This is a genomic window from Novosphingobium sp. PhB57 (assembly GCF_004342985.1).
Classification (GTDB): Bacteria; Pseudomonadota; Alphaproteobacteria; order Sphingomonadales; family Sphingomonadaceae; genus Novosphingobium.
On sequence record NZ_SMBO01000001.1, the window covers coordinates 230,486 to 287,288 of the forward strand.

53 protein-coding genes (2 of these 53 cut by a window edge) are annotated in these 56,803 nt (G+C 65.3%); 17 read left to right on the forward strand and 36 right to left on the reverse strand.

The window, feature by feature from the left end:
- The 7 genes from EDF58_RS00950 to EDF58_RS00980 form a co-directional block, all read right to left on the reverse strand.
- Positions 1-196 carry the 5' end (the start) of a M28 family metallopeptidase gene (locus tag EDF58_RS00950; protein ID WP_132261892.1) on the reverse strand. It extends 1,466 nt beyond the left edge of the window, so only the first 196 of its 1,662 coding nucleotides appear in the window; the start codon lies at positions 194-196; its stop codon lies off the left edge, out of view.
- A gap of 47 nt (positions 197-243) precedes the next feature.
- A complete protein-coding gene (locus EDF58_RS00955; RefSeq protein WP_132261894.1) occupies positions 244-711 on the reverse strand; it encodes an SRPBCC family protein in 468 nt (155 codons plus the stop codon).
- Positions 712-778: 67 nt separating this feature from the next.
- The gene (locus EDF58_RS00960; RefSeq protein WP_132261896.1) at positions 779-1,435 is read right to left on the reverse strand and encodes a TRIC cation channel family protein; all 657 of its coding nucleotides are present in this window, start codon (positions 1,433-1,435) and stop codon (positions 779-781) included.
- 165 nt (positions 1,436-1,600) lie between these two features.
- Positions 1,601-1,744: a hypothetical protein gene (locus tag EDF58_RS00965; protein WP_165921307.1), complete on the reverse strand. Its 144-nt coding sequence runs from the start codon at positions 1,742-1,744 to the stop codon at positions 1,601-1,603.
- A gap of 135 nt (positions 1,745-1,879) precedes the next feature.
- Positions 1,880-2,113, reverse strand: a complete 234-nt coding sequence (locus tag EDF58_RS00970) for a hypothetical protein (protein WP_132261900.1) — start codon at positions 2,111-2,113, stop codon at positions 1,880-1,882.
- Between the two features lie 73 nt (positions 2,114-2,186).
- The gene (locus EDF58_RS00975) at positions 2,187-2,648 is read right to left on the reverse strand and encodes a hypothetical protein (protein ID WP_132261902.1); all 462 of its coding nucleotides are present in this window, start codon (positions 2,646-2,648) and stop codon (positions 2,187-2,189) included.
- 196 nt (positions 2,649-2,844) lie between these two features.
- A complete protein-coding gene (locus EDF58_RS00980; protein ID WP_165921308.1) occupies positions 2,845-3,246 on the reverse strand; it encodes a UrcA family protein in 402 nt (133 codons plus the stop codon).
- Positions 3,247-3,745: 499 nt separating this feature from the next.
- On the opposite strand from EDF58_RS00980, the gene uvrA reads away from it, so the two are divergent.
- Positions 3,746-6,655 carry an excinuclease ABC subunit UvrA gene (uvrA, locus tag EDF58_RS00985; protein ID WP_132261906.1) on the forward strand — a complete coding sequence of 970 codons (2,910 nt, stop codon included), beginning with the start codon at positions 3,746-3,748 and terminating at the stop codon, positions 6,653-6,655.
- Between the two features lie 252 nt (positions 6,656-6,907).
- Here uvrA and EDF58_RS00990 read toward each other — a convergent pair whose 3' ends face one another.
- The 7 genes from EDF58_RS00990 to EDF58_RS01020 form a co-directional block, all read right to left on the reverse strand.
- Complete coding sequence (locus tag EDF58_RS00990) at positions 6,908-8,248, reverse strand: SIR2 family protein (RefSeq protein ID WP_165921309.1); 1,341 nt, start codon at positions 8,246-8,248, stop codon at positions 6,908-6,910.
- 1,591 nt (positions 8,249-9,839) lie between these two features.
- Positions 9,840-10,385: a septal ring lytic transglycosylase RlpA family protein gene (locus tag EDF58_RS00995; RefSeq protein ID WP_243654016.1), complete on the reverse strand. Its 546-nt coding sequence runs from the start codon at positions 10,383-10,385 to the stop codon at positions 9,840-9,842.
- A gap of 127 nt (positions 10,386-10,512) precedes the next feature.
- A complete protein-coding gene (locus EDF58_RS01000; RefSeq protein ID WP_132261912.1) occupies positions 10,513-11,733 on the reverse strand; it encodes an argininosuccinate synthase in 1,221 nt (406 codons plus the stop codon).
- An 88-nt stretch (positions 11,734-11,821) separates the two neighbouring features.
- Positions 11,822-13,069 (reverse strand): cyclopropane-fatty-acyl-phospholipid synthase family protein, encoded by a 1,248-nt coding sequence (locus EDF58_RS01005; RefSeq protein WP_132261914.1) that lies wholly within the window; start codon positions 13,067-13,069, stop codon positions 11,822-11,824.
- A gap of 98 nt (positions 13,070-13,167) precedes the next feature.
- On the reverse strand, positions 13,168-13,905 hold the full coding sequence (locus EDF58_RS01010; RefSeq protein WP_132264010.1) for an SDR family oxidoreductase: 738 nt from the start codon (positions 13,903-13,905) through the stop codon (positions 13,168-13,170).
- Positions 13,906-14,130: 225 nt separating this feature from the next.
- Positions 14,131-14,916, reverse strand: a complete 786-nt coding sequence (locus EDF58_RS01015) for a sulfotransferase family 2 domain-containing protein (protein WP_132261916.1) — start codon at positions 14,914-14,916, stop codon at positions 14,131-14,133.
- Positions 14,917-15,037: 121 nt separating this feature from the next.
- Positions 15,038-15,370, reverse strand: a complete 333-nt coding sequence (locus EDF58_RS01020; RefSeq protein ID WP_132261918.1) for a glycine zipper 2TM domain-containing protein — start codon at positions 15,368-15,370, stop codon at positions 15,038-15,040.
- A 269-nt stretch (positions 15,371-15,639) separates the two neighbouring features.
- Between EDF58_RS01020 and EDF58_RS01025 the strand changes: the two genes are divergently transcribed.
- Positions 15,640-16,404: a GGDEF domain-containing protein gene (locus EDF58_RS01025; RefSeq protein ID WP_132261920.1), complete on the forward strand. Its 765-nt coding sequence runs from the start codon at positions 15,640-15,642 to the stop codon at positions 16,402-16,404.
- A gap of 82 nt (positions 16,405-16,486) precedes the next feature.
- Here EDF58_RS01025 and EDF58_RS01030 read toward each other — a convergent pair whose 3' ends face one another.
- Positions 16,487-16,897 carry a glycine zipper 2TM domain-containing protein gene (locus EDF58_RS01030; RefSeq protein WP_132261922.1) on the reverse strand — a complete coding sequence of 137 codons (411 nt, stop codon included), beginning with the start codon at positions 16,895-16,897 and terminating at the stop codon, positions 16,487-16,489.
- A 174-nt stretch (positions 16,898-17,071) separates the two neighbouring features.
- Here EDF58_RS01030 and EDF58_RS01035 point away from each other — a divergent pair, with 174 nt between their 5' ends.
- Positions 17,072-17,917: a PhzF family phenazine biosynthesis protein gene (locus EDF58_RS01035; RefSeq protein WP_132261924.1), complete on the forward strand. Its 846-nt coding sequence runs from the start codon at positions 17,072-17,074 to the stop codon at positions 17,915-17,917.
- Positions 17,918-17,957: 40 nt separating this feature from the next.
- On the opposite strand, the gene EDF58_RS01040 is transcribed toward EDF58_RS01035, so the two are convergent.
- The 7 genes from EDF58_RS01040 to EDF58_RS01070 all read right to left on the reverse strand — a co-directional run bounded on the left by EDF58_RS01040 (position 17,958) and on the right by EDF58_RS01070 (position 25,094).
- Positions 17,958-19,130, reverse strand: a complete 1,173-nt coding sequence (locus tag EDF58_RS01040; protein WP_132261926.1) for a MaoC family dehydratase N-terminal domain-containing protein — start codon at positions 19,128-19,130, stop codon at positions 17,958-17,960.
- A 49-nt stretch (positions 19,131-19,179) separates the two neighbouring features.
- Positions 19,180-19,695, reverse strand: coding sequence for a nitroreductase/quinone reductase family protein (locus EDF58_RS01045; RefSeq protein ID WP_132261928.1), 516 nt, complete (start codon positions 19,693-19,695; stop codon positions 19,180-19,182).
- Between the two features lie 184 nt (positions 19,696-19,879).
- On the reverse strand, positions 19,880-21,646 hold the full coding sequence (locus EDF58_RS01050; RefSeq protein WP_132261930.1) for a GGDEF domain-containing response regulator: 1,767 nt from the start codon (positions 21,644-21,646) through the stop codon (positions 19,880-19,882).
- Between the two features lie 91 nt (positions 21,647-21,737).
- Entirely contained in the window at positions 21,738-22,217 is a 480-nt protein-coding gene (locus EDF58_RS01055; protein WP_132261932.1) for a response regulator, read from the reverse strand.
- Entirely contained in the window at positions 22,210-23,667 is a 1,458-nt protein-coding gene (locus EDF58_RS01060) for a PAS domain S-box protein (protein ID WP_243654017.1), read from the reverse strand. Before EDF58_RS01060 ends, EDF58_RS01055 begins: the two co-directional genes overlap by 8 nt.
- Before the next feature lie 265 nt (positions 23,668-23,932).
- Entirely contained in the window at positions 23,933-24,436 is a 504-nt protein-coding gene (locus tag EDF58_RS01065) for an asparaginase domain-containing protein (protein WP_132261934.1), read from the reverse strand.
- 97 nt (positions 24,437-24,533) lie between these two features.
- A complete protein-coding gene (locus EDF58_RS01070) occupies positions 24,534-25,094 on the reverse strand; it encodes a TetR/AcrR family transcriptional regulator (protein ID WP_243654018.1) in 561 nt (186 codons plus the stop codon).
- Positions 25,095-25,217: 123 nt separating this feature from the next.
- Here EDF58_RS01070 and EDF58_RS01075 point away from each other — a divergent pair, with 123 nt between their 5' ends.
- Genes EDF58_RS01075 through EDF58_RS01085 form a run of 3 tightly spaced genes read left to right on the forward strand, consistent with a single transcriptional unit; the run spans position 25,218 to position 29,406 of the window.
- Positions 25,218-26,699, forward strand: a complete 1,482-nt coding sequence (locus EDF58_RS01075; RefSeq protein ID WP_132261938.1) for an efflux transporter outer membrane subunit — start codon at positions 25,218-25,220, stop codon at positions 26,697-26,699.
- Positions 26,699-27,838, forward strand: coding sequence for an HlyD family efflux transporter periplasmic adaptor subunit (locus tag EDF58_RS01080; protein WP_132261940.1), 1,140 nt, complete (start codon positions 26,699-26,701; stop codon positions 27,836-27,838). Before EDF58_RS01075 ends, EDF58_RS01080 begins: the two co-directional genes overlap by 1 nt.
- Positions 27,838-29,406: a DHA2 family efflux MFS transporter permease subunit gene (locus tag EDF58_RS01085; RefSeq protein WP_132261942.1), complete on the forward strand. Its 1,569-nt coding sequence runs from the start codon at positions 27,838-27,840 to the stop codon at positions 29,404-29,406. Before EDF58_RS01080 ends, EDF58_RS01085 begins: the two co-directional genes overlap by 1 nt.
- An 87-nt stretch (positions 29,407-29,493) precedes the next feature.
- Here the strand turns inward: EDF58_RS01085 and EDF58_RS01090 are convergent, their stop codons facing one another.
- The 3 genes from EDF58_RS01090 to EDF58_RS01105 form a co-directional block, all read right to left on the reverse strand.
- Positions 29,494-30,834 carry an MATE family efflux transporter gene (locus EDF58_RS01090; protein ID WP_243654019.1) on the reverse strand — a complete coding sequence of 447 codons (1,341 nt, stop codon included), beginning with the start codon at positions 30,832-30,834 and terminating at the stop codon, positions 29,494-29,496.
- Positions 30,835-31,319: 485 nt separating this feature from the next.
- On the reverse strand, positions 31,320-32,579 hold the full coding sequence (locus tag EDF58_RS01100; RefSeq protein ID WP_132261945.1) for a cytochrome P450: 1,260 nt from the start codon (positions 32,577-32,579) through the stop codon (positions 31,320-31,322).
- Positions 32,580-32,600: 21 nt separating this feature from the next.
- Positions 32,601-32,927 (reverse strand): 2Fe-2S iron-sulfur cluster-binding protein, encoded by a 327-nt coding sequence (locus EDF58_RS01105; protein WP_132261947.1) that lies wholly within the window; start codon positions 32,925-32,927, stop codon positions 32,601-32,603.
- Between the two features lie 134 nt (positions 32,928-33,061).
- Between EDF58_RS01105 and EDF58_RS01110 the strand changes: the two genes are divergently transcribed.
- Positions 33,062-33,733, forward strand: coding sequence for a TetR/AcrR family transcriptional regulator (locus tag EDF58_RS01110; protein WP_132261948.1), 672 nt, complete (start codon positions 33,062-33,064; stop codon positions 33,731-33,733).
- A 63-nt stretch (positions 33,734-33,796) separates the two neighbouring features.
- On the opposite strand, the gene EDF58_RS01115 is transcribed toward EDF58_RS01110, so the two are convergent.
- From EDF58_RS01115 to EDF58_RS01125, 4 genes are all read right to left on the reverse strand, one after another.
- The gene (locus EDF58_RS01115; protein ID WP_132261950.1) at positions 33,797-34,726 is read right to left on the reverse strand and encodes a 1-phosphofructokinase family hexose kinase; all 930 of its coding nucleotides are present in this window, start codon (positions 34,724-34,726) and stop codon (positions 33,797-33,799) included.
- Between the two features lie 62 nt (positions 34,727-34,788).
- A complete protein-coding gene (locus tag EDF58_RS01120) occupies positions 34,789-36,858 on the reverse strand; it encodes an EAL domain-containing protein (RefSeq protein ID WP_243654020.1) in 2,070 nt (689 codons plus the stop codon).
- A 348-nt stretch (positions 36,859-37,206) separates the two neighbouring features.
- Entirely contained in the window at positions 37,207-37,377 is a 171-nt protein-coding gene (locus EDF58_RS25755) for a hypothetical protein (RefSeq protein WP_165921310.1), read from the reverse strand.
- Positions 37,378-37,496: 119 nt separating this feature from the next.
- Positions 37,497-39,089 carry an isocitrate lyase gene (locus EDF58_RS01125; RefSeq protein ID WP_132261954.1) on the reverse strand — a complete coding sequence of 531 codons (1,593 nt, stop codon included), beginning with the start codon at positions 39,087-39,089 and terminating at the stop codon, positions 37,497-37,499.
- A 149-nt stretch (positions 39,090-39,238) separates the two neighbouring features.
- Between EDF58_RS01125 and EDF58_RS01130 the strand changes: the two genes are divergently transcribed.
- From EDF58_RS01130 to EDF58_RS01145, 4 genes are all read left to right on the forward strand, one after another.
- Positions 39,239-40,627 (forward strand): helix-turn-helix transcriptional regulator, encoded by a 1,389-nt coding sequence (locus EDF58_RS01130; RefSeq protein ID WP_132261956.1) that lies wholly within the window; start codon positions 39,239-39,241, stop codon positions 40,625-40,627.
- Positions 40,628-40,766: 139 nt separating this feature from the next.
- On the forward strand, positions 40,767-42,311 hold the full coding sequence (locus EDF58_RS01135) for a class I adenylate-forming enzyme family protein (protein WP_165921311.1): 1,545 nt from the start codon (positions 40,767-40,769) through the stop codon (positions 42,309-42,311).
- 90 nt (positions 42,312-42,401) lie between these two features.
- On the forward strand, positions 42,402-43,238 hold the full coding sequence (locus EDF58_RS01140) for a helix-turn-helix domain-containing protein (protein ID WP_132261961.1): 837 nt from the start codon (positions 42,402-42,404) through the stop codon (positions 43,236-43,238).
- A gap of 127 nt (positions 43,239-43,365) precedes the next feature.
- A complete protein-coding gene (locus tag EDF58_RS01145; protein ID WP_132261963.1) occupies positions 43,366-44,418 on the forward strand; it encodes a phosphotransferase family protein in 1,053 nt (350 codons plus the stop codon).
- Positions 44,419-44,460: 42 nt separating this feature from the next.
- On the opposite strand, the gene EDF58_RS01150 is transcribed toward EDF58_RS01145, so the two are convergent.
- From EDF58_RS01150 to EDF58_RS01170, 5 genes are all read right to left on the reverse strand, one after another.
- Positions 44,461-44,871 carry a GNAT family acetyltransferase gene (locus EDF58_RS01150; RefSeq protein WP_132261965.1) on the reverse strand — a complete coding sequence of 137 codons (411 nt, stop codon included), beginning with the start codon at positions 44,869-44,871 and terminating at the stop codon, positions 44,461-44,463.
- 93 nt (positions 44,872-44,964) lie between these two features.
- The gene (locus tag EDF58_RS01155) at positions 44,965-46,164 is read right to left on the reverse strand and encodes an amidohydrolase family protein (protein ID WP_132261967.1); all 1,200 of its coding nucleotides are present in this window, start codon (positions 46,162-46,164) and stop codon (positions 44,965-44,967) included.
- Between the two features lie 81 nt (positions 46,165-46,245).
- A complete protein-coding gene (locus tag EDF58_RS01160; protein WP_132261969.1) occupies positions 46,246-47,430 on the reverse strand; it encodes a thiolase family protein in 1,185 nt (394 codons plus the stop codon).
- Positions 47,427-47,825 carry a zinc ribbon domain-containing protein gene (locus EDF58_RS01165; protein ID WP_243654021.1) on the reverse strand — a complete coding sequence of 133 codons (399 nt, stop codon included), beginning with the start codon at positions 47,823-47,825 and terminating at the stop codon, positions 47,427-47,429. The genes EDF58_RS01160 and EDF58_RS01165 overlap by 4 nt, the downstream gene beginning before the upstream one ends.
- A gap of 2 nt (positions 47,826-47,827) precedes the next feature.
- Entirely contained in the window at positions 47,828-49,042 is a 1,215-nt protein-coding gene (locus EDF58_RS01170; RefSeq protein ID WP_132261973.1) for a CoA transferase, read from the reverse strand.
- Positions 49,043-49,183: 141 nt separating this feature from the next.
- Here EDF58_RS01170 and EDF58_RS01175 point away from each other — a divergent pair, with 141 nt between their 5' ends.
- On the forward strand, positions 49,184-50,236 hold the full coding sequence (locus EDF58_RS01175) for a phosphotransferase (RefSeq protein WP_132261974.1): 1,053 nt from the start codon (positions 49,184-49,186) through the stop codon (positions 50,234-50,236).
- A 12-nt stretch (positions 50,237-50,248) separates the two neighbouring features.
- On the opposite strand, the gene EDF58_RS01180 is transcribed toward EDF58_RS01175, so the two are convergent.
- The gene (locus tag EDF58_RS01180) at positions 50,249-50,971 is read right to left on the reverse strand and encodes a dienelactone hydrolase family protein (protein ID WP_132261976.1); all 723 of its coding nucleotides are present in this window, start codon (positions 50,969-50,971) and stop codon (positions 50,249-50,251) included.
- A gap of 138 nt (positions 50,972-51,109) precedes the next feature.
- Here EDF58_RS01180 and EDF58_RS01185 point away from each other — a divergent pair, with 138 nt between their 5' ends.
- The 5 genes from EDF58_RS01185 (at position 51,110) to EDF58_RS01205 (ending at position 55,835) form a co-directional block, all read left to right on the forward strand.
- On the forward strand, positions 51,110-51,859 hold the full coding sequence (locus EDF58_RS01185; protein ID WP_207912784.1) for a TonB family protein: 750 nt from the start codon (positions 51,110-51,112) through the stop codon (positions 51,857-51,859).
- Between the two features lie 268 nt (positions 51,860-52,127).
- Positions 52,128-53,177 carry a sugar phosphate nucleotidyltransferase gene (locus EDF58_RS01190; protein WP_132261978.1) on the forward strand — a complete coding sequence of 350 codons (1,050 nt, stop codon included), beginning with the start codon at positions 52,128-52,130 and terminating at the stop codon, positions 53,175-53,177.
- A gap of 10 nt (positions 53,178-53,187) precedes the next feature.
- A complete protein-coding gene (locus EDF58_RS01195) occupies positions 53,188-54,003 on the forward strand; it encodes a class I mannose-6-phosphate isomerase (RefSeq protein WP_132261980.1) in 816 nt (271 codons plus the stop codon).
- Between the two features lie 3 nt (positions 54,004-54,006).
- The gene (locus EDF58_RS01200) at positions 54,007-54,468 is read left to right on the forward strand and encodes a DUF2721 domain-containing protein (protein WP_243654022.1); all 462 of its coding nucleotides are present in this window, start codon (positions 54,007-54,009) and stop codon (positions 54,466-54,468) included.
- Between the two features lie 80 nt (positions 54,469-54,548).
- Positions 54,549-55,835 (forward strand): MFS transporter, encoded by a 1,287-nt coding sequence (locus tag EDF58_RS01205; protein WP_132261982.1) that lies wholly within the window; start codon positions 54,549-54,551, stop codon positions 55,833-55,835.
- Between the two features lie 111 nt (positions 55,836-55,946).
- Here EDF58_RS01205 and EDF58_RS01210 read toward each other — a convergent pair whose 3' ends face one another.
- Positions 55,947-56,803: the 3' end of a fatty acyl-AMP ligase gene (locus tag EDF58_RS01210; protein WP_132261984.1), read on the reverse strand. 904 nt of this gene lie beyond the right edge of the window; the window shows 857 of its 1,761 coding nt (coding positions 905-1,761); its start codon lies off the right edge, out of view — the gene reads right to left on this strand; the stop codon is at positions 55,947-55,949.

A 56,803-nucleotide genomic window follows, 5' to 3' on the forward strand; every position in this document is an offset into this window, starting at 1 on the left:
CCTGGAAACGCGCGATCAGGTAGCCGATGGTCCTTTCCTCGCCCACCGTGCCGGGCGCGCGGCCCTCGAAAGTATCGGATGCGAGCGTCCTGACATCGGCGACGATCCGGTCGGCATCGATGGCCTCCCGGGCGATGGCGGGATGGGACACGGCAGCGAGCAGCGCGGTGGAGAGCGCGAGGAGAGGCTTGTTCATGTCCTGCGCTTTTAGGGCGCGGGACGGGAGAGGCAAGCGGCGCCGGGCTACTTGTAGAACCCCTCCCGCAGGCGGACGCCGTGTTCCAGCCAGGCCTTCATCGCTGCCAGCATGCCCGTCCAGCCTTCGCAATTGCCATAGGACGCCTTGAGCCCTTCCGGCGTTTCCGACCAGCCTTCCTCGCTGATCTGCACGAGCGTGCGGCCATCCTCGAGCGGCTCGAAGGCCAGGGTGACGAGGGTGCGGTGCTCGCCCTCGGCATCGGCCAGCACGGCGGCCTCGTCACCGCCCCAGCGCAGGAGGATGTGGCGGGGCGGTTCGGCTTCGACGACATGGACCGGGAAGGCGCCGGGAAAGTCGTGGAAATCCCAGGTGACGACGGCGCCTGTCTCCAGCCGCCCCCTGGCGCCGCCGGTGGTGAAGAATTCGGAAAGAACGGCAGGATCGGTAACGGCCTCGAATACGTCCGCGACGGGCCTGGCGATCCGGCCCCGAACGGTGAACTTCGGCATCATGACTCGTCTCCCATGCAGCGCCTTTCCGGCGCATTCCGCCGGCTCGGCGGGGTCTTCCGGGCCTGTCCTAACGCAGATGCGGCAGGCGCCAGGCCTCCAGCAGCGCCGCCGCGCGCAACGAGAAGATGGCGATGCCGGCGACGATGCCGGCAGCGTCCCGGCGCAGGCCGAAGCGCTGGATCAGGACCACCATCAGCGTCGCGCCCGCCAGGACGGCGGTGGCGTAGAAGTCTTCATGCAGGACATGCGGAACCCGCGCAATCAGCACGTCGCGCAGGATGCCGCCGCCGCATCCGTTGATCGTGGCGATCACGACGACCGGCGCGCCGTCCAGGCCGTAGTCCAGGCACTTGCGGGTGCCGGCCACGGCAGCGAGCGCCAGGCCCACGCCCTCGAACATGTCGATGGCGAGCGGCGGGGTGACATTCGCCACCGGCCCCAGCATCAGGGATGCCGCGATCACCCCCGCGGTCGCGGCCAGGGCAAGGGCGGCATAGCGCCAGTCGCGCAGCGGCGCCGGGGGATGTTCGCCCAGCAGGAGATCGCGGATCACGCCGCCGCCGACGGAACCGACGAAAGCGAGCACCAGGATACCGAAGAGGTCGAGATCGGCCTGCACCCCCGTCAGCGCGCATTCGGCGGCGAGCACGAAAGTGGCGGCGAGGTCGACGGCGGTCAGCATCCTGTCGCGGATGCGGGCGTTGACGGGTGCCGCAGGCGTCACGGGCAGCGGCCGATCACAGGAAATCCGAAGCGTCTGTCGGCATCATGACTGCCCCCTGGACGTGTGCGCCCGCCATGCCGGGCGCGGTCTTCTCACGGCAAGTCTAACACGGCTGGGCCATTGCTCAAGGAAGGGCGCTCAAGAAGGCGCGCTCAGGCGGTGCGCTCAGGCGCCGGGCGCCTTGGCGATCGGCACCAGCCGCGCCGAAGTGCCGTCGACGAAGTCGATGCGCAGGTGCGAACCGTGACGCTCCTGCACGATGGTCCAGGTGCGGGCGGAAAGCATGAGGCCCCAGAACCGCGTGGCCATGAGTTCAGCCCTGGTGTTGCCGCAACCCGCCGCCGTGATGATGCTGGTATACTTGCCGTCCCGGTTCAACCCGCCGAAGGGCTCGCCCGGAACGCCGGTCCAGCGAAGATCGCCCTGGCTTACGGAATTGCAGGATCAGGTGCCGGAGACATAACCGTCCCGCGCAAAGTGCAGGGGGGCGGCAGTGCGCGCGCCCTTGCCCCCGTTCGTGCGGCGGGGGACGCGGTGCCCCTGCAATTCGTGCAAGGCCCAAGGCTGGCCAGTCAGCCGCGGTGCCTCGCCTGCCTCCGCGCTGCCGATCCGGTGCGCGGCGATGTCGGGCGAGCATCCACAAAGGAGCAGGGCAAGAATCAGGGCCGGTCTGGTCATGTTTCCGGAAAGCCACGGAAAGATGACGGCACGGCGACCGAAACGGTGTTTCGGTGCCGGTCCCTGATATGTGTCAGCGCTCGCAGCGCGAATAGTCGCCCGCGCGGCAGGCTGAGACGTCGCGGCGCCACTGCGCCAGATCCGCCTCGTAGTCGCGGCGGGCCTGGGCATAAGCGCGCGAAGGGCTGGAAGAGGCCGGGCGTTCGTCCCGGCGCGCATAAGGCTCGCCGTCCTCGTCGCCGGCATAGTCGCCGCGTGCATATTGCCCGGTCGCCTCGTCTTCCTGCTCGTCCCCGCCGCCCTGGCGCGCACGATAGGCTTTCCAGCCGGAAGCGTATTGCGCATCGCGCTTGCGCACATAGTCCAGCTGGTCACGATTGAGCTTGCGGATGATCGCGGCGTCGCGGGCAATGTCCTCGGCGCTCATGCGGTCATTGGGATCGTCGGCCCGCGCGGTACCGGAAAAGCCCGGCGCACAAAGCGCCAGCGTGCCCAGCGCCAGCAGGATACGCGTACCCGTCTTGCGGCCCCTCATTGTTCTCGTCTCCGTCCCTGGATGATCCTGGCGATCCCTGGCGAGGCGCGGGGCCGGAGGCAATTCGATATGCGACGAGCGGCAGGCGTGCACGACGAGGCGCGCGAGGCGTGCGCCGGATGGCGGCAAAAAGAAGCCGCCGACAGGAACTTTCCCGTCGGCGGCTTCCTCGGCGGAGTCTGAGACTAAGGTGTGCCTACTTCCCCCGGCGCGCCACGACTGCGAGGCTGGGGGTGGCTGCCGCCAGCTGACCCTGGTTTTCGCGGGCGGCCATCCGCGTCGCCATCATTTCATCGCGGGCCGCAAAAGCCCGGTCGAGCGAGGCATCGCGGCAGTCGTGGACCGACGCCACTTCTTCAAGCTGATGGGTCAGCATCGGTCCGCAAACGGCGCGAACGGCAACTTCCAGCCGGGTATTGAGGGTATCGATACCCGCCTGGGTATCGAGGTTGAGGTCGCCGTAACGCACCTCACGATGCGGAACGTCGCGGAGCGAGCCGTCCTTGACGACCACGTCGGCAAGGGCCGGGGCGACAAGCCCCGAGGTCGCCACGAATAGCATGCCGATGGCGGCGAAAGCGGTGTGAATCCTGGTCATTGCATTCTCCTGTTGCTCAAGAGTGCAGATCTCCGCACGCAAGCCCCCACGGCCCGCGAAACGCGAACTGCAACGCGACCTCAATCGATGAGAAAAGTCGTTCCCAAACAACGGTAACGTCGCGGGGAGTGTGTCGACTCCATTGAACATGTATATACTTTAGTCTTGCCCCTTCGATCCCGCCTTGGCTTTTGAGCAATGTCTGGACATTTACTTGTATGTCTTGTTGACCATGCGGCAAAAGGTGAGTCGGTTATTATTACCGGGCAACTTCTCTATTACTCTTAACCTCGTCGCATTCAAGTCATCCATTGGGTCGGATCGTCGAACGGCATAGTTCGGCCGACGGATGACATCGCCGGCCGGGCGGCCGCCGCGATGCGCAGGGCAAACCGTTGCAATCCGGCAGCCGGTTCCCACATCAGGTCCCGTCCCTGCAGCAAAAGCTCTGGTCGCGGCTGCTTGCGCTTTGCGAACAAATCTGGAACACGTCACCTCCATGAGTCTCTCCCACATCACGGTGCGCGGTGCGCGCGAGCACAACCTCAAGGGCTTCGACATCGAGCTTCCGCGCGAGAAGCTGATCGTCATCACCGGGCTTTCGGGCTCGGGGAAATCCAGCCTCGCCTTCGACACGATCTATGCCGAGGGGCAGCGCCGCTATGTCGAGAGCCTCTCGGCCTATGCGCGCCAGTTCCTGGAGATGATGCAGAAGCCGGACGTCGAGCATATCGACGGCCTCAGCCCCGCCATCTCGATCGAGCAGAAGACCACCAGCCGCAACCCGCGCTCCACGGTGGCGACGGTGACGGAGATCTGGGATTACATGCGCCTGCTCTGGGCGCGCGTGGGCATTCCCTATTCGCCCGCCACGGGCCTGCCGATCGAGGCCCAGACCGTCTCCAACATGGTCGACCGGGTGATGGAACTGCCCGAGGGCACCCGCGCCTACCTGCTCGCCCCGGTCGTGCGTGGCCGCAAGGGCGAGTACCGCAAGGAATTGGCCGAGTGGCAGAAGGCCGGCTACACCCGCGTCCGCATCGACGGCGAACTCTACGCCATCGAAGACGCCCCCGCGCTCGACAAGAAGTACAAGCACGACATCGAGGTCGTGGTGGACCGCATCGCGGTGAAGGACGGCATCCAGACCCGCCTTGCCGACAGCTTCGAACAGGCGCTGAAGCTGGCCGAAGGGCTCGCCTATATCGACCTTGCCGACGGCGTCGTGCCGGGCCGAGAGGACGAGGGGAAGGGCGCGAAGAAGACGCTCAAGGGCACCGGCCTGCCCGCCAACCGCATCGTCTTTTCCGAGAAGTTCGCCTGCCCGGTCAGCGGCTTCACCATCGAGGAGATCGAACCGCGCCTGTTCTCGTTCAACGCGCCGCAGGGTGCGTGCCCGGCCTGTGATGGCCTGGGCGAGAAGCTGCTGTTCGACCCGCAGCTGGTGGTGCCGAACGAGCATCTCAGCCTCAAGCAGGGCGCGATCGTGCCCTGGGCCAAGTCCAACCCGCCTTCGCCTTACTACATGCAGGTGCTCTCCAGCCTGGCCGCACACTTCGGGTTCGACCTGACCACGCCGTGGGACGCGCTCTCGCCCGAGGTGAAGATCGTCATTCTCTACGGCACCGCGGGCAAGGCCGTGCCGCTCACCTTCAAGGACGGGCGCAAGGAATACACCGTCAACAAGCCGTTCGAAGGCGTGATCGGCAACCTCAACCGCCGCATGATCCAGACGGACAGCGCCTGGATGCGCGAGGAGCTGTCCAAGTTCCAGACCGCGCAACCCTGCGAGACCTGCGAGGGCAAGCGCCTCAAGCCCGAGGCGCTCTCGGTCAAGATCGCCGGCAGCGACATCGCCGAGGCCGCGCGCCTTTCCGTGTCGGACGGCTTCGCGTGGTTCGGGGAGCTTGAGGGCAAGCTGACCAGCCAGCAGCAGCAGATCGCCAAGGCCATCCTCAAGGAAATCAACGAGCGCCTCGGCTTCCTTAACAACGTCGGGCTCGATTACCTCAACCTCGATCGCACCAGCGGCACCCTCTCGGGCGGCGAGAGCCAGCGCATCCGCCTGGCCAGCCAGATCGGCTCGGGGCTGTCGGGCGTGCTCTACGTGCTCGACGAACCCTCGATCGGCCTCCACCAGCGCGACAACGACATGCTGCTGGAAACGCTGAAGCGCCTGCGCGACCTCGGCAACACCGTGATCGTCGTCGAGCATGACGAAGACGCCATCCGCACCGCCGACCATATCGTCGACCTCGGTCCCGGCGCGGGCGTCCACGGCGGCGAAGTCGTGGCCGAGGGTACGCTCAAGCAAGTGCTCAAGAGCAAGAACAGCCTCACCGCCGCCTACCTCAACGGCACCCGCAAGATCGAGGTGCCGACCGAGCGCCGCAAGGGCAACGGCAAGAAGATCGTGGTCGAGAACGCCCGCGCCAACAACCTGCGGGGCGTCACGGCGGCGTTCCCGCTCGGCACGTTCTGCTGCGTCACCGGCGTCTCCGGTTCGGGCAAAAGCTCGCTCACCATCGACACCCTGCAGGCCGGCGCCTCGCGCCAGCTCAACGGCGCGCGCGTGGTGGCAGGCGCGCACGACCGCATCACCGGCCTCGAAAACTGCGACAAGGTCATCGAGATCGACCAGTCCCCGATCGGCCGCACCCCGCGCTCCAACCCCGCCACCTACACCGGCGCCTTCACCCAGATCCGCGACTGGTTCGCGGGCCTACCGGAATCCCAGGCGCGCGGCTACAAGGCCGGACGCTTCAGCTTCAACGTCAAGGGCGGCCGCTGCGAGGCGTGCCAGGGCGACGGCCTCATCAAGATCGAGATGCACTTCCTGCCCGACGTCTACGTCACCTGCGAGGAATGCCACGGCAAGCGCTACAACCGCGAAACGCTGGAAGTGAAGTTCAAGGGCCACTCCATCGCCGACGTGCTCGACATGACGATCGAGGACGCGGAAGAGTTCTTCAAGGCCGTGCCCCCTATCCGCGACAAGATGCACATGCTGAACGAAGTCGGCCTCGGCTACGTCAAGGTGGGCCAGCAGGCCACCACGCTGTCGGGCGGCGAGGCGCAGCGCGTCAAGCTCGCCAAGGAACTCGCCCGCCGCTCCACCGGGCAGACGCTCTACATCCTCGACGAGCCCACCACCGGCCTCCACTTCGAGGACGTGCGCAAGCTCCTCGAAGTGCTCCACCGCCTGGTCGAGCAGGGCAATTCGGTAGTGGTGATCGAGCACAACCTCGACGTCATCAAGACCGCCGACTGGATCATCGACATGGGCCCCGAAGGCGGCGTCCGCGGCGGCCAGGTGATCGCCGAAGGCACGCCGGAGGACATCGTCAAAGTGAAGGCGTCCTTCACCGGGCACTATCTGAAACCGCTGCTTTCCAGCTGGGCGAAATAGGCGCGCCGTCAGCAGTTGCACCGCCGGTAAACCCGTGGTCCCGGACTCGATCCGGGACCGCTGGCCTATTGAGCAGAACTGTCCGGCAGGCTCGATCTCTACTGCAGCCCCGCGAGGGGGCGCGCCGCTGTTTTTAATTAGAGCAAGCGGAGACGCGGAGGAGTGACGCAGAGCATCAAGAGAACGTAGGTGCGTGAAGACTAAAAGCCAACGAGGTGAACGCTGCGCCTTTGCTTGCTTCCGCATTGAGAATCACATTTTTAATTTAAATTTCTCATTATCTCGAACTTTCTTGAGTAAAGTTACTAGCTCTTCCGAATATTTTCTCGAAATTGAGCTGTCTTTCTTTCCAACCTTAATCGCGCAGTGATAGCGATTGTCGCTGGACTTTAGATCAATACCCGTAACGTCTTTTATTTTTTCGAGGAGTTTATTGGCTCCGTTCCAACTAGGGAACCCTAGCTTTTCTCCCACCGTTGACAAGGTGTAGGGATGTGATTTGTTGACGTCATCCGCTTGGGTAATGCCCAGTAGTGTAGGAAGCGCATCGTCCTTGTCGACAATACCTTCCAGTGTCTGATAATTCACTTCAATGTTGCCGCTGGGGATATCACTGCGGGTAAGTTTCATTGCACGGGCCGCCAAGGCTCTTACAAGCGCAGGGTTTACATCTTTCAATTCATGACGTGCCGTGAGGGCATTGAATACGTCGAGAAGTGAATTGGTTTGAAGGGCTTTTATTCGAAATTGGCGTCCGTCTACCGGTATCGCTATTTCGGTCTGGATTGCATCGCCGTCGATTTTTTCATCGTATATAACTTGCAGAACATTGCCGATTAATCCAGTTTCGTCAGCTACGATCGCGCCTATATCTTGGAGAACTGTCCTGACATTGGGGTCGGTGAGGCTGTATCCAAAGATAATGACAGGGTGTTCTGCAAAATATGTAAGAAGTTTTGCGGCGAAATATTTACTTTCCTTGTCCCATTTCTTATAATCATCTTTATTAATGATGATTGTTTCTGGATTTATGACGCTTCCGTGGATGTGGTATACCTCGCCGTAAGCGTTGAGGTTGTACCGCAAAACTTGTTTTCCAATGATGGCTTCGTATCCAGGGAGCAGCGCTTCAATCATCGTATCATAGTTGGTGGTAATGACAGCGTGCGGCCGAATGGCTTTGATAGCCTCATATTCTTCAGAATACTCCTCTCCTAGTTCATCAGGCGTAGATTCTAAGAGCATTTCAGAAAGAAGGTATTTTAAGAATATAGATTTGCTTGGGTGCGAAAATAGGTCTTCTGGAAATTCAGATTTTCCATCTTTCCATGCCCATTCAAATATCATTTCGCTAATGTCAGAACCGATATCTATGAGATTATTATCATTTTTTTGAGATAGATACTCATATGATGTAGAGTTCGTCGGAATTTTTGCTAGCATTGCGCGTAAAACGCCCTCCCAATCGGGAGTGCCGATGTACCTGCGAGCCATGCCTGAACCCATAAAAAGAACAGGTTGGCAATCGAAATTCTCAAGTAAGCTCTCAATCGTGCTGCTAACGCTATTCTCAACAATTTCCGCTTTTGACACAAACTCACCCCTCATTGCTTGAGAATAAAGTGTGTAGGAATGACCTTTGGTTCAAGACTTAATTTCAACATGTTAATAGGTGTGCCAAATTGGCTCAAATGGCGGAAAAGTTGAGTTTGAGCGGCAGTCGGAGGAAACGGTTAAGTTGACTGCTTTCCTACACACCCAGACATGCGATAAATGATCCGGTTCATCCCGGCGCGGCCGTGCCGGGGCTTTGGCTCCAATTCTGGGGGTGAACCATGTCCGACCCATCGAACTCTTCCTATCCCACTTCCGCCGGGCGGGGGTGGATACCGGCGTCTCGGGATATCGGGTTGCCGGGGGAGAGCTTTCCGCGCCTCCGGTGTGGGGGCGAGGGCGATCCCGGCGCTTGGGCGAATGATGACGCCCCGTTCGATGCTCTCGAGGAGCGCGCTCCAGATCGGCGGGGCGCGGCGGATACATTCGGGGAGCGCGAGGGCGATGGCCCTCGTACTTGTCCTTTTTCTGCCGGCTCCCCTTCAAGGCACTCCGCCTCGGCGACAGGCTCCGACAACGGGTGGACGCCCGCGCGGAAGGTGCGGTTTCTCGATCATCTCTCCGAGAAGGGCGACGTGCGGGCGGCGGCGGCGCGGGTGGGGATGTCGCGGCAGTCGGCTTACGTGCTCCGGCGGCGGGACCGGGTCTTCGGGCAGGGGTGGGGGGCGGCTCTGGCGCTGGCGCGGCGGCATGTCGAGGAAGTGCTGGCGACGCGGGCGCTCGATGGCGTCGAGGAGCCGGTGTTCTATCACGGCGAGCAGGTGGCGGTGCGGCGGCGGTTCGATACGCGGCTGCTCCTGGCGCATCTGGCGCGGCTCGACCGGGCGGCGGGGGCGGATGTCTCGGGCGAGGGGGTGGAGGATCTCGCCGGGCGGTTCGACGAGGTGCTGGCGCTGCTGGCGGGCGAGGCTCCGGAGGCGGACATGGTCTGCTCGGCCGATGCGGGTTCGCGGGCTCTGGCGGCGACGCGGCCGGCGTCGCGGCCCGATCCGGTCCTGCCGGTGGCGCGCGCGGTCTATGTCGATCGCATGGCCGAGCCTTATGCCGAGGCGGCTTACGAGGCGTGGCTGGGCGCGGTGGCGGCGGGCGAGGCCGGGCCGGAGGACGAGCCGGACGAGGGTTTGGCCGTCTGGCGGTCGCTGGCGGGGGCGGCGTGGGATGTCTGGCAGGACCGGGCTTTCGCGGCGGTCGATGCGGTGTGCGGCGTCTCGGGCGGCGAGGGCGCAGATGGCGAGCGCGACGGCGAGAGCGGGGGCGGGCAGGAGGGGCCGCTTGAGTTCAAGTCGCTGGATGGACGGCCGGGGGAAGGGGCCGGGGGCCAGGGCCGGGGGTGCGTTTTCGGTCTCTGGACCGTGTCAACCGTGTCAACCTCGGGCCGATACGGGGGGCCTGGGTGCGGGGCGGCGAAGAATGTTCGGCTGGTCCGGGAACCCGGCAGGCGGTACGATGTTATTGTGAGTGAAGGCCGGCGCGGTGCTTCCCCACCCCCTCCGTTACCGCGTCGGCCTACCCTTTTTCAGAGCGCCTGCGCTTCTTCGGAGCATTGGCTGGCGATACGGGCCGGGCGGGATCAGTCGTTGTCGGAGCCGTCGGAAAGAACGGCCAGCTCGACTTTGCCGGAACCCATGCGCGCGATGCCGATTTCCTTGGCGGCGGCCTCGGAGAGGTCGATCACGCGGTTGGAATGGAACGGGCCGCGGTCGTTGATGCGGACCATCACGGAGTCGCCGGTCATGGCGTTAGTGACGCGCAGCATAGTGCCGAAGGGCAGCGAGGGGTGTGCGGCGGTCAGTTCGTCCGGGTTGAAGCGCTCGCCGCTGGCGGTGCGGGCTCCCCGAAGCGAGTGGCCGTAGAAGCTGGCGGTGCCGCCGCGAATATCCTCGAATTCCTGCGTATCCTGCTCAAGCGACTGCGGAAGCGCGGCAACCGGAGCGGGCATGGCGGGGGCGGGGATGACGGCGGCAGAAGCCGGGGCCTCGGCCACCTTTGCGGGCGCCAGCTTCGACTCGGCAACCGCCGAGGAGGCCGGAGCTACCAGCATGGCAGCGGTGGCAAGAGCAAAGCCGATCCGAGCAATTCGGTGGGCTTTATGCGGTTGGTTGTGCTTCCCCGTCATGCGGAGGAGTCCTACAGGCAGTTCGTCGCCAAGGGGACCCATGCAAAAGCGGCCCGTCGCTCTTTCGCAACGGGCCGCCCTATGTCGTTAACGCATTGAAAGGATTCGGAAGGCCGAATCCCAGGTCTTACCTGGGGTCGCGCTGGGCCAGGAGACGGAGTCGCAGGGCGTTCAGCTTGATGAAGCCGGCGGCGTCCTTCTGGTCGTAGGCACCGGCATCGTCCTCGAACGTGACGTGGCGTTCGGAGTAGAGCGAGTCCGGCGACTTGCGGCCGACGACCGAGGCATTGCCCTTGTAGAGCTTGAGGCGAACGGTGCCGTTCACGCGCAGCTGCGAGTGATCGATGGCGGCCTGAAGCATCTCGCGCTCCGGTGCGAACCAGAAGCCGTTGTAGATGAGCTCTGCATACTTCGGCATCAGCTCATCCTTGAGGTGCGCGGCGCCGCGGTCGAGCGTGATCTGTTCGATGCCGCGATGGGCGCGGGCGTAGATCTCGCCGCCCGGCGTCTCGTACATGCCGCGCGACTTCATGCCGACGAAGCGGTTCTCGACCAGGTCGAGGCGGCCGATGCCGTGCTTGCGGCCCAGTTCGTTGAGCGCGGTGAGGAGTGAGGCGGGGCTCATCGCCACGCCGTTGAGAGCGACGCCGTCACCCTTCTCGAAGTCGATGGTGATGTATTCCGGCGCGTCCGGCGCGTCTTCCGGGTTGACGGTGCGCGAGTAGACGTAGTCCGGGGTTTCTTCCCACGGATCTTCCAGCACTTTGCCTTCGGACGAAGTGTGGAGGAGGTTCGCGTCGGTGGAGAAGGGGCTTTCGCCGCGCTTGTCCTTGGGGACGGGGATCTGGTGCTGCTCGGCCCAGGCGATCAGGGCGGTGCGGCTGGTCAGGTCCCACTCGCGCCAGGGGGCGATGACCTTGATGTTCGGGTCGAGGGCATAGGCCGAGAGTTCGAAGCGAACCTGGTCGTTGCCCTTGCCGGTCGCACCATGCGCAACCGCGTCGGCGCCGGTCGCGTGTGCGATCTCGATGAGGCGCTTGGAGATCAGCGGGCGAGCGATCGAGGTGCCGAGGAGATAGTCGCCTTCGTAACGGGCATTGGCGCGCATCATCGGGAATACGAAGTCGCGCACGAATTCCTCGCGCAGGTCGTCGATGTAGATGTTTTCGTCAGGCAGGCCCATCAGCTTGGCCTTGGCGCGCGCGGGTTCGAGTTCCTCGCCTTGGCCCAGGTCGGCCGTGAAGGTCACGACTTCGCAATTGTAGGTTACCTGAAGCCACTTCAGGATGACGCTGGTGTCGAGGCCGCCGGAGTAGGCGAGGACGACCTTCTTGATGCTGTCGGACATGGGCGCGGGCTCCGCAGAAAGGGCAGTGGATTCGGGACGCGCGCCTATCAGCACGCGCCCCTCTGCGCAATGAAGGAAAGGCCCGGGGCTATCCGGCGAGCAGTGCGGTTTCGTTCGCGGCGATGTAGTCCCGCGTGAGCGGCAGGGCGAGACGGCTGCGCGAATACTGGATCTGGTAATTGCACATGCCGCCGCTTTCGAAGGCCGCGGTGGCGCCCGCCAGGTAGAAGATCCACATTCGGTAGAAGCGCTCGTCCATCAGATTGACGATGGCTTCCTTGTTGGCGACGCAGCGCTTGTACCATTCGCGCAGGGTCAGCGCGTAATGCAGGCGCAGGTTCTCGACATCGGTGGCGATCAGGCGGAACTTCTCGCTGGCTGCCACGGTCTCGCTGAGCGCGGGGATGTAGCCGCCGGGGAAGATATACTTGCGCGTGAAGGCATCGGTCGCACCCGGGCCGCCCATGCGGCCGATGGTGTGCAGCAGCATGACGCCGTCGTCGGTGAGGAGGTTGCCGACGGCCTTGAAGAACTGGCTGAACTGTGCCTGCCCGACATGCTCGAACATGCCGACCGAGACGATCCGGTCGAACTTGGCGCCGCGTGCGGCCAGATCGCGGTAGTCGACGAGTTCGAAAGTGACCTTGTCCGCCACGCCGGCCTGTTCGGCACGTTCGCGGGCGAGGGCAAGCTGTTCCTCGCTGAGGGTAATGCCAAGTACCGAGACACCGGCGTGCTTTGCGAGGTAGATCGCCATCCCGCCCCAGCCGCAGCCGATGTCGAGCACCCGCTGGCCGGGTTCGAGCGCGAGCTTGGCGGCGATATGCGCCAGCTTCGCCGTCTGCGCCTGTTCGAGCGTAATGCCGGGCTCCGGCCAGTAGGCGCAGGAATACTGCATGTGCTCGATGTCGAGGAACAGGTTATAGAGATCGTTGCCGATGTCGTAGTGGTGAGCGATGTTCTTCTTGGCGCTCGCGGCCTTGTTGATGCCGTCAACCAGCGTGACGACTTTGCCCTTCAGCTTCTTGAACGGCGTATGTTCATGCAGTTCGCCGCCCTTGTCCCACTTCGCATTGGCACGGATCAGTTCGACCATCTCCATGATGTCGCCCTGTTCGATGACGAGCTGGCCATCCATGAAGGCTTCCGCTGCGCCAAGGCGGGGATCGGTGAGGATGCGCCGTTCGCCCTTCGCGTCGGTGAAGCGGATGCGGACTTCGGGAAAGCCGGGGGTGGGCGTGCCGAAGCGTTTGACGCTGCCATCGGGGCGGACGACCTCCAGGACACCCTTGCGGACGCCGCGCTGGAGGAAGTGATCAAGAATTCCCATTGCCATCAACCATTTGTGAAGGGCGCTCAGGCCCGGTGCAAGAGGGTTTCGCGTGCGATCTGCGCAAGCGAGGACGAGTCAGGTTCACGTCCGCCAGGTGTCTTTCACTGGCGGGCGAGGAAGAGGACATCGCGCGGCTGCGCGAGAAGGTGCTGGCCGGAATCGACATAGAGCGTCTCGCCGCTTTCCAGCCAGCCATCCGACAGGAACAGGGCCGCGGAAGCGACGTCCTCGGCCGTGGTCTTGCGGCCGAGCAGGTTCATGCGGTGCGAGACTTCGGCTTCGGCTTCGGTCTGGTCGTGGCTGGCGAGTATGGCGCCCGGCGCCAGGCCGTAGATCCTGTCCTCGGCCAGCGGGCGCGCCATCGACAGCATCGGGATCGTGGCGGCGAGCGCGTGCTTGCTCATCGTGTAGGAGAAGAAGTCCGGGTTCGGGTTGAGCAGCTTCTGGTCGGTGACGTGGATGACCCGCCGGCCGCCGGCGGCGCGCGCGCTGGCAAGGAAGGCCTGAGCCAGCCGGGCCGGCGTTCCCGCGTTCACGCGCATGGCCTTGTCGAAGGTGGCGGGATCGAGCGCCTGCGCCGTGTCGAGGTCGAACATTCCCGCGCAATTGACCAAAACGCGCCAGTCGGGAAAGCGGCTGGCGAGGTCCCGGATCATCGCAGGACCGGCGTCCCAGTCGTCCAGTTCGCAGCTGACCACTTCGGCGGAGGGCAATTGCGCGGCGAGCGCTTCGGCCTGGGCGCGCGAGTGGCCGTAGTGGATGACGACATGCCAGCCGGCCGCTCCGAACCTGCGGGCGATCGCGGCGCCGATTCGCTTGGCGCCGCCGGTGACCAGCATGGTCGGCCGCTCGCTCAACGAAGGGCCGCCGTCGTGACAGGTTGACACGGTTTACACGGTTCAGGCGAAGTTCCTGCGGCCCCCTCGACGGTCGGTCCGGTGCGGAGAAAGGCTGGACGGCAAGGGGGGGGCAGGCAGGCGATCATCGGCGTGCATAGGAGCACAGACTGGGCCTGTAGGAAAGGCTTGTGAGCGGTTCTGTACGTATCCGCTCTCCAAGACCCTTCAGCCCGCCAGCGAGGGAACCGGGGCGGGGGCGCGGCCGGCGGCGCGCTGCGGCGCCGCAATGCCCGTCACGGCCTGAAGGCGCAGGGCGAAATCCGCCTCGTAGAACCGGCATAGAAAGTCGAGTTGCCTTGCCGTGGGCCGTTCGCCCGTTTCGCCGCTGCGGTTCCACTCGGGCAGAGAGTCCAGTTCCTCGCGCCCCAACCGCCGACCGATTTCGCCGATCCGCTCATAGGGGATCAGTCGGTCCACCGCCGGACGGCCCCTGGCGTCGAGAAGATACCAGCTTTGGGGACGGAAGACGTGATCGACATCGAAAGGAGACCGCGCCGATGCGAGATGTTCGATGGCATCGTCGATGCTGCGGAAGCTGCCGTAGCGGCCGCGGAAGGGCTCGGAGATCGTGCGGTGGCGCGTCCCTCCCGCGCGGGCATAGCGGAAGGCGGACAGGAAGCGATCGACCGGATCGCGGACAAGCGCGAAGCTCGGCAGGGCCAGCAGATCGGGCGCGACCCTGGCGTAGTAGAGTGCGGAGCAATGCTTCATCTGGGCGCCGTAAAGGCGGTCGCAGATCGAAGTGCCGGCGTTCTTGGGAACGTGGATGAACAGGAGGCGGCTGGCGCGGATACGGTCGATCCGGCGGCGGCGTTTCCCGTCGATCCAGGGGCGTAGTCCGTGACGGCAAAGCCGTTCGGGAACGTCGCTGACCAGCTTTACGCCAAAGGTCGATGCGACGATGCGGTTGACGCCGGTGGTACCGGTAGTCCGTTCAAGCTCTGGTGCCATGTGGCGGGGGCTTAGGGCCTTGCCGTCGCCCTGCGATTTCGAAATATTTCAGTCGTGGCACCCGTGCGACGCGCCGTCCGGAGGGGCGGCGCGTCGTGGTTTTTCAGGGTTTAACGCCCTATCAGCGGCAGCGGGGGCGCGAGTTGTTGCGGTCGATCTGACGGCCGAGCAGGGCGCCGCCGGCAGCGCCGAGCACGGTACCGGTGGCGCGATCGCCGCGGGTGTCGATGGCGCGACCGGCCAGGGCGCCGGCAACGCCGCCGATCAGCAGGCCAGTGGTGCCGTTCGACTTCTTGCAGCGATAGCGGCCATCGTTGCCGCGCCAGTAGCGGACACCGTTGTCGGTGCGGTGATAGCGCGGGCCGTGATCGCGGGCCACGGCCACTTCGGTGACGGCGAAAGTGGCGGGGATGGTGAGAGCGGCCAGGGCGGCGGCTGCGATGGCTTTACGCATCTGAAATCCTTCTTTGTTGAATGTCTTGTACGACCGGCGTCCCGAATTCCATTGCGCGCCAGAACCTGCGATGAACATTATTGCACGCAGCGAGATACGCGCCGAAGCGAAGGCCGCGCGCGACGAACGGCTTAGGTACTGGTCAAGCCATTTCTCTCTCGCGGCTGGGCATGGAAAAAGTTAACCAACGTCAGCGCCAAATCAGCAAACTGTTAACTATCATGGTCTAACAAAGTTGCGGGGTTCAACGGGTTTGGGGTTTCGTTTTCATGAAGAGCCAGGGCTTGCGCAATGTCGCTGCCGGGACCGGCCTGTCAGTGGCTGCGACGTCGCTGCTGCTGCAGGTCGTGGCTCTGGTGCCTGGTTTCGCCATGCCGGTGCAGCTCGTCGTGCTGGGGGTGATGGTGGCGCTCGCCGTGTCCGCGCCGGTCTGCATCGTGCTCTTGCGGCAGCAGGCCCGGATCTCCGCGCTTCATGACGAACTGGCCCAGGCCTTCAGGCGGCTGGAGCGCACGGCGCGGGTGGACGGGATGACCGGCCTTACCAACCGCGACGTGTTCATCGAGATGACCCGCGACGCCATGGCGGACCGCGATGGCTGGCTGATCGTGGCGGACGTCGACCATTTCAAACAGATCAACGACGGGTTCGGCCACGGTGTGGGAGACCGCGTGCTGGTGGCGATCGGCGATGCCATCCAGTCCAACTTGCGCGCCGGCGATCTGTGCGGACGGCTTGGCGGAGAGGAATTCGGCCTGTTCCTGCAGGCCCGCAATGGCCGCGAGGCCCATGCCGCGGCAGAGCGCCTGCGCCGCACCGTGGCGGACTTGGCCGTCTCGACATTCGCGGGCGGCAAAGTCGTGCCCACGCTCAGTCTTGGCGTTTCGGCCACGCATGGGCTGTCTCTGCCGGAAGTCATGCGGCGGGCGGACGAGGCGCTGTACGATGCGAAGAGGCAGGGTCGCAATTGCACCGTTTCGGCGCCGGAACCGGCCATCGAGAACCATCTGAGGCTAGTCTCCATACAGGGCTGACTACCGCTGGATCCGTAAACGAAAAAGGCGCGCCGTCCGCAGGGACGGCGCGCCTTTTCGCGACAGAGCCGAGCGCGTCAGCTCAACGGCACTTCACGTCGCCCTTGTCGATCTGGCGACCGAGCAGGCCGCCGGCGACGCCGCCGATGATCGTGCCGAGCGTCTGGTCGCCATTGCCGGCAATCTCATGGCCGGCCAGCGCGCCGGCGCCAGCGCCGATGATCAGTCCGGTCGTGCCATTGTCGCGCTTGCAGTAGTAACGGCCGTCGCGGCCGCGCCAGGCGCGATCGTTGCGGCTCATGCGATGCGGTTCGCGGTAGCGGCCACGCGAATCGTAGCGATCGCGGTCGTTCCGGCCGCGGTTGTCATAACGGCCGTCGTGGCGGTCGCGGCTGTCATGACGATCGTCGTTGCGCCACATCTGGGCCGCCACGGGGGTGGCCATGGGCAGCACCAGGGCGGCCATGGTCAGCGCCATCAGGGTCTTCTTCATCGGGGTTTCCTTCCTGGAAATGCAATTCTGTAACGGCATAACGATCCGAATGGACCCTTGCTCCAAAACCCTGAATGAACCACGGGAAAAACCCTGAGAGCCGTTTCGGGCCACTTGTCGCTACAGAGCTGCAGGATTAGCGCCAAGTAGCCGGAAACAAGAAGGAAACGAAAGATGCAACTCGATCTGGTCGACGTTTTCGCGGCGGGTCCGCTCACGGGAAATCCGCTGGCGGTCGTGCATGGCGGCGAGGGGCTGGAGGCGGCGGACATGCTGCGGATCACGCGCTGGCTGGGCTTTTCGGAAACGACCTTCCTGTTGCCGCCCACCGATCCCGGCGCGGACTACCGGGTACGGATCTTCTACCCGGCCGGGGAACTGCCTTTTGCAGGCCATCCGACCCTGGGAACCGCCCATGCCTGGCTGTCGGCCGGCGGGGTGCCTAAGCAGGCCGGCACGATCGTGCAGGAATGCGGGATCGGCCTTGTCGATGTGCGGCAGGAAAGCGGGATGCTGGCGTTCCGCGCGCCGCCGCTGCTGCGATCCGGCGCGCTGGACCCGGCGGATCTTGCCGAGACGATCCGGCTGTGCGGCGTGAACGAGCGAGACGTCGTCGCCGGCGTCCACGCCGCAAACGGGCCGGGCTGGAAGGTGCTGCACATGGCTTCGGATGATGCGGTGCTTGCCGCGGAGCCGGCAGCGCGCGCGCCGCTGCATACCGATGTCGCCTTGCTCGGTCCGCGTGCGGCGGATGGCGGGCCCCAGTGGGAACTGCGTGCTTTCTTCGCGGATGCGAGTGGCCGCCTTTGCGAGGATCCGGTGACCGGCAGCCTCAATGCGGCCGTGGCGCAATATCTCTTCGCAGGCGGTCTGGCGAACGGGGCCTATGTCGCGGCGCAAGGGCGCATGACCGGCGCGGACGGATATGTCCATTGCCGCCAGGACACCGACGGCGCGATCTGGATCGCGGGCAAGGTGGCCACGGTATCGGCAGGCGGAGCGATGCCGCGCCCGTTCTGAGGCTGCGTCGTCCCGGATCGGATCCGGGATGACATTCGGTTCAGCCCGGTTTCTTGGGCAGGGCGACCTCGGCAGTGCCGGTGCACATGGTCTTGCCGTTCTGGTTGGTCATCAGGTGCTTGACGTGGACGAGGTGGCGCCCTTCCGCGTCGACCGATTTTTCGGTGACTTCGGCCGTCTGGATCGTCACGTCGCCGGTGAGCGCGGGGCCGCGGTAATTGGCGATGGAGTGGACGACCATGCCGTGTTCGCCCGCCCAGCCTGACAGGAAGTCCGTCACCCACGATCCCATCGAGGCGCCGTAGCCATAGCCGCGCGGCATGCCGATGCGGCGGGCATATTTGGGGAACAGGTGCCCGCGCGAGGGGCCGTAATAGGCGCCGTCGGTGAGGGCCGGGTTTATCAGCATCATGTCGGGGTCGTTCTCGTACCCGGCCATGTCGCGCGTGAAGCCCAGCGCTTCCAGATCGTTCTTGCGCAAGTTCATCGTCCCCCAGGTGTTGACGATATAGGCGCGCCATTCGGTGGCGAAGCTGGCGATCGAGTGCGGGCCGAAGACGCGTTCGGGAAGCTGGTCGCCCACGGCGACGTCATCCCACCAACGCTCCTTGTGGCCCAGCTCGTGGAGCATCTTCACCCACGCGAACTTTCGGTCCTCCAGCGCGGCGATGGCCTCGTCGGTCCATTCGGGTTCGTCGAATTCCTCGGTCTTCACCGAATCGCCGCCGGCATGGGCGAGATACCGGATCGCCGTGGAGCGCTGCCGGGCAATTTCCTCGCCCTTCTGGTTCGAATAGTTGTTGTCTCCCCGCTGGAAGCAGGTGGGGCCGAAGCCGGTTTCCTTGACCTTGTAGTCGAAGGGAACGCGGGTGTTGGTCACCACGTCCCCGGCCTCGATGCGCGGTCCGTAGAACCACCATTCGTCACCGCCGAACAGCAAGTGCGAATTGGGGATGCAGCCGACGCAGGCGGGAGCGGCGCCGTGGCCGTCGTCCGTGGCGATGGCGAAGCTCTGCGGCGCGACGAGGCGGCCCCAGCGGCTGGCTTCGAAGGTCGCGGGGTCGAAGTGCAGCAGGTTGGCGTAGTGCATGGCATGGACCCAGCGCCGGATGTCGTTGTTGGCGACAGGCTCGCGCATGGGCGAGAAGTCCATGGTCTTGCCGAGGTACTGGTCGATGTCGGTGAAGTCGATCGTGCCCGTGGTGGTGGTCATCGCTTTGGAAGTCCTGAAAATGTGGCCCTGGGGGTATGATTGGGGAGGGTCAGGTGGTGCGCGTGCCGGTGGCGTCCTCGGCCTTGAACACCGGGATTTCCGTGGCGGCCTTCATCAGCACCAGCGGGAGTACCCGCTCGGTGGAGGTCTGGTAGGCGGCGTAGAAGGGATGGCAGTCTACGAAGAAGTCCCAGACCTTCTGCCGTTCCGCACCTTCCGGTTCTCGCCAGGTGCCCTTGAAGGCCTGGGTAGCGATCTGGAATTCGACGTCCGGGCTGTCGACCAGGTTGAGGTACCACTGCGGATGGGTATCCGCTCCGCCCTTGGAGCCGCAGATCACCACTTCACCGCCGATATCGGCGTAGCAGAGCGGGGTGATGAAGACCTTGCCGCTCTTGCGCCCGACATACTTGACCAGGCAATGCGTCGCGAAGGCGCGGCCGCCGACCGGGGTGATGTCCATGATGTGGCCCTGCACGCCGCCTGACTGCAAATACATGTCGCGGTGCTCGGTTACCCAGTCACGCCGCACGGCACTGATTGCCGCTGCCGATTCGTCGCTCATGACGCGTGCCTCTCCTTGTTCGCGGCGCAGGATCGCGAAAGGCGCGGGCAGGGTCCAGCAGTGATGGGCCTGGGCGTGGAGGTATCACCGGGGCGTAGTGTGAGCGTCTGCCCGCCCCGCTGCGACCGGGCAGCGGGGCGGGCATCCGGCCTTCAGGTCTTCAGGTCCTCAGGCCCTCTCGTCTTCAGGCGTTGACCTGCCGGATCATCGGCGCCTGGCTGCGCCAGGTGTCCATCCAGTCGAGCACGTCGTCATAGGGCATCGGCTTGCAGATGCCGTAGCCTTGCCCGGCATTGCAGCCGAGCGAGACCAGCAGCTCCTGCGTTTCCGGCGTCTCCACGCCCTCTGCCACAAGCGGAATGCCCAGGCTTTCGCAGAGGACCACCAGGCTGTTGACCAGCGACTGGTCGAAGCGGCTCTCGGTGAAGCGCGAGATGAACGAGCGGTCGATCTTGATTTCGCTGATCGCGAAATCGCGCAAGTAGCCGAAGGAGGTGAACCCGGCACCGAAGTCATCGATGGAGAGCGGGATCTTGTGCTCGTGCAGTCGCTCGATCACCCGCTTGGCCTGCGAGGGGTTGGTGATGAGCGCGGTTTCGGTCAGCTCCAGCGTGACCCGCTCGGGCGCTATGCGGTGGCATTCGATCAGCTCGACCACGCTGTCCACGAAAGTCGGGCGCTCCAGCATGCGGGCGGAGACGTTGATGGCGATCGTGGCGCCGTCCACTTTGTCCTGGATGCGCGCAAACTGCGAGAGCACGGTGTCCAGGCACTGGTTGGTGAAAGTCTCCAGCAAGGGAGATTGCTCCACGGTGCGGATGAGCTGGTCTGCGGGAATATTGCCGCTGCGCGGATGGCGCCAGCGGACGAGTGCCTCGAAGCCCAGCACGCGCCCGTCGCGCAAGTCCACTTTCGGTTGCCAGTGCCACTCCAGAGCGTCGTGCGCGATGGCCTGGTCGATTTCCTCCAGCATGTCCTTGGGATCGAAGGCGGGAGACGCGGGCAGGTTTTCCCGGCTGGTGACGAGCTTGTCGATCCCGCGCTTGGCCGCATACATCGCATCGTCCGCTGCCGAGAGCAGGCCGGTGGGCGCATAGCCGCGCTGCGGGCACATGGCGATGCCGATCGAGGCGCCGACATGGAGAATGCGGTTTTCGTGGACGATCGGCTGCTCGATCACCCGGGCCAGCTTGCCGGCTAGCCCCGTTGCGGTGTCGTAGTCCGGCACGTCCTGCAGGAGCAGCGCGAATTCGTCGCCCCCGAGGCGCGCCACTGTGTCCACTTCGCGCAAGTGGCCGCGCAGGCGGCGGGCGATGGTGGTGAGCACCACGTCGCCGGCGGCATGACCGAAGCTGTCGTTGATCTCCTTGAACCGGTCGAGGTCGATCATCATCACGGCGAAGGACGAACCGTTGCGGCGCGCACGGGCGCAAGCCTGGCCGAGCCGGTCGAACAGCAGCGTACGGTTGGGCAAGTCGGTCAGCGGATCGTGCAGGCTGCGATGGGTCAGTTCTTCCTCGGTGCGGCGCAAGTCCTGCCGATATTTGCGCCAGGCAATGCCTTCCTCCACCGAAGCGGCGACGCGTTCGGGCGAGAGCGCGCGCTTGGTGAGATATTCGGTCATGCCGGCCTTGATCGAATCCGCCGCCACTTGCTCATCGACATTGCCGGTTACGGCCACGATCGGGCAGTCCTGATCCACTTCGGCGCGGATCGTCGGCACGAGGTCGCGACCGTCGCCGTCCGCGAGACCGAAATCGAGGAAGACGATGTCCAGCGAGGGTTCGGCATGGCGGATGATCTGCAGGGCTTCCGCCTGGGAGCTGGCTTCTATCACGTTGATCGAACGGGGGCCGCGCTGAAGCATGCGGATCAGGCGTTCCCGGTCGACATCGTCGTCGTCCACCACGAGGGCCTGGATTTCGGTCTTGCCGTTGTGAAAATATTCCATCGTCGTCAGGTCCTTCGGGTTGGGTTGGGCGACCGTGAGGCTGGCTTGGGGCTTTTTGCCCGCTGGGTTTTTCGGCTGGATCGGGCCTGCTTCAGGGCAGGTTCTGGGTCGTCGCGTATTGCGTTATGAAATGGGCGAGCTGGGCGAATTGCGGCCCGACGGCGGACTTCACCATGTAGCCGGCGACGTGTTCGTCGTAGGCGCGCGACCGGTCCTGATCGCGCGAACTGGTGCTGAGGATGAACACTACCGTGCGCTGCAGCGCCGGATCCGCGCGCAGGGTTTCCAGAAACTGGAAGCCGTCCATGTTCGGCATGTTGAGATCGAGCAGCACGATCACTGGCGTGCCGAGCCGCTTGGCCGGATGCTGTCCGCGCAGGATCTGCAGCGCCTCGCACCCATCGCCCGCCGTCTGGCTGCGGCAGGGCACGCCGTGCCGCCGGAAGCTGCGCAGCACCCCTTCGAGCGCGACGTCGTCGTCATCCACCACGAGAACGGTATAGTCGAACAGGGCGGGGCGGCTGGGAGTGGACTGGTCCCGGCCCGCGCTGTCTCCCGGGCGGTCACTCATCCTCGTATTCCTTCAGCAGGATGCGGGGCCAGTGGATCTCGAACGTGGCGCCGCCGAGCGCGCCGGGCGAGCATACGGTCACCATCCCGCCGTGGGCATTGATCATGCGCCGGGTGAAGGCGAGGCCGACGCCGTCGCCGCTCGTGCCCGGCGAGGCCCGGTGAAACAGCTTGAAGATGCGCTCCTCGTTGCCCGGGGTGATGCCCTTGCCATCGTCGTCGATCGTGAAGACCGAGAAGCGGCCTTCCTCGCGCATGGCGATCCGGATCCGGCCCGAGCGCCCGCCATGGTGCTTGACGGCATTGCCGATGAGATTGCGCAAGGATGTCGCCAGCGGCGCGCGGGGCGCGGTGATGTCGCTGCCGTTCATGTCGATCTCCACCTTGAAGCTGTCCGGCACGAGGGCGAGGCCCAGCGCTTCGTCGACCAGTTCCGCGGGGGAGATCGTCTCCATGTGCCGGTCGCGCACGCCGGCGCGCGCATAGTCGAGCAGGTCGTCGATCATCTGCTCGGCCCGGGCGATGCGCAGGGATATGCGGTCGAAATTGTGCTGGACGTCCTCGGGCAGCGCCACGCCGCTCAGGTCTTCGCGGATCCAGGTGACGAGGTCGGCTATGCCCCGCAGCGGAGAGCGCAGATCGTGGCTGGCCACATAAGTGAATTCCTCAAGTTGCGAATTGGTCTGCTGGAGCGCGGTCTCGGCCCGCTTGCGCGACGAGATGTCGCTGACGATGGCCATGAACATTGGCTGGGCGCCGTTTTCGAGCTTGGTCAGCGCGATCTCGACCGGGATCTCCTGGCCGGAGCGGTGCAGCCCCGTGAGGTCGCGGCCGGAGCCCATCATGCGCGAGGCCGGGGCGGCGACATAGCCCTCGACGTGCTCGCGGTGGAGTTCGCGGTAGCGCGCGGGCAGCAGCGTCTCCAGCGGCTGGCCGACCAGTTCCTCGCGCGGATAGCCGAACTCGGCGGAGAGGGCGGAATTGACCTGGACGATGCGCTGGCGGGTATCGACGACGAGCGCGCCGAGGGGCAGGTTCTCGAAGATCTGTGAGAAGCGCTTCTCGGCGATGACCTGGCGCGTGAGGCTCTGGAAATAGAGTATCGCGCGCGCGCCGAAGTCGCCGGGGCAGGGGGCCAGCGTCACTTCGACCGTTTGCGGATTGCTTTCCAGCCCCTGGATGGCGACCGCGCGGCTCCACGGGGGGCGGGCCTCCAGGGGGGCGGCGAAAAACACCTCCAGCATCTGCCGCAGGATTTCGGCATCGTCCTCGGGCAGCCAGGCGAAGGCCAGGGTGAGGCGCAGGGCGGCGGGATCGGACTCGCCCAGGATCGCGGCAAGCGCCGGGTTCGCCCAGGAAATGACGCCGGCCTGATCGATGATCATCGCACCGATCGGTGCATGGCCGAGCGCGACGTGGACATCGGCCTGATCCTGAAGCGCAATCGTCACGACAGCTCCCTTCGCAGCGTAAGACACCGGGACTTCCCGGAAGGGGAAGCGGCGTTACCGTGCGACCGGGAGGTCGTGTGCGTTCGTTCGACGACGCGGCGATCGGCCTTCCGGGTTTCCGTCTAGGCGGCAGGCCGTTTGCGTCTGACGAAGGAAGGTTTCCGGATTTCTGCTTATTTTGAGAGGCAAGGGGCCGGCGCGAATGGGGCGCCTGGAACTATGGCTTCACCTCAGGCGCGCTTCCGAATGCGCACCAAACGCCTGTTTACAGGGCGACGAACTTCCCGGCATCGCGGTCCTTGCGGACCTGGAGGCCGTTGAAGACCGAGCCGTTCATCGTGATCCACACGCCTTCGGGCGCGGACTGGCAGCAGGCGAAAGCCATGCCGAGATTGAAGGTCGCGTCGCTTTCGGCGAAGCGGGCCGGGGCGAGGGCGCCGGTGAGCACGGTGGTCTTGCCGGGGACGTCTGCCAGAACCCTGGCAGTGTCCGTCATCGTGTCGGTGCCGTGGGTGATGACCACATGAGCCTCGGGCGCGGACGCGACGATGGCGCGGATGGCCGCACGGTCCTCGTCGGTCAGCTCCAGGCTGTCCTTGCGCATCAACTCCACCACGCGCACCGGATGGGCGACGCGCGCGACCTTGAGCAGCTTCTCGATCACGCTTTCGGCGATCTGGTATTCGCTGAGCGCGTCGAAATACTGCTTGTCGAACGTGCCGCCAGTGGTGACGACGAGGATCGGAGAGAGTGCGGGGGCCTTGTCCATCCGCGCCATTTCCTCTGCCGGCAGCTTCGGGTCAAGGTTTTCCTGCCACCGGGCCTGCCACTGGGCCTGCCCTTGAGCCTGCCCTCTAGGCTTCAGCTCAAGCCGCTTGCGGGCAGGGGCGGCGCGGCCAGTCGACCACACCGATCAGAGTGTCCACGAAAGCCTCGCGTTCCTTCAGGGTGGGGCGCTTCGGGCGCATGAGAATGTCCGAACGATAGCCGACCATCGCCGAGACCGTCACTTGCGTCAGCCGCTCGGCCTCTTCCGGGGTGAACGTCGTCGCATAGAATTCGGTGACGCAGCCGCGAAAGCGGGAGGGACCGCGTTCGTAGAACATCTCGTTGATCTCGGGAAAGCGCTCGCCTTCGCTCATGACGAGGCGGAACAGTTGCACCGAATTCTCGCGCAGCAGGCAGTCGATGAAGCGCAGGCATGCCCGTCGCAGGGCCGGGAACGAAAAGGTCTGCCCGGCGAGCACTTCGTTCACGTCCTGCGAGAAGCTGTCGACCTTGTTGTCCACCACGGCTGCGAACAGCTCTTCCTTGGAGCCGAAGTGCGCCCAGAGGGTGGCCTTCGAGCCGCCCAGTTCATCGGCGATCGAAGACATCGTGGTGGCGGCATAGCCTCGCTCGAAGAACGAACGCGTCGCGACATCCACGATGGCTGCCCTTTTCCTGGCCTTGTTGAGTTCTCTCTTGCCCAAATTCTCTGTCATAGTGGTACCAGGCAGTACACTTTTCCATTGACAGGCGCAAGCCGGACTCCGATAAAAACTGTACTGATGAGTACGATCACTATCTCCCGAGTCGCGGCGGCTTCGATGCTAGCCGTAGGCCTTTCGCTGTCCGCCTGCGCCGTGCCCGACCTTGGGCCGAAGCCGCAGATGCGGGCTCCTGCAACCCTGGACAGCTCTAGGTCTCTGAGCGCCCAGTCCTTCCGCGATGGGGCGCCGAATGCCTCCGCGGATGCCGCCTGGCCGCAGCAGCAGTGGTGGACCGCTTATGGCGACCCTCAGCTGGACGCCCTGGTGGCGGAGGCGCTGGCCAATTCGCCCGACGTAGCCGAGGCGCAGGCGCGCATCCTGCAGGCGCGCGGTGCCGCGCTGGTGGCGGGGGCTTCCACGCTGCCCACGGTGAACGGGCAAGGCTCTGCCGGGGCGGCCAAGCAGAGCTATAACAACGGCATCCCGGCCGACTTCGTTCCCAAGGGCTGGAAAAGCACCGGCGATCTCGCGCTTTCGGGCGACTTCGACCTCGACCTCTGGGGCAAGTACCGCAAGATGCTGGCCGCTGCGACGTCCGAGCAGAAGGCCGCCGAGGCCGACGCTCATCAGGCCGAGCTGATGCTCTCCTCGAACGTGGTGTCTTCCTACTTCGATCTCGCCCGCCTGGTGGCGCGCGGGGAAGCGCTGAAGGAAGCGGTGAACGCGCGCCAGTCGATGGTCACGCTCAGCGACCAGCGCAACCAGCAGGGGCTCGACAGCGAACTGCCGCTGCGCCAGTCCGAATCGCTCGCAGCTTCGGCCCGCGCCGCGCTGTCGGCCAATAGCGAGCAGATCCTGCTGCGCCGCCATGCGCTTGCGGCCCTGCTCGGTGCCGGACCGGACCGCGGCCTCGCCATCGCGCCGACTGCGATCGCCAGCCTGCCGGTCACGCCGGTGCCGGCGGATGCGGGCATCGGCCTGGTCGGCCGCCGTCCCGACATCGTCGCCGCCCGCCTGCGTGCGGAAGGCGCGGGCAAGCGTATCGACGCCGCCAAGGCCGCGTTCTTGCCCGATATCTCGATCAGCGGGCTGTTCGGCCTGCAGTCGCTCGGGATTTCGAACTTGTTCAAGAGCGGTTCGACTTACGGCAACGCCGGCGGCGCGATCAGCCTCCCGATCTTCCAGGGCGGGCGCCTCAAGGGCGAATATACCAAAGTGCGCGGCGCCTACGATCTGGCGGTGGCGGACTACAACGCCGCAGTGATCGGCGCGCTTCAGGACGTTGCCGATACACTGGCTTCGCGCAATGCCGCGGCCGAGCAGGAACAGGCCTCGGCCGATGCCCGGGACAAGTCGGCCCGCGCCTACGACATCGCCATGAAGCGCTACAAGGGCGGCCTGGGCAACTACCTCGACGCGCTGAGCGCCGAGACCACCGCTCTCGATGCGCGGCAGGCGGCCGTCGATGCCCATTTCCGGACCCTCGCCAGCGAAGTCGCGCTCAAGCGCGCGCTGGGCGGCGGTTACGAAGACAATTCAAGCAAGAAGGCTCCCGAGTAATGAGTGACGACCAGAACAATGAGCACGGCTCCGGGAGCGTGCTGGGCAAGAACCGGCGCAAGCCGCTGCTGATCGGCCTCGCCATCGGCGTGGCCGCGGTTGGCGTGCTCTATTTCGCCTACGACCTGTTCGTCGGCAGCCGCTCGGTCTCGACCGACAACGCCTATGTCGGCGGCGACAATGCGCAGGTGACCCCGCTGACCTCGGGCCGCGTGGTGGAAGTGCTCGTCACTGACACCCAGCCCGTCCGCAAGGGCCAGTTGCTGTTCCGCATCGAGGATTCCGACCAGCGCATCGCCCTGGCGCAGGCAGAGGCCGAATTCGCCGCCGCGCAGCGCCGCTACGGCCAGTCCCTCGCCCAGAACCGGGCGCTGGGCGCCACGGCAGACGCCAGCGATGCGCAGATCAATTCCGCCAAGGCCAGTGTCGCCTCGGCCGAGGCGACCTTGACCAAGGCCAAGACCGACTTTGCCCGCCGCCAGGCGCTCGTGGGCAGTGGCGCCGTCTCCGGCGATGAACTGACGACGGCCCGCCAGCAGCTTGCCGCGGCGCAGGCATCGGCCAGCGAGGCGCGTGCCATGCTGGCCCAGATGCAGGCTTCGGCGGTCAGCGCACGCCGCCAGGAAGAAGCCTCGGTCGCCCTGACCAAGGGCACCACCGACACCACGGCCCCGGAAATCCGCCAGGCCCAGGCCAAGCTGGACCAGGCACGGCTCGATCTCGAACGCACCATCGTGCGCGCGCCGATCGACGGCGTGATCGCCAAGCGCGCCATCCAGGTCGGCCAGAAGGTCCAGGCCGGCGGCGTGGCGATGACCGTGGTTCCGGTCGGCCACCTCTATGTCGATGCCAATTTCAAGGAAACCCAGCTCGGCAAGGTCCGTCCCGGCCAGAACGCCACGCTCAAGGCCGACTTCTACGGCAGCGACGTGGTCTATCACGGCAAGGTCATCGGCTTCGCCGGCGGCACCGGCTCGGCCTTCTCGCTGATTCCGGCGCAGAACGCCACGGGCAACTGGATCAAGGTGGTGCAGCGCCTGCCGGTCCGCATCGAGCTTGACGCCAAGGAACTGCAGCAGCACCCGCTGCGCATCGGTCTCTCGATGGATGCCGAGATCGAACTGACGGACGCCAACTGATGGCCGGGGCTTCCCCCGCCGCGGCAGGGGCCGGAAGCACGGGAGCCGCCGACAGCACCACCTTCACGGGTGCGAAACTGCTCATCGCCGGCTTCCTGCTGGCGATGGCCAACTTCGTCGTCGTGCTGGACATGACGATCGCCAACGTTTCGATCCCGCACATTTCGGGCGGACTTGGCGTCTCGGTCTCGAACGGCACCTGGGCGATCACTTCCTACGCGGTTGCCGAAGCGATCTGCGTGCCGCTCACCGGCTGGCTCGCAGGGCGTTTCGGCAGCTTGCGGGTGTTCCTGATGTCGCTGATCGGGTTCGGCGTGTTTTCCGCGCTTTGCGGTATCGCCCATACTTTCCCGCTGCTGGTGCTGTTCCGTCTGGGGCAGGGCTTCTGCGGCGGTCCGCTGATGCCGCTGACGCAGACGCTGCTGCTGCGCATCTTCCCCAAGCACATGCATCCGCGCGCCATGGCCATGTGGGCGATGACGGTCGTTACCGCGCCGATCGCGGGGCCGATCGTCGGCGGCTACATCTCCGACAACTGGTCGTGGGAGTGGATCTTCTTCATCAACGTGCCGATCGTGGCGCTGGTCTTCTTCGGCCTGTTCACGATGCTGCGCGGGGTCGAGACGCCCACGCGGAAGCTGCCGATCGATGTCGTGGGCCTGGCCCTGCTGATCGCCTGGGTCGCTTCCTTCCAGATGATGCTGGACCTTGGGCGCGAGCATGACTGGTTCGGTTCGCCCTTCATCGTCGCGCTGGCGGTGATCGCGGTGATCTTCTTCATCGCTTTCGTGATCTGGGAACTGACCGAGGAACATCCCGTGGTGGACCTCAAGGTCTTCCGGCACCGCGGCTTCTCGGCGGCGACATTCTCGCTCACCATCGCCTTTGGCACTTACTTCGCCTCGGTCGTGGTGATCCCGCAGTGGCTCCAGACTTCCATGGGCTATACCGCGACGCAGGCGGGCGAGGCGATGGCCTTCTCCGGCGTGCTCGCGGTGTTCGCATCGCCCTTCGTGCCCAAGCTGATGCAGCGCTTCGATCCGCGCATGCTGGTGTTCCTGGGCATTTCCTGGATCGGCATCTGCGCCATCTTCCGCACGAGCTGGTCGACCGAAGTGCCGTTCTGGACCATCGCCTGGCCGCAGCTGGTGCAGGGTGTCGGCGTCTCGCTGTTCATGGTCCCGCTGACCACGATCAGCCTGGCCTCGGTGCGGCCGGACGAGACGGCGGGCGCGGCCGGCATCGCCAACTTCGGGCGCACTCTGGCCAGCGCCATCGCCACGGCGCTGGTGACCACCACCTGGGAGGACATGGGACGCGCCAACGGCGCCGACATGGCCGCCTCGATGAACGGTGCGCAGCAGACCATGACCCAGTTGCAGAACGCCGGCTTCTCCATGGAGCAGGCGCGCCAGACGCTGGCCAATCTCGTGGCGGCACAGGGCACGGCGCTGGGCACGGTGCATGTCTTCGCGCTTTGTGCCGTGCTGCTGTTCATCGCCGCATGCACTATCTGGATCGCCCCGCGACCCCCGCGCGGTGCGAAGCCGGCTTCCGGCGGGCACTGATCCCTCGTCCTGCCTGAAGCCAAGCGAGCCGCCGATGCCACTCCTCCTCCGGCGTCGGCGGCTTTCTCTTTTCCGGGGAAGCCAGTGTCAGCCCGCGGCGAAACTGCGCCGGGTCAGGCGCGGCAGCATCAGGGCCTGACCGATCGCGCGCAGCACGAAGAACAGGGTGAACGCCGCCCAAAGGCCGTGATTGCCGAAGGGGTGGAGCAGCCAGAGCAAGAGGCCGTAGACGGCCAAGGCCGCCAGCATCGTCCCCATCATCGCCCGCGTCCATCCGGCGCCCACGAAGACCCCGTCGAACACATAGGCCGAGACGCCCAGCAGCGGCATCGCGGTAAGCCACGGCGCATATGCGGCGGTGGCGGCGATCACCGCCGGTTCGGTGTTGAAGGCCGAAGCCAGCCACGCTCCGCCGAAAGCATAGGCCAGGGTCAGGACCAGGCCCATCACGCCGCCCCAGAGCAGCGCCGAGCGGACCGTGGCCCTGAAGCGCCGGGCGTCACCGGCACCCAGAGCTTCTCCGCAGAGCACTTGGGCGGCGCTTTCGAAGCCGTCGAGCAGGAGCGTTGCCAGCATGAAGAGCTGAAACAGGATGCCGTTCGCCGCCAGAGTCACCGGGCCGGCCTGCGCCCCGGTGCGGGCGAAGGCAAGCAGGGCGGCGGTGAGCAGCAGGGTGCGCAGGAACAGGTCGCGATTGAGGGCGAAGAGCCGCGCCAGTTCGGCGCGCCGCCATGTCGCGCGTCGTCGCACCGAGGAAAAGGCGGCGCGCGCTTCGGGACGGCGCAGCACGAGTGCGGCAAGCACGGCGAACTTGAACAGTTCCGAGGTCAGCGTTGCAGTGGCCACGCCCGCAACTCCCCACTTCGCGACGAGCACGAGGAACAGGTCCAGCGCGATGTGCACGGCGTTCGCCGCGATTTCGACCACCAGGACATGGCGCACCAGTCTCTGTCCGATCAGCCAGCCCACCAGCACGCAATTGCCCAGCCAGAGCGGACCGGCCCAGTAACGGATCTCGATGTAGTGCCGGGCGCTCTCTCGCAGGGTGCCCTTGGCTTCGAGCAGGTCCAGCCCCAGCGGGATCGCCAGGGGCATGAGGCAGAGCAACAGCGCGCCGATGGCCATCGCCGCCGCCATGGCGCGTGCCAGCGTCTCGGCGGAAGCGGTGCGATCCCCGCGTCCCGCACCCTGCGCCGTGAGGGCGACCGTGCTGGTCCGCAGGAAGTTGAACACGTTGAGCATGGCCATCATGTACTTCGCGCCGAGTTCCACAGCGCCTTGCGCCGGCGCGTCGCCCAGGCGCCCGATGGCCCACATGTCTGCCAGCCCGAACAGCGCGGTGGCCACGTTGGTGAGCATCGCCGGCAGGGCGATCGACCAGAGCAATCGCGCCTGATGGTCGGCACGCAGGGAGAGGCGAAGGTTCAAGGCATTCTCGCGGTTGGAATGCCTCCGCGCTTATCCGAGGACCCTGGATCCGGCAATCGCGCCGGCGAATCGCGGCATGCGAATCGGGGCGATCCGGCTGCGCCGGGCGGAGGGCAGGGCTTTGCTGCACTTGCTAACTGGAAGGATGGCACGGATACAACGGTGCGCGACCTGCTCTGCTGGAAGCAGTGCAAGTGCGCTAAAACCGTTGATCGAGATGATGTTGCGTTTGCGAAGAATCGGCGCGCCGGACAGAAAGTAAACTTCCTACCCGGCGCGCTCTCTCCCAACACCGGTAAAGCCGCAAGCGGCCTTTCACCAAGCACTCTGCAACAATTTCGCGCGATCTCAAAGCGGAATTGCACCGGGACTTATTGAATGTCCCAACCGATGCTGTTTGGCCACAACCGCCAGGGATCGACGGCGCGCGTGCGAAACGGGCGCAAGGGCCTTGCAGCAAAGACGATGCGGCAGGCGGGCGGCGGCTACCAGACCAGCGGCACGGCTTCCGGTCCGATCACCCCGCCGGGGCGGTACTCGATGTGCGTTCCCGGCTGCAGTTCGAACTGGGGCACACGCCTCAGCCATTCCTGCAGCGCGATCTTCACTTCCAGGCGGGCGAGATGTCCGCCCATGCAGCTGTGTACCCCGACGGTGAAGGCCAGGATCGTCTTGCGGGGCCGGTCGAAGTCCACGGTCTTCGGATCGGGGAAGACTTCGGGATCGAAATTGCAGGCGGGCAGGATGAAGGTGACACGGTCGCCCTTCTTCATCTGCACCCCGCGCATCTCGTAGTCCTTGTCGAGAACGCGTCCGGAGAAAGTGACCGACCAGCGTCGCAGAAGTTCCTCGACGATCCGATCGATGTCCTGCGGGCGGTCGATGATCTCCTGGCGCTGTTCGGGGTTCTGCGCCAGCCAGAGCCAGATGTTGTTGAGCGTGGCGAACACCGTGTCGAGCCCGCCGATGAACAGGAAGCAGACGAAGCCGAAGATCTCCTTTTCGGAGAGCGGCACGCCGTCCGGCTCGGCATGGGCGATCAGGCTGACCACGCCGTCGTCCGGATTGGCCTTCTTCTCGGCGATGGCTTCCTTGAGATAGGCGCCGATCTTCGCCATCGCCTGGCCCATGATCGCGCGGTCGTTCGAATGGAGCAGTTCCATCGCCCATTCGACGAAGGTGTCGCGCATGGCCTGGGGAAGGCCCATGATATCGAGGAATACCGAGACCGGCAGCGGGCGGCCGAAATCCTCGGTGAATTCGCAAGTGCCCCCGGCCGCGACTTTGGCCTCGATCTCGTCGATCAGGTCGTTCGAGCGCCTGCGGATCAGCTCTTCCAGCTTGAGCACGCCCTTGGGGCTGAACACCGGATCCACGATGTTGCGGTACTTGCGGTGGTGGGGCGGATCGATCTCGATCGGGATGAAGTAGAAGTAGTCGTTCGGATCGCGCGGGAAGGGCGTGGCGCCTTCGTTCGAGAAGATATCCGGATGGCGCAGGCCGAACAGGGCGTCCTCATGCTTGGTGAGGTGCCACATGTTGCCCATCGGGCTCACGTCGTAATAGATCGGCGGCTGCTTCTCGTGCAGCGCGGCCATGAAATCGTGCGGGCCGGCGAGGAATTCGGGGCCGAACGTCAGGCCGGACTGGCGGATCAGCTCTGCCGGGACATGGTCCGGCACCTGGTCCAGGCCGACGTGGCGCGGGAAGCTGGGGGGAACCGGGTTGGCGGCGTCGATGGGCATCGGTCTCTCCTGCCTGGCGGTTCAGAATTGATGTTCGGGCATGTGGACGACGAGGCCGTCCAGTGCGGATGTCATCTCGATCTGGCACGAGAGCCGGCTGCTGGGACGCACTTCGGCCGCTGCCGATTCCAGCAGTTCCTCTTCCGCCTGGGAGGAGGGGGCGCCAACGGTGTCGACCCAGTCCGCGTCGATATAGCAGTGGCAGGTAGCGCAGGAGAGTCCACCGCCGCACTCGCCGGTAATCCCCTCGATCCCGTTGTAGACGGCGCCGTGCATGACGTTGTCGCCGACCTCGACGTCCACGTCGGACGCGTGTCCTTCATGATCGACGTAAGTGACCTTGGGCATCGAACTCTCCTGTCCTTCGGCTGTTGACGCATTTCTGAGAACGCTGTTCTCACGGCGTGTAGCGCGGTCTTCGAAGGGGGTCAAATGAAAGCACCGGCTGGACCGCGCGGGGCGGAGCGCCTAGTCCATGGCGGATGGCATCATCGCTTCCGATCCCCGCCCCTTCCGACCCGCCCTTCGCCGCTTTCGACGATGGCGAGCAGGATCGCACGCGGCTGCTGGTGACCGCGGCCTACAATCTGCTCGACGAAGCGGGTCTTGAAGGGCTGACGATCCGCGCCGTCCTTTCCCGCACCCGCCTGGCACGGCGCGCGTTTTACGAGCGTTTTCAGGGCAAGGACGACCTGGTGCTGGCGGTCTTCGATTCGTCGCTGCGCTCGGCCGCGCTCCAGTTCGGCGAAATGACGCGGCAGGTGGAAAGCCCGATGGAGGCCCTGCGGCTGATCGTGTCGAGCATCGTCGTCGGCCAGCTCGGCCAGGGCGATTCGGTGGAGAGCGGCGCCCATCTGCGCAGCGCAGCGCTCAGCCGCGAACACTTGCGGCTGGCCCAGTCGCGCCCGGCGGAGCTTCAGGCCGCGCTCCAGCCCTTGCTGGATCTCATGGCCGGCCATGTCGCCGCCGGTATCGCGAAGGGAGAGTTCCGCCCCGCCGAGCCGCAATTGCAGGCGCGGCTGATCTACAACCTCGTTTCCACCACCGTGCACACCGTCCTGCTCCAGGAGGAAGGCGGCGAGCCCGATCTTGCCGAGCGCGAGGCGCTGGCCGGGGCGATCTGGGACTTCTGCCGAAGGGCCATCGTCGCCTGAGCCTTCGTACGGACTGACACCTGCCCGGTATCGCTGCCGGGTTCCGAAAGGGTCGGTGGCCGGTTAGAGCGGGGCGATGCGTTCCAGCATCTGCTCGATGTCGTCGGGCCGTGCGAGGTCCGTGCCCGCACGCAGCACCGCCGCCGAGCCTGCCGCCATGCCGCGGCGGAAAGCCTCCAGCTCGTCGTCCCCCCGGCACAGGGCGTGGACCATGGCGGCCACGAAACTGTCGCCCGCGCCGACCGCGCTGGCGGCGTCGATCTTGAGCGCGGGCAGGAACACCGGTCCTTCGGCCCGCGCCAGCACCGCGCCTTCATGGCCCATCGTCACGGCGACGAGCCGCGCCTTGCCCGCCTCGACGATCTCCATGGCGGCCGCGCCGATGGCATCGACATCCTCCAGCTTGCGGCCGGCATATTGCTGCAACTCCCCCTGGCTGGGCTTGACCAGCAGCAGTCCGCCTTCCGCGATCCCCGCCTCCAGCGCCTTTCCGGAACTGTCGAGCACGACGTCGCATCCCCGCTTGCGCATCAGCCGGGCGACGCGGGCATAGTAGTCGTCGGGCACGCCGGGCGGCAGCGAACCGCTCATCACCAGCACGTCGCAGTTGGCTTCGGCGAGTTGGTCGAGGCAGTCCTGCCATTCGCTTTCGCTGACTTGCGGGCCTGCGGGCGTGAAGCGATATTCCTTGCCGGTATCGTGTTCGAGAATGTCGGCGGCGATCCGGGTCGGACCTTCGATGGCGATGCGCGTACGGACAAGCTGATGCAGGTCGATCAACCCGTCCAGCGCCGGTCCGGTGGCCCCGCCCGAAAGATAGAAGCACCGCGCATGACCGCCGAGCCGCACGAAGACCCGCGCCACGTTGATGCCGCCGCCGCCCGGAGCATAGTGCTCGTTGTCAGTGCGCATCTTGTGGGTGTGCTGCACTTTGCCGACATCGTAGGAGATGTCGATCGTCGGGTTCATCGTCAGCGTGGCGATGCTCTTCATCAAGGCAGCTCCTGGTCGGCCGGTCTCTTGCAGCGCTTCATGCCCGCGATCGCGGGTCGGCGCTAGACCGGGTCCAGTGCGTCCGGCTGGGCGCCGGGGAATTGCAGCATGGATCCCGGCTGGGGCCGTCCGAACAGGAAGCCCTGGCCCTGGGTGCAGCCCTCTGCGCGCAAGTATTCCCGCTCCACGTCGCTCTCGATCCCTTCCGCGGCCACCGTCAGCCCCAGGCTGCGACCGAGCCCGATCACCGCGCGGATCACCGCCCGCGAACTGGCTTCCTCGTGGAGGTTGAGAATGAAGGACTTGTCGATCTTGATCTTGGTGAAGGGGTAGTTGAGCAGGTAGCTGAGCGAAGAATAGCCGGTGCCGAAGTCGTCGAGCGAGATGCCGATGCCGAAGGCCCGCAAGTTGCGGATGATCGCGGCGGGGCGGGGGCCGTGCTCCATCAGCACGGCTTCGGTGATTTCCAGTTCTAACCGTTCCGCGCCGAGGCCTGAACCGGACAGCGCGTTGATGACGGTGCTGAGCAGATTGCCGTTGCGGAACTGCACGGGCGAGACATTGACCGAAAGCCGCACGGACTCCGGCCAGCGGGTCGCTTCGCGGCAGGCGGTCTGCAGCACGAAACGGCCGAGCTTGTCGATCAGGCCGAGTTCTTCCGCCAGTGGCACGAAGACTTCGGGAGAGACTTGCCCGCGTTCTGCGTGGTTCCAGCGCAGCAGGGCCTCGCAGCACTCGATGGCGCCGGTCTCCAGGTTGAGCAATGGCTGGTAATGGACTTCCAGTTCATCGTCGCGCACGGCCTTGCGCAAGTCCGTCTCCAACCGGCTCCTGGCCTGTGCTGCCTCGTCCATTGCCACTTCGAAACTTCGGCAACTGCCGCGTCGCTCGGTCTTGGCGGCGTAGAGCGCCAGATTGGCATAGCGCATCAGCGTCTCGTGATCGCCACTGTCGAACGGAGCGCCGGCCATGCCGGCCGTGGCGCCGACATGCAGGGTGTTACCGTGGACATGGAAGGGTTCGCAGAGCACGGCGATGATCGCCTTGATAACCAGTTCGGCCTGCGTCAGGCTGGACTTGCGGAAGATGATGGCGAATTCGTCTCCGGCGATCCGGCAGAGCAGGGCGCCGGGCGGCATGAGGTCCCGCATGCGCAGCGCAGCATCGATCAGCAGGGCGTCGCCGAAGCGGTAGCCATAAGTGTCGTTTACGGACTTGAAGTTGTCGAGATCGATCAGCGCCAGAGTCACCGTTCCTGCCGGGACGGCGCCGTGAAGCAGTTCGCGCAAGGTCTCTCGGCAATGCGAGCGGTTCGCCAGCCCGGTCAGCTCGTCGTGCCGCGCCATGTATTCCATGCGGCGCTCGATGCGGCAGCGTTCGGTCACGTCGAAGATGGAGGCGATCGTCACCTGCCGGCCGTCGAGTGTCGAGGCGTGAGTGGAGACATGGGTTTCCACCCGGCCCCCGTCCCGGCGGAGCATCTGCCAGTTCGCGTTGCTGGTCGCCAGATCGGCATCGAGCATCGGTGCGGCGATCGCCCAGGCCTGCGCCACGAAGAGGCGGCGCGTGGCAAGGCCGTTCAGTTCCTCCGGCGTGTAGCCCAGCAGGCGGCAGGCGGAGGCATTGGCATTCACGATCAGGCCGCTTTCGGGATCGTGGACCAGCATGGCCAGGGGATTGCGATCGAACAGCAGCCGGAAGCTCTCTTCCTGTTGCTTGAGATCGGTGATGTCCACGCGCAGGCCGATGGAACCGCCATCTTCGGTCCGGCGCTCCTCGATGAGGATGCAGCGGCCGTTGGAGAGGCGCTGTTCGTGCCGGGCATCGGGTTCCTGCATCAACCGCAGGCGATCGGCGAGCCATTCTTCCTCGCGGCCCTTGGCCTCGGGGTAATCGCCGCGCGCGACGCCGACCCGCAAGGTATCGGCCAGGCGGGCGCCGGGCTCCAGCAGGTCTGCGGAACGGCAGTAGATTTCCTCGTACTTGCGGTTCCACAGGATGTAGCGCCCGTCCTCGTCGAGGAAGACGACGCCTTGCGGCAGCACTTCGATAGCCTCGCGCAGGCGTTTTTCCGCGCGGTCGGCTGCCGCGAGCGCGGCATCGAGCGTTTCAGGTGGCGCTTCGCCTTCCAAGGCCTCGTACTCTTTCCGCACTTTCCATAACCAGCAAGCGAGCCCGAACCCGGATTCGGTTTATAACACAGGACGTTAATTTTTCCGCCAACGCAATCGTGCTGCTCTTGCGCCGACACGAAGTGCCGCGCGGAAAAGGAAATTAACCACAAAAGAAACCCGCCGCACCGGGGTGCGACGGGCCTGGCCTTCCTCCCCAGGAAAGCGCTTGAGAGGTTATCCGGTCCTGGCAGGACCGGTCGTTCTGGCCGCCGGCGTTATCATCGCCGGCGTTCCGGTGGCTGCGTCAGCGCCGGGTGGCGCTGCGCCTGGGTTGGTCAGCGCCGCGTGGCGCTGCGCCTTAGTTGGTCAGCGCCGCGTGGCGCTTCCGAGACGATGGTAGAGGTTCGAGTAAGTCGAACTGACCGGATCGTCCTCATGCGCGCGCATGTAATAGAGCACGGCTTCCTGCAGCAGCTTGAAGTCCTGGTTCGAAAGCACCGCGCGGGCGCGGGCCGGTTCGGCGGTCATGGTGGTCATAGTACCTTCCTTTCCTTGCTTCACTGGGGCTTTCCCCATCCGCCCGAGGACTGTCTTCGGGCGTTCTCGAAGTTCGTTTCTTCGCGCTCTCAGGCAGCGAACTGGTTCCCCCCGCTGCCTCAGGCAGCGAATTGGTTCATCGTGTTGTGCGTGCCGCCGGCCTTGAGGGCGGCCTCGCCGGCGAAGTATTCCTTATGGTCGTCGCCGATGTCGGATCCGGCCATGTTCTGGTGCTTCACGCAGGCGATGCCCTGGCGGATTTCCTGACGCTGGACGCCCTTGACGTAGCCGAGCATGCCCGCCTCGCCGAAGTATTCCTTCGCCAGATTGTCGGTCGACAAGGCGGCCGTGTGGTAGGTCGGCAGGGTGATGAGGTGGTGGAAGATCCCCGCCTCGCGCGCCGCGTCCTTCTGGAAAGTGCGGATGCGCTCGTCGGCCTCCTTGCCGAGGTCCGTGCCGTCGTAGTCCACGCTCATCAGCCTTGCCCGGTCATAGGCGCTGGTGTCGCGGCCTTCCGCTTCCCAGGCATCGAAGACCTGTTGGCGGAAGTTCAGCGTCCAGTTGAAGCTGGGCGAGTTGTTGTAGACCAGCTTGGCGTTCGGGATCACTTCGCGGATGCGGCTGACCATTCCGCCGATCTGGCCGATGTGCGGCTTTTCGGTTTCGATCCACAGCAAGTCCGCGCCGTTTTCCAAAGCGTGGATGCAGTCGAGCACGCAGCGGTCCTCGCCTGTTCCGCTGCGGAACTGGTAGAGGTTCGACGGCAGCCGCTTCGGGCGCATCAGCTTGCCGTCGCGGGTGATGAGAACTTCGCCGTGGCCGACATCGCCCACCGCGATCTCCTCGCAGTCGAGGTAGCTGTTGTAGCGGTCGCCGATGTCACCCGGCTCGCGGGTGAAGGCGATCTGCTTGGTCAGCCCCGCGCCCAGCGAGTCGGTGCGCGCCACGATCAGGCCCTCGTCCACGCCCAGTTCCATGAAGGCGTAGCGGACGGCGCGGATCTTCGCGATGAAGTCCTCATGCGGGACGGTGACCTTGCCGTCCTGATGGCCGCACTGCTTCTCGTCGGAGACCTGGTTCTCGATCTGGATGCAGCAGGCGCCGGCCTCGATGAACTTCCTGGCGAGCAGGTAGGTCGCCTCGGCATTGCCGAAGCCCGCGTCTATATCGGCGACGATCGGCACGACATGTGTTTCGTGATTGTCGATCGCGTGCTCAAGGCGCTTGGCTTCGACCTCGTCACCCGACTCGCGCGCCTTGTCCAGATCGCGGAACAGCATGCCCATTTCGCGGGCGTCTGCCTGGCGCAGGAACGTGTAGAGTTCCTCGACCAGCGCCGGAACCGACGTCTTCTCATGCATCGACTGGTCGGGCAGGGGGCCGAACTCGCTGCGCAGCGCCGCGACCATCCAGCCCGAAAGGTAGAGATAGCGGCCCTTGGTCGTGCCGAAATGCTTCTTGATGGAGATCATCTTCTGCTGGCCGATGAACCCGTGCCAGCAACCCAGCGACTGGGTGTAGTTGGCGGGGTCGCGGTCATAAGCCGCCATGTCCTCACGCATGATGCGCGCGGTGTAACGGGCGATGTCGAGGCCGGTGCGGAAGCGGTTCTGCAGGCGCATGCGCGCGACCGATTCCGGCTCGATGCCGTTCCAGTTGGGCTCGGTGCCGATGGTCTGGCCGGCTTCGGTGATCTTGCTCTGGTAGGTCACTGCCAAAAGTCCCCGTCGAAAAATGTGATTGGGCGATGGCCTGGAGCTAATCCCGATTTGTGCGGTGCGGAACGGGCTGCGAAGTCCGGTTGTCAAACTTTACAGATATTCCTTGTAAAGATGTACAGGCATGACAAACTGCGGAAGTCATGGCGCAATCACGACCTCTCTACCTCGGCCCCCGGCTTCGCCGCTTGCGCCGCGAACTGGGGCTGACCCAGCAGGCGATGGCGGGGGATCTGGAGATCTCGCCCAGCTACGTGGCGCTGCTGGAACGCAATCAGCGCCCGGTGACGGCAGATATGCTGCTGCGTCTGGCGCGGACCTACCGGCTCGACATCGCCGATATCGCCGGGGACGATGGCGAGGACTATGCCCGCCGCGTGGGGGATGTGCTGCGCGATCCGCTGTTCGCCGATATCGACTTGCCTTCGCTGGAAATCGCCGACCTCGCGATGAGCTTTCCGGGCATTTCGGAGGCTTTGCTGCGGCTTCACGGTGCCTATACCCGCGAAAGCCAGGCCCTGGCTGAGCAGCGCGCCTCCGGCCCCGCCGCCGAAGAGAACGAGCCGGTGCGCGAGGCGCAGCGCTTCCTCGGGGCTTCGCGCAACTACTTCCACACCGTCGACTTGCGTGCCGAGGAACTCGCGACCGAGATCGAGCAGGCAGGCGGGGCCACTGCATGGCTCGCCGCCAAGGGCGTGCGCGTGCGCTTCCTGCCACCGGACGTCATGGTCGATTCGCTGCGCCGTTTCGACAGGCACAACCAGCAGCTCCTGATCGACGATACGCTCGGGGCCTCAAGCCGCGCGTTCCAGATCGCCACGCATATTGGGCATACCGCGATGCGCAGCGATATCGTTGCAGTCGTGCGCGCGGCAGCTTTCGTGCAGGCCACAACGGCGACGCTGGTGCGCCGCGCGCTGGCCGGTTACGCGGCAGCGGCGATCCTGATGCCCTATGCCAAGTTCGCCCGCGCGGCGGAGGCGCGGCGCTACGATATCGAGGCGCTCTGCGCGCTGTTCGGTACCAGCTTCGAGCAAGTCGCCCATCGCCTCACCACGCTGCACCGGCCGGGCGAGGAGCGCGTGCCGTTCTTCTTCCTGCGCGTGGACGAGGCGGGCAATGTCTCCAAGCGGCTGGATGGCGCGGGCTTTCCCTTCGCGGCGCATGGCGGCGGCTGTCCGTTGTGGTCGGTGCATCAGGTGTTCCGCTGGCCGGGCGAGGTGCGCACGCAGTGGCTGGAACTGCCGGACGGCCAGCGCTTCTTCTCCATCGCGCGCACCGTCACTTCGGGGGAGGGGCGTCACGGCCGCATGAAAGTCACCCGCGCGGTGGCCCTCGCCTGCGCGGCAGAAGAAGCGGATAAACTGGTTTACGGAGGTGAGCCGGAAGCAAGCGCAACGCCCATCGGCGTCACTTGCCGCCTCTGCCAGCGCGCCGATTGTGCGGCCCGCTCGGTGCCGCCTATCGGCCGCGATGTGCTCGCCGACGACTATCGCCGCGCCGCGCAGCCCTATACTTTCTCGGAAAGCTGATATTCCCTATTGCGAAATATAATTCGCGAATGTGACGATTCCGCCCCGGCGATGGCGAGGCGGCAAAAGTTGCGAAAGCGGCCCCCTCGAAGCAGGATCGAGCCTCACAGGGCAAGAACGCGGCGAGAGGATGAGTGCATTGAGCAGCGCAGGCACGCCGGGTGCGGCCCGGACCTTTCCCGAACTGATCCGCTCCGCCGCTGCATCTCATGGCGATGCCGTAGCGATCACGCTGGAGACCGAAGCCGGCCGGGAAAGCGTCACTTTCGCGGATCTTGACCGCCAGTCCGCCGCGCTCGCGCGCGGGCTGTTGGCGCGCGGAGTGGGGAAGGGGGCGCGCGTCGGCTTCATCTTCGGCAATGGTCCGGGCTTTGCCATCGCGCTTGCGGCCATTGCCCGTACCGGCGCAGTCGCGGTGCCGATCAGCACGATGCTCCGCGCAGGCGAACTGGTCCGCGTGCTGCGCCAGAGCGACGTACAGGGCCTGATCGTCCAGCGCACCATGCTCGGCAAGGATCTCGTGGCCCGGCTCACCGAGGCATTGCCCGAACTCGTCGGGCAGGCATGCGGCGCGCTGCGCCTGCCGCGCGTGCCCTACTTGCGCTGGATCGTCTCCAGCGGCGAGGGCCTGCCCACCGCCGCCGAGGCTATGGGGTGGCTGACCGATGCGGGGGCGGAACTGGGCGAAGACCTGCTGCTCGAGGTCGAATCCGAAGTTCACCCGACGGACCAGATGATCGAGATCTACACGTCCGGCTCGATGGCGCTGCCCAAGGGTGTGCGCCATCTCCACGGTGCGGTCATGGCGCGCAGCCATTGGCTGGCGGAGATGCTGGGCGTGCAGGCGGGCGAGGAACGCCCGGCGCAATTGCCGATGTTCTGGGTGGGCGGGCTGATGTTGTACCTGCTGCCCGGATGGGAGCGCGGCGCCGTCACCACTTGTACTGAGCGGACGCTCAGCAACAGCCGCTTCGCCATGGGTTCGGTGCTGGCGGAGGAGGATCTCGAACGGATCAAGGGGCCGCAGCCGTGGTGGGGCCTGGGCATGAGCGAAACGCTTGGTCCTTATGGCTGGGGGGACGAGTTCCGCGTTCCCGGCCGCCCGGTCTGCGCGCCGATGGACCACTTCGCGCCCGGCTATGACATCCGCATTGCCGACGAGGATGGCCGTGCGGTCGGCGATGGCGAGATCGGCGAGATGCAGGTGCGCGGACCTGCCGTCGCGACCGGACTCCACAAGATCGACCGCGCCGAACACTATACGCCGGACGGCTATCTGCGCACTGGCGACCTCTGCCTTGTCGAGGATCGTGCGGACGGCCGCCGCATCCATTTCGTTGGGCGCGGCGGGGACATGATCAAGGTTTCCGGTTCGAACGTTTCGCCTGCGGAAGTGGAGATGGAACTGCAGGCGCTCGACGGCGTGCACAGCGCCTATGTCGTCGGCCTGCCGGACCGGGAGCGCGGCGCGCTGCTCGTGGCGGCGCTGGTGCCGCGCGATGGCGCCGTGCTCGATATGGTCGCGATAGAGGCCAGGCTGCGCGGCGGCCTCTCCGGCTACAAGGTTCCGCGGGCGTGGGTGGAACTGGCGCGGGATGAGGTGCCGTTGCTCCATTCCAACAAGGTCGCCCGCAGAGAGATCGCCCGGATCGTGGCGGAGCGGCTGAGCGAGAACGCCGTCTAGGCCCTCCGCCGCGGGAGACGGCTTGTAGGCATTGACGAAGGCTCTCACGCCCAATAACCCGACAGGCAATTCGAAATAGCGAAAGTGCCCATGTCGCGTTCCTCTCCCGGCGTCGCCCGCATGGCCGCCATCCTCAATTTCATCGCCGATCACCCGCGCCAGTCCTTCGCCCTGACCGACCTGGTGCGCGCATTGAAGCTGAGCCGGGCCACCTGCCATGCCCTGCTGACCGGGCTGGTCGATGTGGGCTACCTCTACCGCACCAGCGACAAGACTTACGTGCTCGGCCCGGCGCTCGCGGCGATTGGGCGCACGGCGGCGGAGCACTTCTCGCCGCTCCAGGTTGCGCAGCCGGAAATGCGCAAGCTGGCGGACGATTTCGACGTGGTCTGCGGCGCCTACTTCCTGGAAGGCGACACGATCCACTTGCGCGAACGGGCTGCCTCGGCCAGCCATGTCGGCTACCCGGTCCCGCTGGGCACGCGCATGCCGCTGCGCTGGGTTCAGGCGACTTCGTTCTTCGCCCGCAACCCGCGCGAGGCCGATGCGGCGCAAGTCCGCATCAATCCGTCGCCCTCGGCCGAGCAACTGGAACAGCTTCATGGCGGCATGGCCTTCGTTCGCGAGCACGGTTTCATTGCGCTGATCCGCCGCGCCGACAGTTCACGCACAGCAGAGATCTCGACATCGGGGCTGGAGGATCCGCCAGTCGTGCCGCAGACGGAACTGGAAGACGCGCGCGCTTACCCGCTCATGGCGATCATGGCCCCGATCTACGACGCTCGCGACCGCGTCTCGATCTCGCTTGTCCTGGCCGGTTTCAATGGCTCCATGACCGGGGCCGAGGCGCGCCGGGCAGGTGAGGCGCTTGCCGATGCCTGCGCGCGCATTTCCCGGTTCCTGATCGGTCAACCCGAAGAAAGCTGAGCTTCCGTCCCGGCGGTATCATCGAGGCAGGTCCGTTCACGCGCTTGACCCTCTCCCCCTGTCGCTCTATCAATTTTAGCGAAAATAAATTCGCTATTTAGAATTTAGCGATTGGGGAGAGTGCTGGATGTCGGACGTGATCGTCGCGCCGGAAACCCGTGACCTTGCGGAACTGGGAACCCTTCTGGCGGAATGGCTTGCCGGCAAGTTGCCCGATGCGAGCGATGTCGAAGTCCACAATCTCGCCTATCCGCGGGGTGCGGGGCAAAGCCACGAGACGATCCTGTTCGATGCACGCTGGATCGAGCAGGGCCGGGCGCGGGAGCAGGGCTGCGTCGTCCGGATCAAGCCGGGCGGCTTCACGGTCTTTCCCGATGACCTGTTCGTGCAGCAGTACCGGGTGATGGACACCCTGGCGCGCGGCGAAAGCGTGCGCGTCGCCCGGCCGCTCTGGTTCGAGGAAGACGCGGCGCTGCTTGGCAAACCGTTCTTCGTGATGGAGCGCAAGTCCGGGCAAGTGCCGGTTTCGATCCCCCCTTACGCGCGCGAGGGTTGGCTTCGGGATGCGGCGCCGGAGCAGCGCCGCGTGCTCTGGCGCAATGCCGTGGAGCAGCTCGCTGCCGTTCAGCGGGTGCCGCTGGCGGGGCTGGATTTCCTGGCAGGACCAGCTGGCGAGCGGGGGCTGGAGCAGGAATGGAACAAATACTTGCGCTTCGCCCGCTGGCTGCAGGAAGTCGAGCCGCTCCCAGTGCTCACCGAGGCGCTGGACCGTCTGCGATCGTTGTGGCCGTCCAACCGGCCCGAAGGCCTGGTCTGGGGCGATGCGCGGATCGGCAACATGATGTTCGATGAGAACTTCGATGTGGTGGCCGTCATGGACTGGGAGCAGCCTTCGCTGGGCGGCGCGCTTCACGATTTGGCCTGGTTTTGCGTCATTGCCGACACCATGCATGGTCCCGGCTTGACTTACGGCGCGCCGCTGGAAGGCATGGGCAGCCGCGAGGAAACCGTCGCGCTCTGGGAGGAGCTTACCGGCAAGTCGGCGGCCGATCTCGAATGGTACGAGGATTTCGCCAGGTTCAAGATGACCTGCACCGGTATCCGCCTCGGGCATTTGCGCGGCACCCGGATCATGGATGAGGCAGCCATGGCGCGGCGGCTGAAAGTGCATGCCGCGTAAGGTGTCCGGCGCCCGTCTTCGGGGCGCCGCGCGTCGGCAGGGTCAGAACCGCTTGCCCAGACTGATGCGGTCCTCCACCGCGTAGCCTAGAGCCTCGTAGAAGGCCACTACGGCCGCGTTCGTCGACCTGACCTGAAGGTTTATCTTCGCGCAATTCATCGCCAGCAAGGCTTGCTCGGCATGGCGGACAAGCCGGGTGCCAAGGCCGCCGCGCCGGCTGTCACCGCGCACCGCGACCGAGTAGAGCCATCCCCGATGCCCGTCGTAACCGGCCATGACGGTGCCGGTAACGCTCTCACCGTCACAGGCCACGAACAGCCGTTCGCCTTGCACGGCAAGTTTTGCGGGAATGGCGATTTCCGCCCGGTTCGCAGGCGGATCGTGAGGGAAGGCCTCTTCCCACAGGGCTTTCACACCGGAGAAGTCCTCATCGCGGTAAGGCCGAATTTCCATGGCTGCTCCTCGTCGCCCGGCCAAGAGCGGCCGAAGCCGCTTATGACCGTTCGAGCGGCAGGAGGGAACCGCGGGTAGTCGGCGCGCCAGCGTTCAGGAAAGCGCCAGCATCCGGCGGCAGTTGTCATGGACGATGGCCCGCACATCCGCTTCCGGGACACCTTCGAAGTCGCGCAGGATCACCTCGCGCGAGCGGGGGAAGGTGGTTTCGGAATGGGGATAGTCCGAGGACCACATGATGTTGCGTCCGCCCGGCAGGTCGCGGTTGAGAATGCCTGCCCGGTCCTGGATGAACGAGCCGAACAGGTTGTGATCCATGTACCAGCTTGGCGGATTCTTCAGGGGCGATTCGGTCCAGAAACGTTGCTTCTCCCAGGTCCGGTCGTTGTATTCGGCATACCATGCAAACCAGCCCACGCCGCTTTCCATCGATCCTACCCGCAGCGCGGGGAAGCGGTCGAAGACGCCGTTGTAGATGAGGATGCCGATCGGCTCTGCCATGGCCAGCTTGCTCATCGGCATGTCGGGCAGGAAGAACTGCTTCTCCCCGAAGCGGGGAACGCGCGCGCCGAGGTGGAATGTGGCAACAAGGTCATGGTCGCAGAGCGCGGCCCAGAGGCGGTCGAACTCCGGCTGGTAATATTGCAGGCTCCCCTTGGGGTCGCCGGTGAGTGCGGAGACCTGCCCGGATTTCAGCGCCGCAACGCCCGAACTTGTGTTCCAGGCATCGGGGTTCTGCGGGAAGGCGGGAAGGTTGATCGCCCGGAAGCCCTTGCCTGCCAGGCGGCGGACATGCTCCACCGTCTCGTCCACGTCGCGCATCGGCACGTAGCCCACGGGGAAGAGGCGCTCCGGCGCGGCGGAGCAGAAGTCCAGCACCCAGTTCTGGTAGGCTTCATAGCTGGCGATGTAGAGTTCGTTGTCGAACGAGCCGAGCGGGCCGCCGCCGAACAGCAGCGCGGCATCCATGCCGTCGGCGTCCATGTCGGCAAGCCGCGTGGCCGGATCCCAGACCTTGCGCTGGTCGGCAAGGCGGCCCTTCATCTTGAAGTTCTGTCCGTCGCGCCCGGCCTGGTTGTTGATCATCATGAAAGGCCGGCGATTGCCCTCGAAGCAGATGTAGTCTCCGTCCTCGCCATGCTCGATGAACGGTGCGCGGTCCTTGAGGTGCGCGGGGAGGTAGTCCTTCCACATGTCATGCGGCGGATCGATGTGGGCATCGGCGTCGAAGATCGGGCCGTAAGGCCAATGGGTCACGGCCTTGGCGCCGATGGCTGGATCAGCCTCGCTCATCTCCCAACTCCTCTCATTAATTCGTTATTGTGAATGAAGTATCGATATAACGAACTTAAGAGTCAAGTATCGCCAGCCCCGTCAGTCCCGTCGCAGGAGCATCGCGCCGTATCCGTAGCCCCCATTGGAAACGATCGCGTTGCGGGCACCGGCTACCTGCCGTTTGCCGCCGCGCTGCCAGAGTTGCACGCAGGCTTCATGGATATGGCCATAGCCATGGAGACGCCCGGCGGAGAGCTGGCCGCCTCCGGTGTTAAGCGGCAGTTCTCCGCCCAGTCCGATCCGCGAACCGCCTTCGGTGAACCGGCAGGCCTCTCCGCTTGGCACCAGCCCCAGCGCCTCCAGCCACAGCCAGACGAAGATCGAGAAGCCGTCGTAGATCTGCGCACAGTCGATCCGGTCCGGCGTCAGGTCGGTGCGGGACCACAGCATTTCGCCGGCGCGATGGGCGGCGGGCAGGCTGGTGAAGTCGCCTTCGTGCCGTCCGGTCCACAGGCCCCCGACCGCCATGCCCATGGCCTCGACATGGAGAGGCGGATTGCGCAAGTCGGCGGCGGCATCGCGGTGCGAGAGCACCAGCGCGGTAGCGCCGTCGACATGGGCATCGCAGTCGTAGAGCCGGAGCGGCGAAGAAACCACGCGGGAGGCGAGGTAATCGTCCAGCGTGATCGGCTCGCGGTAGATGGCGGCGGGATTGAGCGCCGCATGGGCGCGGCTGGTTACGGCGATGGCGCCAAGCTGCGCTTCGTTGGCGCCATAACGGTCGAAATAGGCCTGGGCATAGAGCGCGAAAGTGTTGACGGGCGAAACGGCGCCGAATGGGACGGTCCAGGCATTGTTGCCCTCCACGCGGTCCCTGCCGCCGGACAGAAGCGTGGAGGCGCGGGCCTGCCGCCGGGCGCTGGCCTGGGCGACGGTGCGAAACACCACGACATGGCGCGCCAGACCGCAGGCGATTGCGGTCACGGCGTTGAAGATCGGCGCCATGTGGCTGAAGCCTTCGGAGGAGGCGAGGATCCAGCGCGGCGTAATGCCCAGAACTTCGGCGGCTTCCGAGGGGCTGACCGGGGCAATGCCGCCGCCTTCCGCGGACTTGCCCGGATAAGTGGCGATCCCGTCGATCTCCGCAACGGACAGCCCGGCGTCGGCAATGGCGGCAAGGCAGGCATCGGCGGTGAGTTGCAAGGCGCTGCGTTGCGATGGCCGCGCGACTTCGGATTGGGCCGCGCCGGTTATGCAGACGCTTTTCTCGGGAAGCGGGATCACGACGCCTCCGGCCGGAACATCGGCAGCCAGACATCGTCCTGCTGCTCGAAAGCGACTGTCACCGGAAGCCCGCGCCGTGCCTCTTCGATCGGGGCCTTGAGGTTGGTGAAGACGTAGAGCCCCGCCTGTTCGGCCAGTTCGACCGCGGCGAAGACGAAGGGAACGGCCATATCGGGCAGCCAGGCCTCACGGTTGACGGTATAGCTGGCGATGCGTCCTCTGCCTGAGACCGGCTCCGGTGAGACCGTCTCGCTGCCGCAGGAGGCGCAGCGGGGCAGAGGCGGGTGCTGCCACTGCCCGCAATCGGCGCAGTGCTGAATGCGCAGTCTGCCGTCGGCACCCGAAGTCCAGAAAAAGGCGGTATCCGGTTCGAGGCGGGGGAGCTTTGGTGCCACGCTCAGAACACCACACCCTGGACTTTGAGGTCGATGATCTCGTCCTCGCCGTAGCCGAGGCCGGCCAGGACGGCATCACTGTCGGCGCCCAGTTCGGGCGAGCGGGTGGAGGGCAGCGGCGTCCCTTCGAACAGGATGGGTACCGAAACCATCGGCAGGCTCCTGCCATCGCCCGCGGGGACCTGCTTGAGATAGCCGTTTGCCTGGACCTGCAGGTCGTCAGCGATTTCGCCCACGTCCTGCACCACGTCCCACTGGCCGTCCTGCCGGGCGAGGATTTCCTTCCATTCCGCCAGCGGTCTGGAAGCGAAGAGGGCGGTCATGGCGGCAAGGCAGTCCGTCAGATTCTCGCGTCTGGCCGCGCTGTTGGCAAAGCGCGGGTCTTCGGCCAGGTCCGGTCGGCCTGCCACGTCGCAGAACCGCGCCCAGTAGCGATCCGCCTGCAGCATGCAGAGCGCCACGAAGCGCCCATCGCTCGTGCGGTAATTGGCGACGAGCACATTGTGCGGCCGCGCCGGATCGGGCCGGGCGAACTTGCGCAAGCCATCTGCGGTGGCCTGGCAGATCGACCGCTGCTGCGACCACAGCGCTGCGCCCAGCAGCGAAACGTCCACTTCGCCCGCTTCGCCCGTAAGCGCGCGCCGGGCGATCGCGGCGCAGACTCCGCCGGCCAGCATGGCGCCTGACAGGGTATCGCCGAAGGCCGGTCCAGGCGGGCCGACAGGTTGCACGGCATTCTCCCCCGTGAGCGACGAGGCAATGCCGCCGCGCGCCCAGAACGTGATGGCATCGTAGCCGCCCTTGTCGCTCTCCGGTCCGTTGGGGCCAAGCGCGCTGCCACTGGCATAGATCAGGTTGGGAAAAGCGGCGCGCAGCGTCTCCGCATCGATTCGCATGGACCGGCGCGCCGGGGGCAGCAAGTTGGTGAGGAACACGTCGGCCCCCTCCAGCAGCCGGTCGAGCACGGCGCGCCCAGCCTCCTGCTTGAGATCGAGCGTCACCGAGCGTTTGCCGCGATTGTAGCTCTCCCAGGAGTAATCGAACGCGCTTTCCGCGCCACCGAGAGAGACGATCTTGAGGCCGCGCAGCGGATCACCGCTCGGCGGCTCGATCTTGATCACTTCCGCGCCCAGGTCGGCGAGCATCCCGCCGCATGCCGGCACGAAAGCCCACATCGCCACTTCCACGACCTTGATGCCTTCCAGCGGCCTGCCCATCGTTGCAACTCTCCCGACATCGCGCCCTGCCAGACTCGACTGGACCGGACTTCGCAGGCGCGATAAATTCTCTATTGCGAATTATGTACCGAAATAGAGAATTGGACAAGCCGGACTCGACCGGCATCGGGAGAACAGGACATGCCGGATGCTCTTACACGCGAAGCACCCCGACTGGTCTCGGCCGAAGTACCGGCCACGCTGGCGGCCGCGCTCGCGCCCGCGTGGCTGACACAGGTTCTGGGGCGGACCGTACGCAGTGCCGAGGCGGTGGAAGTGATCCGCACCGTTGCCACCAAAGTCCGCTTTGTCGTGACATTCGAGGATGGCGGGCAGGGCGCCTATTGCCTCAAAGGCCTGCTCGATGTGGACGAGATGACGGCGCGGGGTGGGCCGACTTGCGTGCTCGAGGCCGATTTCTACGGCAGGCTGGCCCAGTTCGTCGATTGCACCGTGCCTGATTGCATCGCCACCGTGATCGATCGCGAGCGGCAGCAGGCGGTGACCGTGATGCGCGATCTCATCGTCCAGGGGGCGGTGTTTTGCTCCGCGCTCGACAGCTTCTCGGCAGACGACGCGCTGTCCAGCCTGGGCCAGATCGCGCATCTCCATGCTCGCAGCGCGGTGTTGACGGAGTTTACCTGGATCCGCCCCCGTCTCTCGCAACTGGCCGAAATGCGCTATGTTACGCCCGAGACCTTGCAGGAACTTCTGGACGGGCCGCGCGGAGACGGCCTTCCGCGTTCGGTGCGCGATGCCCCGCGTCTGATTGCGGCGTTGAAGGCGCTGGCCGCGCGCGATGCGTCACGGCCGCAGTTCCTTGTTCATGGCGATGCTCATGCGGGGAACGTGTTTCGCTGGAACAGGGGCATGGGGCTGATCGACTGGCAATTGCTCCAGCACGGCGGCTGGGCGCTGGACGTGGCCTACCACATCAATGCCGTCCTGCCCCCTGCTCTGGCCGAGGCCGAGGAACGGCACCTGCTCCGCGAATATCTGGCGATGATGCGCGGCCATGGCCTGACGATGCCTGACGAGGACGAGGCCTGGCTCCAGTACCGGGAAGCGGCGATCTATGGCTTCTATCTTTGGTCCATCACCCGAAGGGTCGATCCGCCGATCATCGTCGAGTTCGTCGATCGCCTCGGGAAAGCCGTGGCACGGCACGAGAGCCATGCCCTGTTGGGGCTGTAGAACGTTCCAGCGCTAACCAGGCTGGCCGCCGATGGTCTCCGACAGGAGCGCCCGCGTGCCTGCCCAGGCGATCCGGTGTGCCGTCCGGTCGTAGACGATGCCCGGTGCGAAGCCGTCGTGGTCGGGGTCCATGAAGGCGTGCCGCGCCTTGGCGAAGAGAGTGAATTGGTAGTCGGCCCCCGCGGCATCCATTTCCGCCTGGAGTGCGTCCGCGTCCGGCCTTGGCGCGTAGGGATCGTCGCCGCCCGTCCACACCGCGACGCGGGCACTGACGATCCCGGGTTGCGCCGGTGCATGGGTGGTCAGCAACCCGTGAAAACTCGACACTGCCCGCACGGCCGCCCCGCTGCGCGCGAGTTCGAGAACGCACTTGCCACCGAAGCAGTATCCGAGCGCGGCCATGCGGTGTGGATCGACACCGTCAAGCTCGCGCACATGTTCGAACCAGGCCAGGACCCGGCCGCGAAGCCGCGCCGGTTCTGCCATGAGCGCCGCGAATCCCTGGCCTGCCGTTTGCGAAGAGGTCATGTCCACCTCCTCGCCATAGACATTGGCGTGAACCACGAGATAGCCCGCATCGGCCAGTTCCTCCATGGCCGCATCGAAACTTGGGCTGGGCCCCGTGGCGCCCGGAAACATCAGGATAGTGCCGCCATTGGGCAGGTCCACACCCCTCGCCAGGCGCCCGTTCATCGCCGTGCCCTCGTGATGACATTGCGTTGCCTCGAAGCCCATGTCGTTTCCTCTTCCGTCGCCCAGCGTTGTCGGCAGGGCGAATTGTTGTTCGCATAGGAGAATGCCCCGATCTCCGCCGACTTGTCAAAACGCTCGCCGGGGTTGTCAGGGCGTTGAACGCCATGGCATCCCACCGGCATGAGCGGAGCCGATCTTGAGCCGGGGCGGCGAACGCGGCTGGCGGCGATTCTGCTGGTGGCGGCGCTCCACGTTGCGGTGATCCTCGTGCTGATCCGCGCTTTTACGCCGCAATTGGCCACGACGATCATGGGGTCGCTGACCCGGGCGTTCGACGTCCCGCTCGATCCGCCTTCCGCACCCCCGAGTCCGGCGACGACGCCGGCATCGCATACCTCGCGCGTCCGGGAAGAGGGCGCGGCCGGGGCGCCCGCCAAGCGCGCAGAACCTCGTGTCGTGGCGGCTCCCAAGGCGGCCGTGACTCTCAAGCCAACCCAGGCGCCGCAGGTGGCCGGTCAAGGGACGCAGAACGCTTCAGGCGCCGGACTGGAAGGCGCCGGCACGGGAGGTTCGGGCGCCGGGGCTGGCCCCGGTTCCGGGGCAAGCGGTGCTGGAACCGGAGGCGGCGGGGGAATTGCCGCCAAACCGGTGAAGATCGCCGGAGACATCAATTCCGCCCTCGACTATCCCCGCAAGAGCAGGGACCTGCGCCTGGGAACGCAAGTCGTCGTCGCGCTTCGGGTCGGTACGGATGGCCGGGTGAAAGGGTGCCGGGTGGTCCAGGCCAGTCCGGATGCCGAAGCCGATCGCATAACCTGCCGGCTCGCGGCGGAGCGTTTCCGCTTCAAACCGGCGCAGGATGCCAGCGGCAATCCGGTCGAGGCGGATTATGGATGGAGGCAGCGATGGTTCCTCAAGACCGCGCCGTAAGCGAATATAACGGGGGATCTTTCCATGCGGCGCAGGGGTGGTTCGGTTGGTCTTGTTGTGCGAAGACGAGCGCTGGAGTGGGAGCTAGTGTTCTAAATGGGCGGTAGCCGTTCGATCATGAGTCATGGAGGCGCGCTTGCGGCAAAGCTCGAATGCGCCACTGCAGGAGTGAATGATGAAGTCTGACTGGATCGATACTGTTGCGTTGGTGGAAGGGGCAGCTATTAGCGCGCCAGAAAATTCCCTTTCCTTTCGCACTGCGAGTAACATGCCTGAAATCGTACCTGTCATTCTCTGCGGCGGTAGTGGGACCCGACTCTGGCCGCGTAGCCGCGCTGCCATGCCCAAGCCTTTTCTGCCATTGATCGGCGATTCCACGCTTTTCGAAGCGACTGTGGCCCGTTGCCCTGCTGCTGGTGGATTCTCGGCGCCGGTCGTGGTTACTGGAACACGGCACCTCGCCCATGTCGAAGCTCAGCTTCGCGGGATAGAAGGCGCTGCGGTGATCGTTGAGCCGGCAGCGCGCAATACCGCCGCCGCTATCGCGCTCGCTGCCTGCCGTCTTCCGGATGATGCCGTGATGCTCGTCTGCCCCAGCGATCACCACATCGCGCGGCCGGAAGTCTTCGCCCAGGCAGCCTGCGCTGCCGCCGATTTGGCAACTGAAGGCTGGCTCGTGTCGTTCGGCATCGAAGCCACAGCGCCGGACACCGGCTTCGGCTATCTCAAGCGCGGCGAGGCTATCGAAGGCCATGAGATGGCCTTCCGTACCGCCCAGTTCGTCGAGAAGCCGGATATCGAGCGCGCCAGGGCATTCCTTGCGGAAGGAAACTACGCCTGGAATGGAGGCATCTTCGCTTTCCGCGTGGGCGACTTCATGGCTGAGCTTGCCGCGCATCGTCCGCAGATCGCCGCGAAAGTGCGCGAAGCGGTCGAGAAGGGCGCGGAGGACGGCCACCGCTTCCACCCGGACGCCGCCACTTTCGCCGAAGTCGAAAGCGATTCGGTGGACTATGCGGTCATGGAAAATACCCGCCGTGCCGCATTGGTGCCCGCCGACATGGAATGGTCGGACATCGGCAACTGGCAGGCCCTGCACGATGCGCTCGTACGGGACGAACACGGCAATTCCGTGCGCGGCAGCGGCGCGGTCGAGATGGTCGATTGCCGCAACGTGCTGGTCGACAGTGACGGGCCGCGGGTGTCGGTGATCGGGCTGGAAAACGTGATCGTGGTCATCGACGGCAACGATGTGCTGGTCACGACCGTTGACGGTGTGCAAAAGGTCGGAAAGCTCTCCGGAGCCGTGAACCAGTAAGGAACTATCGATGACTGCTGCACTGCCGATCCGCCAGGTTGAAAAGCCCTGGGGCAAGGATGTGCTGCCGGCGCCGTTCAAGGCGCCCGAGGGCGCGCGGATCGGAGAGATCTGGTTCGAGCCTCCGGCCGGGCTGCCGGACTTGCTGGTGAAGTACATCTTCACCAGCGAGAAACTCTCCGTGCAGGTCCATCCCACCGATGCGCAGACTGAGGCAAAGGGTCTGGGACGGCAGGGCAAGGAAGAGTGCTGGCTGATCGTCGATGCAGAACCCGGCGCGACGCTGGGGATCGGCTTCGATGCCCCCATCGGCGCAGACAAGATGCGCGAGGCCTCCCTCGACGGCTCGATCGAGGAACTCATGACCTGGCACGAAGTGGTGCCGGGGGACTTCTTCTACATCCCGGCCAATACCGTTCATGCCATCGGCGTGGGCGTCAGCCTGATCGAAGTGCAGCAGAACAGCGACATTACGTACCGGCTCTATGACTATGGCCGGCCGCGTGAACTTCATCTGGATGACGGCATGGCCGTCGCCAAGGGCGAGGTCTATGACCTGGCGCACTGGCACAAGCGCGTTCCGGTCGAAGGCAGTGCCGTGCTGGTGGACGGCCCGCTGTTTCTACTCGACCAGGTCCACGGACGGCCGACCGCCGAGATCGCCGCGCGCTATCCCGATGCCCTTCTAATCATTCCGCGCGAGGGCATGTTCACGGTCGCCGGCGATTCCATCGCTCCGGGTGGCTGCGCGCTGGCAAAGTCGCTGGATCTTGTGGAATTTCCGGAAGACGGCGTTTGCCTTCTGGCGAGGGCCTGTGCAGGCTGAGGCGTGTTCACGACAGACAACGCCATGATCGTCCAGACCATTCAATTGGCCCTCACGCCGGTTTTCGTGCTGGTGGCCATAGGCAATATCCTGAACATCCTGTCCACCCGGCTCGGCCGGGTGGTAGACCGTGCGCGCTATCTTCAGGAGCGCCATAACCAGACGGATGGCGCGGAACACGACATGGTCGTGCTGGAGATCAGACTGGTAGACAAGCGCATCTCGATCATCACCAATGCCATCCGCTTCATGGTGCTGTCGGGTCTGTGCATCGGCACGACTGTCGCCGTGCTGTTCCTTCAGGGGCTGGCGGGACTGGACATGCACGGTGCAGCGGCGATCATCTTCCTAGCCTCGATCGTGCTCCTGCTGGTGGCCTTGCTGCTGTTCCTGCGCGAAACCCAGGTCGCCAAGGAAGCGCTGAGCATTCCGCGCGATTATCTGGAACTGCACCGCAAGATCTGACTCGCCGCGGCGAGGGTTATCGTCCTGGCGATTGGCGTTTTTTCCGATCCCTCTAGTCTGGAGGGCGAGGGAGAGACGCCGTGGAAGAGCCGAAAGAGCCGACGCAGGCCCAGGAATGGAAGACGGGCTGGACCCTTGTCCTGGCCGCCTCTATCGGGTTTTCCTTCCTCTCCGTGCTGCTTGCGGGGACCGGCCTGTTCATGGAGCCGCTCTCGCGCGAGTTCGGATGGAGCCGGTCTCTGCTTTCGGCGGGGCCGGGCATCGCCACGTTCACCAGTGCCGTGCTTTCGCCGTTCTACGGCGTCCTGATCGATCGGGTCGGCTCGCGGCGGTTGGCGCTGCCGGGTATCGTGGCCGTCATGGGCTCGACTTGCGCCTTTGCATTGGCCAACGGGTCGCAGGTGCAGTGGATTGCCCTGTGGCTGATCTTCGGGCTCCTGATCACCACGATCAAGTCGACGATCTGGACCGCTGCCGTCGCCGGTGTGTTCATGCGCGGGCGGGGACTGGCGCTTGGTTGCACGGTTTCTGGCACGGCCCTGGCGCAGGCTATCGTTCCGCCCCTGGGCAATTTCCTGATCGAGGAAGTGGGTTGGCGAGGGGCGTTCGTCTGGTTCGGACTGGGCTGGGGCGGCGTTTCGCTGCTGCTTTGCTTCCTGTTTCTCTACGACGCGCACGACCGCGCGACACGCAGCGGCAAGGCGCCCGGTCCTCGGTCGAGCGCGCATCTGCCCGGGCTTACGCGGCAGGAAGCGTTGCGCAGCCGGCCGCTCTGGCAAGTGGCGATCTCGACATTCGTGATCATGCTGCTGACGATCGGCCTCAGCATTCATCTTTTCCCGATCCTCACCGAATCGGGCATCAGTCGAGGCAGTGCGGCCTGGCTTACTTCATTGACCGGCGTGGCAGGCATCGTCGGCAAGCTCGCGACCGGGGCGCTGCTCGACCGCTACCGGCCCAACTGGATCGGGGGACTGACGATGGGGGTCACCGCGGTGACTTTCTTCCTGCTGACGGTAGCGATGAATTCCACCGTGGCGATCGTATTCGCCTTGCTGGTCAACGGCTACGCGGCAGGCACCAAGATGCAGATCTGCGCCTATCTGACCGTCGGCTATGCTGGAATGCGCCATTTCGGCGCGATCTATGGGCTGATGTCGGCGCTGGTGGCCCTGGCTTCGGGACTGGGGCCGCTCGTGGCAGGGGCGATCTACGACGGCTTCGGGGGCTATGAGCCCTTCCTTTGGGCGGGAACCGTGGGATGCCTGCTGGGTGGGTCGTTGCTCGTCACGCTTCCGGCTTATCCGAATTGGGCGGAGGCAGACCGAGAGGATATCGGCTCAGGCGACCGAGTGACGGCGCGCTGACGGAAAGGCGCGGATCCCGGGACAGGCGCTGAGCAGATGACGGGCTGAAACGAGAAGGACCGGAAAAGCGCATGCGCTTCCCGGCCCTTCGATCGATTGCTGAACCCGGCTTCAGGCGGCGAGCTTGAAGGGCTCGATTTCACCCGAAAGGTAGAGCTTCTTGGCCTTGGCGCGGCTGAGCTTGCCCGAGCTGGTGCGGGGCAGGCTCTTGGGCGGAACGAGTTCCACCACGCAGTTCATGCCGGTGATCGAGCGCACCTTGTCGCGGATCAAGTCGCGCAGTTCCACGCGCTTCACCGGATCGGAAACGCGGCAATGGACCAGCACGGCGGGCGCTTCTTCGCCATTGTCCATTTCCACCGAGAAAGCGGCGATGTCACCATGGTTGAAGCCCGGCAGCTGTTCCACGGCCCATTCGATGTCCTGGGGCCAGTGGTTCTTGCCGTTGATGATGATCATGTCCTTGGCCCGGCCGACGATGAACAGGTAGCCATCGGCCATGTAGCCCATGTCGCCGGTGTCCAGCCATCCGTCGACGAGGCACGCCTCGGTCGCTTCGGGATCGCGGAAGTAGGAGTGCATCACGCTGGTGCCGCGGCACCAGACCTTGCCGATCTGGTGGTCCGAGAGGCTTTCGCCGTTTTCGCCGCGGATCACGACTTCCATGTCGAGCACGGGCTTGCCGCAGTTGACGATGGCGCGGTAGCGCGCCGGGCGGCTGAGGTCGCGCGGGCTGCCCGAAAGGCGTTCTTCCTCGACCAGTTCCACGCGGATGCCTTCGCCCGGCGGCATGATGGTCACGGCCAGGGTCGCTTCGGCCAGGCCGTAGCTAGGCAGGAAGGCCGAAGCCTTGAAGCCCGCGTCGGCAAAGGCATTCACGAAGCTCTGCATCACGTCGGGTCGGATCATGTCCGCGCCGTTACCGGCGAGGCGCCAGCGCGACAGGTCGAAGCGATCGGAGACCGGGC

Coding starts and splice junctions, on each gene's coding strand:
- EDF58_RS00970 (WP_132261900.1), bottom strand. CDS start 2,113: ATGACCAGACCGGCCCTGATTCTTGCCCTGCTCCTTTGTGGATGCTCG.
- EDF58_RS01130 (WP_132261956.1), top strand. CDS start 39,239: ATGGCGCAATCACGACCTCTCTACCTCGGCCCCCGGCTTCGCCGCTTG.
- EDF58_RS01190 (WP_132261978.1), top strand. CDS start 52,128: ATGCCTGAAATCGTACCTGTCATTCTCTGCGGCGGTAGTGGGACCCGA.
- EDF58_RS01170 (WP_132261973.1), bottom strand. CDS start 49,042: ATGGGCAGGCCGCTGGAAGGCATCAAGGTCGTGGAAGTGGCGATGTGG.
- EDF58_RS00975 (WP_132261902.1), bottom strand. CDS start 2,648: ATGAGGGGCCGCAAGACGGGTACGCGTATCCTGCTGGCGCTGGGCACG.
- EDF58_RS00965 (WP_165921307.1), bottom strand. CDS start 1,744: ATGGCCACGCGGTTCTGGGGCCTCATGCTTTCCGCCCGCACCTGGACC.
- EDF58_RS01180 (WP_132261976.1), bottom strand. CDS start 50,971: ATGGGCTTCGAGGCAACGCAATGTCATCACGAGGGCACGGCGATGAAC.
- EDF58_RS01030 (WP_132261922.1), bottom strand. CDS start 16,897: ATGAAGAAGACCCTGATGGCGCTGACCATGGCCGCCCTGGTGCTGCCC.
- EDF58_RS01010 (WP_132264010.1), bottom strand. CDS start 13,905: ATGCTGGTCACCGGCGGCGCCAAGCGAATCGGCGCCGCGATCGCCCGC.
- EDF58_RS01175 (WP_132261974.1), top strand. CDS start 49,184: ATGCCGGATGCTCTTACACGCGAAGCACCCCGACTGGTCTCGGCCGAA.
- EDF58_RS00995 (WP_243654016.1), bottom strand. CDS start 10,385: ATGACGGGGAAGCACAACCAACCGCATAAAGCCCACCGAATTGCTCGG.
- EDF58_RS01000 (WP_132261912.1), bottom strand. CDS start 11,733: ATGTCCGACAGCATCAAGAAGGTCGTCCTCGCCTACTCCGGCGGCCTC.
- EDF58_RS01065 (WP_132261934.1), bottom strand. CDS start 24,436: ATGGACAAGGCCCCCGCACTCTCTCCGATCCTCGTCGTCACCACTGGC.
- EDF58_RS01145 (WP_132261963.1), top strand. CDS start 43,366: ATGTCGGACGTGATCGTCGCGCCGGAAACCCGTGACCTTGCGGAACTG.
- EDF58_RS01195 (WP_132261980.1), top strand. CDS start 53,188: ATGACTGCTGCACTGCCGATCCGCCAGGTTGAAAAGCCCTGGGGCAAG.
- EDF58_RS00955 (WP_132261894.1), bottom strand. CDS start 711: ATGATGCCGAAGTTCACCGTTCGGGGCCGGATCGCCAGGCCCGTCGCG.
- EDF58_RS25755 (WP_165921310.1), bottom strand. CDS start 37,377: ATGACCACCATGACCGCCGAACCGGCCCGCGCCCGCGCGGTGCTTTCG.
- EDF58_RS01140 (WP_132261961.1), top strand. CDS start 42,402: ATGTCGCGTTCCTCTCCCGGCGTCGCCCGCATGGCCGCCATCCTCAAT.
- EDF58_RS01110 (WP_132261948.1), top strand. CDS start 33,062: ATGGCATCATCGCTTCCGATCCCCGCCCCTTCCGACCCGCCCTTCGCC.
- EDF58_RS01150 (WP_132261965.1), bottom strand. CDS start 44,871: ATGGAAATTCGGCCTTACCGCGATGAGGACTTCTCCGGTGTGAAAGCC.
- EDF58_RS01115 (WP_132261950.1), bottom strand. CDS start 34,726: ATGAAGAGCATCGCCACGCTGACGATGAACCCGACGATCGACATCTCC.
- EDF58_RS01055 (WP_132261932.1), bottom strand. CDS start 22,217: ATGAGTGACCGCCCGGGAGACAGCGCGGGCCGGGACCAGTCCACTCCC.
- EDF58_RS01040 (WP_132261926.1), bottom strand. CDS start 19,130: ATGACCACCACCACGGGCACGATCGACTTCACCGACATCGACCAGTAC.
- EDF58_RS01020 (WP_132261918.1), bottom strand. CDS start 15,370: ATGCGTAAAGCCATCGCAGCCGCCGCCCTGGCCGCTCTCACCATCCCC.
- EDF58_RS01185 (WP_207912784.1), top strand. CDS start 51,110: ATGAGCGGAGCCGATCTTGAGCCGGGGCGGCGAACGCGGCTGGCGGCG.
- uvrA (WP_132261906.1), top strand. CDS start 3,746: ATGAGTCTCTCCCACATCACGGTGCGCGGTGCGCGCGAGCACAACCTC.
- EDF58_RS01105 (WP_132261947.1), bottom strand. CDS start 32,927: ATGCCCAAGGTCACTTACGTCGATCATGAAGGACACGCGTCCGACGTG.
- EDF58_RS01100 (WP_132261945.1), bottom strand. CDS start 32,579: ATGCCCATCGACGCCGCCAACCCGGTTCCCCCCAGCTTCCCGCGCCAC.
- EDF58_RS01075 (WP_132261938.1), top strand. CDS start 25,218: ATGAGTACGATCACTATCTCCCGAGTCGCGGCGGCTTCGATGCTAGCC.
- EDF58_RS01015 (WP_132261916.1), bottom strand. CDS start 14,916: ATGGCACCAGAGCTTGAACGGACTACCGGTACCACCGGCGTCAACCGC.
- EDF58_RS01155 (WP_132261967.1), bottom strand. CDS start 46,164: ATGAGCGAGGCTGATCCAGCCATCGGCGCCAAGGCCGTGACCCATTGG.
- EDF58_RS01045 (WP_132261928.1), bottom strand. CDS start 19,695: ATGAGCGACGAATCGGCAGCGGCAATCAGTGCCGTGCGGCGTGACTGG.
- EDF58_RS01005 (WP_132261914.1), bottom strand. CDS start 13,069: ATGGCAATGGGAATTCTTGATCACTTCCTCCAGCGCGGCGTCCGCAAG.
- EDF58_RS01050 (WP_132261930.1), bottom strand. CDS start 21,646: ATGGAATATTTTCACAACGGCAAGACCGAAATCCAGGCCCTCGTGGTG.
- EDF58_RS00980 (WP_165921308.1), bottom strand. CDS start 3,246: ATGACCAGGATTCACACCGCTTTCGCCGCCATCGGCATGCTATTCGTG.
- EDF58_RS01035 (WP_132261924.1), top strand. CDS start 17,072: ATGCAACTCGATCTGGTCGACGTTTTCGCGGCGGGTCCGCTCACGGGA.
- EDF58_RS01025 (WP_132261920.1), top strand. CDS start 15,640: ATGAAGAGCCAGGGCTTGCGCAATGTCGCTGCCGGGACCGGCCTGTCA.
- EDF58_RS01085 (WP_132261942.1), top strand. CDS start 27,838: ATGGCCGGGGCTTCCCCCGCCGCGGCAGGGGCCGGAAGCACGGGAGCC.
- EDF58_RS01080 (WP_132261940.1), top strand. CDS start 26,699: ATGAGTGACGACCAGAACAATGAGCACGGCTCCGGGAGCGTGCTGGGC.